Source organism: Sphingobium xenophagum NBRC 107872 (assembly GCF_000367345.1).
Taxonomy (GTDB): Bacteria; Pseudomonadota; Alphaproteobacteria; order Sphingomonadales; family Sphingomonadaceae; genus Sphingobium; species Sphingobium xenophagum.
This window is the reverse complement of record NZ_BARE01000006.1, coordinates 57,672-115,342: the sequence shown is the minus strand read 5'-3', so window position 1 is coordinate 115,342 and position 57,671 is coordinate 57,672. Positions and strand designations below refer to the sequence as shown.

At 61.0% G+C, this 57,671-nt stretch carries 52 protein-coding genes; 30 read left to right on the top strand and 22 right to left on the bottom strand.

From position 1 onward, the window contains the following. Positions 1-128: 128 nt before the first annotated feature. The 7 genes from SX1_RS03175 to SX1_RS03145 all read left to right on the top strand — a co-directional run bounded on the left by SX1_RS03175 (position 129) and on the right by SX1_RS03145 (position 5,581). Positions 129-401, top strand: a complete 273-nt coding sequence (locus SX1_RS03175; RefSeq protein WP_026149456.1) for a helix-turn-helix transcriptional regulator — start codon at positions 129-131, stop codon at positions 399-401. 104 nt (positions 402-505) lie between these two features. After that, positions 506-1,288 (top strand): replication initiator protein A, encoded by a 783-nt coding sequence (locus SX1_RS03170; protein WP_370670728.1) that lies wholly within the window; start codon positions 506-508, stop codon positions 1,286-1,288. A gap of 230 nt (positions 1,289-1,518) precedes the next feature. Next, positions 1,519-1,974: a DUF2840 domain-containing protein gene (locus SX1_RS03165; protein WP_043145205.1), complete on the top strand. Its 456-nt coding sequence runs from the start codon at positions 1,519-1,521 to the stop codon at positions 1,972-1,974. Then, positions 1,971-2,549, top strand: a complete 579-nt coding sequence (locus tag SX1_RS03160) for a S26 family signal peptidase (RefSeq protein WP_019051881.1) — start codon at positions 1,971-1,973, stop codon at positions 2,547-2,549. Before SX1_RS03165 ends, SX1_RS03160 begins: the two co-directional genes overlap by 4 nt. A 3-nt stretch (positions 2,550-2,552) precedes the next feature. After that, complete coding sequence (locus SX1_RS03155; protein ID WP_019051880.1) at positions 2,553-2,882, top strand: DUF736 domain-containing protein; 330 nt, start codon at positions 2,553-2,555, stop codon at positions 2,880-2,882. Between the two features lie 4 nt (positions 2,883-2,886). Continuing rightward, positions 2,887-3,588, top strand: a complete 702-nt coding sequence (locus SX1_RS03150; protein WP_019051879.1) for a lytic transglycosylase domain-containing protein — start codon at positions 2,887-2,889, stop codon at positions 3,586-3,588. A gap of 247 nt (positions 3,589-3,835) precedes the next feature. Then, on the top strand, positions 3,836-5,581 hold the full coding sequence (locus tag SX1_RS03145) for a relaxase/mobilization nuclease domain-containing protein (RefSeq protein ID WP_019051878.1): 1,746 nt from the start codon (positions 3,836-3,838) through the stop codon (positions 5,579-5,581). A 38-nt stretch (positions 5,582-5,619) separates the two neighbouring features. On the opposite strand, the gene SX1_RS23690 is transcribed toward SX1_RS03145, so the two are convergent. Beyond that, positions 5,620-6,024 (bottom strand): GFA family protein, encoded by a 405-nt coding sequence (locus SX1_RS23690; protein WP_157410091.1) that lies wholly within the window; start codon positions 6,022-6,024, stop codon positions 5,620-5,622. Between the two features lie 253 nt (positions 6,025-6,277). Between SX1_RS23690 and SX1_RS03135 the strand changes: the two genes are divergently transcribed. The 4 genes from SX1_RS03135 to SX1_RS03115 all read left to right on the top strand — a co-directional run bounded on the left by SX1_RS03135 (position 6,278) and on the right by SX1_RS03115 (position 10,783). Next, positions 6,278-8,266, top strand: a complete 1,989-nt coding sequence (locus SX1_RS03135; RefSeq protein ID WP_026149454.1) for a conjugal transfer protein TraG — start codon at positions 6,278-6,280, stop codon at positions 8,264-8,266. Continuing rightward, entirely contained in the window at positions 8,263-8,643 is a 381-nt protein-coding gene (locus tag SX1_RS03130; protein ID WP_019051875.1) for a hypothetical protein, read from the top strand. Before SX1_RS03135 ends, SX1_RS03130 begins: the two co-directional genes overlap by 4 nt. Before the next feature lie 263 nt (positions 8,644-8,906). Then, positions 8,907-10,085, top strand: a complete 1,179-nt coding sequence (locus tag SX1_RS03120; protein ID WP_019051873.1) for a nucleoside triphosphate pyrophosphohydrolase family protein — start codon at positions 8,907-8,909, stop codon at positions 10,083-10,085. Further along, on the top strand, positions 10,082-10,783 hold the full coding sequence (locus SX1_RS03115; protein ID WP_019051872.1) for a uracil-DNA glycosylase: 702 nt from the start codon (positions 10,082-10,084) through the stop codon (positions 10,781-10,783). The genes SX1_RS03120 and SX1_RS03115 overlap by 4 nt, the downstream gene beginning before the upstream one ends. Here the strand turns inward: SX1_RS03115 and SX1_RS03110 are convergent. The 5 genes from SX1_RS03110 to SX1_RS03090 are packed head-to-tail and all read right to left on the bottom strand — an operon-like array spanning position 10,753 to position 13,932. Continuing rightward, positions 10,753-11,541, bottom strand: coding sequence for a thymidylate synthase family protein (locus tag SX1_RS03110; RefSeq protein ID WP_026149453.1), 789 nt, complete (start codon positions 11,539-11,541; stop codon positions 10,753-10,755). The two genes, SX1_RS03115 and SX1_RS03110, sit on opposite strands and share 31 nt — an antisense overlap. Then, positions 11,513-12,193 carry a C1 family peptidase gene (locus SX1_RS03105; RefSeq protein ID WP_026149452.1) on the bottom strand — a complete coding sequence of 227 codons (681 nt, stop codon included), beginning with the start codon at positions 12,191-12,193 and terminating at the stop codon, positions 11,513-11,515. The genes SX1_RS03110 and SX1_RS03105 overlap by 29 nt, the downstream gene beginning before the upstream one ends. A gap of 6 nt (positions 12,194-12,199) precedes the next feature. After that, the gene (locus SX1_RS22355) at positions 12,200-13,210 is read right to left on the bottom strand and encodes an ImmA/IrrE family metallo-endopeptidase (RefSeq protein WP_026149451.1); all 1,011 of its coding nucleotides are present in this window, start codon (positions 13,208-13,210) and stop codon (positions 12,200-12,202) included. Positions 13,211-13,213: 3 nt separating this feature from the next. Beyond that, the gene (locus SX1_RS03095; RefSeq protein ID WP_019051868.1) at positions 13,214-13,591 is read right to left on the bottom strand and encodes a helix-turn-helix domain-containing protein; all 378 of its coding nucleotides are present in this window, start codon (positions 13,589-13,591) and stop codon (positions 13,214-13,216) included. Beyond that, complete coding sequence (locus SX1_RS03090; RefSeq protein ID WP_026149450.1) at positions 13,588-13,932, bottom strand: hypothetical protein; 345 nt, start codon at positions 13,930-13,932, stop codon at positions 13,588-13,590. Before SX1_RS03090 ends, SX1_RS03095 begins: the two co-directional genes overlap by 4 nt. Before the next feature lie 304 nt (positions 13,933-14,236). On the opposite strand from SX1_RS03090, the gene trbB reads away from it, so the two are divergent. From trbB to SX1_RS03030, 11 genes are read left to right on the top strand one after another with little or no spacing between them, the layout of a single operon-like run. Continuing rightward, positions 14,237-15,220, top strand: coding sequence for a P-type conjugative transfer ATPase TrbB (trbB, locus tag SX1_RS03080; protein WP_019051866.1), 984 nt, complete (start codon positions 14,237-14,239; stop codon positions 15,218-15,220). After that, positions 15,220-15,549 carry a TrbC/VirB2 family type IV secretion system protein gene (locus tag SX1_RS03075; protein WP_442196396.1) on the top strand — a complete coding sequence of 110 codons (330 nt, stop codon included), beginning with the start codon at positions 15,220-15,222 and terminating at the stop codon, positions 15,547-15,549. The genes trbB and SX1_RS03075 overlap by 1 nt, the downstream gene beginning before the upstream one ends. Continuing rightward, on the top strand, positions 15,549-15,824 hold the full coding sequence (locus SX1_RS03070) for a VirB3 family type IV secretion system protein (protein WP_019051864.1): 276 nt from the start codon (positions 15,549-15,551) through the stop codon (positions 15,822-15,824). The genes SX1_RS03075 and SX1_RS03070 overlap by 1 nt, the downstream gene beginning before the upstream one ends. Positions 15,825-15,828: 4 nt before the next feature. Then, positions 15,829-18,300 (top strand): conjugal transfer protein TrbE, encoded by a 2,472-nt coding sequence (gene trbE / locus SX1_RS03065; RefSeq protein WP_019051863.1) that lies wholly within the window; start codon positions 15,829-15,831, stop codon positions 18,298-18,300. Positions 18,301-18,304: 4 nt separating this feature from the next. Next, a complete protein-coding gene (gene trbJ / locus SX1_RS03060; RefSeq protein WP_019051862.1) occupies positions 18,305-19,078 on the top strand; it encodes a P-type conjugative transfer protein TrbJ in 774 nt (257 codons plus the stop codon). 4 nt (positions 19,079-19,082) lie between these two features. Next, the gene (gene trbK-alt, locus SX1_RS03055) at positions 19,083-19,424 is read left to right on the top strand and encodes a putative entry exclusion protein TrbK-alt (protein WP_019051861.1); all 342 of its coding nucleotides are present in this window, start codon (positions 19,083-19,085) and stop codon (positions 19,422-19,424) included. Position 19,425: 1 nt separating this feature from the next. Further along, entirely contained in the window at positions 19,426-20,742 is a 1,317-nt protein-coding gene (gene trbL, locus SX1_RS03050; protein WP_019051860.1) for a P-type conjugative transfer protein TrbL, read from the top strand. Positions 20,743-20,747: 5 nt separating this feature from the next. Continuing rightward, positions 20,748-21,431: a conjugal transfer protein TrbF gene (trbF, locus tag SX1_RS03045; protein WP_019051859.1), complete on the top strand. Its 684-nt coding sequence runs from the start codon at positions 20,748-20,750 to the stop codon at positions 21,429-21,431. After that, on the top strand, positions 21,428-22,450 hold the full coding sequence (trbG, locus tag SX1_RS03040) for a P-type conjugative transfer protein TrbG (protein ID WP_019051858.1): 1,023 nt from the start codon (positions 21,428-21,430) through the stop codon (positions 22,448-22,450). Before trbF ends, trbG begins: the two co-directional genes overlap by 4 nt. Next, positions 22,447-23,652: a TraB/TrbI/VirB10 family type IV secretion system protein gene (locus SX1_RS03035; RefSeq protein WP_019051857.1), complete on the top strand. Its 1,206-nt coding sequence runs from the start codon at positions 22,447-22,449 to the stop codon at positions 23,650-23,652. Before trbG ends, SX1_RS03035 begins: the two co-directional genes overlap by 4 nt. After that, positions 23,649-23,876 (top strand): DUF2274 domain-containing protein, encoded by a 228-nt coding sequence (locus SX1_RS03030; protein ID WP_019051856.1) that lies wholly within the window; start codon positions 23,649-23,651, stop codon positions 23,874-23,876. Before SX1_RS03035 ends, SX1_RS03030 begins: the two co-directional genes overlap by 4 nt. On the opposite strand, the gene SX1_RS03025 is transcribed toward SX1_RS03030, so the two are convergent. From SX1_RS03025 to SX1_RS23470, 3 genes are all read right to left on the bottom strand, one after another. Then, on the bottom strand, positions 23,864-24,760 hold the full coding sequence (locus tag SX1_RS03025) for a LysR family transcriptional regulator (RefSeq protein ID WP_026149447.1): 897 nt from the start codon (positions 24,758-24,760) through the stop codon (positions 23,864-23,866). The two genes, SX1_RS03030 and SX1_RS03025, sit on opposite strands and share 13 nt — an antisense overlap. Before the next feature lie 796 nt (positions 24,761-25,556). Continuing rightward, a complete protein-coding gene (locus SX1_RS24145) occupies positions 25,557-26,360 on the bottom strand; it encodes an SH3 domain-containing protein (RefSeq protein ID WP_255209693.1) in 804 nt (267 codons plus the stop codon). 164 nt (positions 26,361-26,524) lie between these two features. Continuing rightward, complete coding sequence (locus tag SX1_RS23470; RefSeq protein ID WP_019051854.1) at positions 26,525-27,235, bottom strand: GGDEF domain-containing protein; 711 nt, start codon at positions 27,233-27,235, stop codon at positions 26,525-26,527. A 362-nt stretch (positions 27,236-27,597) separates the two neighbouring features. On the opposite strand from SX1_RS23470, the gene SX1_RS24140 reads away from it, so the two are divergent. Then, positions 27,598-28,110 (top strand): hypothetical protein, encoded by a 513-nt coding sequence (locus SX1_RS24140; protein WP_167539630.1) that lies wholly within the window; start codon positions 27,598-27,600, stop codon positions 28,108-28,110. On the opposite strand, the gene SX1_RS03015 is transcribed toward SX1_RS24140, so the two are convergent. The 3 genes from SX1_RS03015 to SX1_RS03005 are packed head-to-tail and all read right to left on the bottom strand — an operon-like array spanning position 28,093 to position 32,310. After that, a complete protein-coding gene (locus SX1_RS03015; RefSeq protein ID WP_019051853.1) occupies positions 28,093-30,279 on the bottom strand; it encodes a CHASE2 domain-containing protein in 2,187 nt (728 codons plus the stop codon). The two genes, SX1_RS24140 and SX1_RS03015, sit on opposite strands and share 18 nt — an antisense overlap. 28 nt (positions 30,280-30,307) lie before the next feature. Next, positions 30,308-31,621, bottom strand: coding sequence for a FecR family protein (locus tag SX1_RS03010; RefSeq protein WP_019051852.1), 1,314 nt, complete (start codon positions 31,619-31,621; stop codon positions 30,308-30,310). Further along, entirely contained in the window at positions 31,618-32,310 is a 693-nt protein-coding gene (locus SX1_RS03005; protein ID WP_019051851.1) for a response regulator transcription factor, read from the bottom strand. The genes SX1_RS03010 and SX1_RS03005 overlap by 4 nt, the downstream gene beginning before the upstream one ends. Before the next feature lie 572 nt (positions 32,311-32,882). Between SX1_RS03005 and SX1_RS25005 the strand changes: the two genes are divergently transcribed. The 6 genes from SX1_RS25005 (at position 32,883) to SX1_RS23675 (ending at position 46,102) form a co-directional block, all read left to right on the top strand. Next, positions 32,883-35,102: a DUF11 domain-containing protein gene (locus tag SX1_RS25005; RefSeq protein WP_157410085.1), complete on the top strand. Its 2,220-nt coding sequence runs from the start codon at positions 32,883-32,885 to the stop codon at positions 35,100-35,102. Between the two features lies 1 nt (position 35,103). Beyond that, on the top strand, positions 35,104-35,559 hold the full coding sequence (locus SX1_RS02995; RefSeq protein ID WP_026149445.1) for a DUF11 domain-containing protein: 456 nt from the start codon (positions 35,104-35,106) through the stop codon (positions 35,557-35,559). A gap of 2 nt (positions 35,560-35,561) precedes the next feature. Next, entirely contained in the window at positions 35,562-36,686 is a 1,125-nt protein-coding gene (locus SX1_RS02990) for a DUF11 domain-containing protein (RefSeq protein WP_026149444.1), read from the top strand. A gap of 2 nt (positions 36,687-36,688) precedes the next feature. Then, a complete protein-coding gene (locus tag SX1_RS02985) occupies positions 36,689-40,138 on the top strand; it encodes a DUF11 domain-containing protein (RefSeq protein WP_081609916.1) in 3,450 nt (1,149 codons plus the stop codon). Between the two features lie 5 nt (positions 40,139-40,143). Further along, positions 40,144-44,436 carry a TonB-dependent receptor gene (locus SX1_RS02980; RefSeq protein WP_157410083.1) on the top strand — a complete coding sequence of 1,431 codons (4,293 nt, stop codon included), beginning with the start codon at positions 40,144-40,146 and terminating at the stop codon, positions 44,434-44,436. A 1,387-nt stretch (positions 44,437-45,823) separates the two neighbouring features. Further along, positions 45,824-46,102 carry a helix-turn-helix transcriptional regulator gene (locus SX1_RS23675; protein ID WP_081609915.1) on the top strand — a complete coding sequence of 93 codons (279 nt, stop codon included), beginning with the start codon at positions 45,824-45,826 and terminating at the stop codon, positions 46,100-46,102. On the opposite strand, the gene SX1_RS02970 is transcribed toward SX1_RS23675, so the two are convergent. From SX1_RS02970 to rpsM, 10 genes are all read right to left on the bottom strand, one after another. Then, positions 46,074-47,330, bottom strand: coding sequence for a tyrosine-type recombinase/integrase (locus SX1_RS02970; protein ID WP_019051847.1), 1,257 nt, complete (start codon positions 47,328-47,330; stop codon positions 46,074-46,076). The genes SX1_RS23675 and SX1_RS02970 overlap by 29 nt on opposite strands. Positions 47,331-47,623: 293 nt before the next feature. Next, positions 47,624-49,183 carry a glutamine-hydrolyzing GMP synthase gene (gene guaA, locus SX1_RS02965; protein ID WP_017181724.1) on the bottom strand — a complete coding sequence of 520 codons (1,560 nt, stop codon included), beginning with the start codon at positions 49,181-49,183 and terminating at the stop codon, positions 47,624-47,626. 80 nt (positions 49,184-49,263) lie between these two features. Beyond that, a complete protein-coding gene (locus tag SX1_RS02960; RefSeq protein WP_019051846.1) occupies positions 49,264-50,496 on the bottom strand; it encodes a TCR/Tet family MFS transporter in 1,233 nt (410 codons plus the stop codon). Positions 50,497-50,522: 26 nt separating this feature from the next. Beyond that, a complete protein-coding gene (locus tag SX1_RS02955) occupies positions 50,523-51,176 on the bottom strand; it encodes a YoaK family protein (protein ID WP_026149442.1) in 654 nt (217 codons plus the stop codon). A gap of 9 nt (positions 51,177-51,185) precedes the next feature. Further along, positions 51,186-51,764 carry a hypothetical protein gene (locus SX1_RS02950; protein WP_019051844.1) on the bottom strand — a complete coding sequence of 193 codons (579 nt, stop codon included), beginning with the start codon at positions 51,762-51,764 and terminating at the stop codon, positions 51,186-51,188. A 61-nt stretch (positions 51,765-51,825) separates the two neighbouring features. Next, positions 51,826-53,997: a prolyl oligopeptidase family serine peptidase gene (locus tag SX1_RS02945; RefSeq protein WP_019051843.1), complete on the bottom strand. Its 2,172-nt coding sequence runs from the start codon at positions 53,995-53,997 to the stop codon at positions 51,826-51,828. Positions 53,998-54,097: 100 nt separating this feature from the next. After that, positions 54,098-54,523, bottom strand: coding sequence for a 50S ribosomal protein L17 (gene rplQ / locus SX1_RS02940; protein ID WP_026002152.1), 426 nt, complete (start codon positions 54,521-54,523; stop codon positions 54,098-54,100). A 169-nt stretch (positions 54,524-54,692) separates the two neighbouring features. Continuing rightward, positions 54,693-55,757, bottom strand: a complete 1,065-nt coding sequence (locus tag SX1_RS02935; protein WP_019051842.1) for a DNA-directed RNA polymerase subunit alpha — start codon at positions 55,755-55,757, stop codon at positions 54,693-54,695. Between the two features lie 119 nt (positions 55,758-55,876). Then, positions 55,877-56,266 (bottom strand): 30S ribosomal protein S11, encoded by a 390-nt coding sequence (gene rpsK / locus SX1_RS02930; RefSeq protein ID WP_004208752.1) that lies wholly within the window; start codon positions 56,264-56,266, stop codon positions 55,877-55,879. 73 nt (positions 56,267-56,339) lie between these two features. Further along, a complete protein-coding gene (gene rpsM / locus SX1_RS02925) occupies positions 56,340-56,708 on the bottom strand; it encodes a 30S ribosomal protein S13 (protein ID WP_019051841.1) in 369 nt (122 codons plus the stop codon). A 297-nt stretch (positions 56,709-57,005) separates the two neighbouring features. Between rpsM and SX1_RS02920 the strand changes: the two genes are divergently transcribed. Beyond that, complete coding sequence (locus tag SX1_RS02920) at positions 57,006-57,554, top strand: hypothetical protein (protein ID WP_019051840.1); 549 nt, start codon at positions 57,006-57,008, stop codon at positions 57,552-57,554. Positions 57,555-57,671: the final 117 nt, after the last annotated feature.

Sequence of the window (57,671 nt, the reverse complement as noted above, 5' to 3'; positions counted from 1 at the left end):
CCGCACCAAGGGGTGACAATTTCAGCACCCCCAAATCTGTCACTCCCTCCCAGCGTTCAAGCTTCGCCATTGATCTCCGCAACCAGCGGCAGCCCGCCGCTGTGCTCGAACCTCAGCGGAGCAAGCCGATGGATGCCAGACCCACTCCCGTTATAGCCCGCTTCTTGCGGACGCCCGATGCTGCTGTGCATCTGGGCTTGTCCGCGCGCACGCTCGAAAAGCACCGCTGTTTCGGGACCGGGCCTGTTTACCGCAAGCTTGGCGGGCGCATCGTCTACTCGCTCACCGACCTCGACGCCTGGGCCGAACAGGGCCTGCGCCGTTCGACCAGTGACCCCGGCAAAGGCGTGGTCCACCCTGCCAAACGGCTCGACGGCTATACGCCCCCGGTTCGGCGCTGAGCGATCTCGTGCGCCGAACCTCCCCCTTTCCGGTTTCTGCCCAGCAGCTTGAATTGTTCGTCGGCGCTGGTGGCGATATCGCTACGCGCGACGCGCAGGATCTGATGGCCTGGCCATTCTTCAGCCTCGCCAAGTCGAAGCGCGTGCGCCCGATCGACTTCCGGATGGGCGAGGTCTCGATCTTGGTCGAGGCGACGGCAGAGCATGGCATGGCGACCATCTGGGACGCTGACGTTCTCATCTGGGTCGCGAGCCAGATCGTCGAGGCGCGCGATATGGGCCGCCCGACATCGCGGTTGATCGCTGCCACACCGCATGAGATCCTGGCCTTCACACGCCGCGGCACTGGCAAGGCGAGCTATGAGCGGCTGAAGGCCGGGCTTGACCGGCTGCAATCGACCACGATCGCGACCTCGATCCGCCAGCGCGACGCGCGGCGGCGGCACCGCTTCAGCTGGATCAATGAATGGAAAGAACGCCTCGACGGCTCGGGCCGCGCGCTCGGGATCGAGATGATCGTCCCCGACTGGTTCTACGAGGGCGTGATCGACCAAGCACTCGTGTTGACCATCGATCCTGCCTATTTCGCACTGACTGGCGGGCTGGAGCGCTGGCTTTACCGTCTGGTGCGCAAGCACGGCGGCAAGCAGAAGGGTGGCTGGAGTTTCGACTTCCAGCACCTTCACATGAAGTCCGGCGCACTCTCGCCGCCCAAACGCTTCGCGTTCGAGCTGCGCGATATCGTGCGGCGCCAGGCGCTGCCCGGATACCAGCTCGCCATCGAACATGCGCTGGGCCGTGAACGGCTGAACTTTGTTTCGATCCCTGCCGATCCGTTCGACGCGGCCATACGGCGCGTCGGACTTCAGCCTGTGGATATGTTGTGATGCAACACGGACTATCAGGAACCGCCAAACTCGGACGATCAGGAACCGAAAGTTCGGACTATCGAGAACCGAAATGGCCTTCAAATCCGCAGAAAACTGCGCCGAATTTTGCCCTTAACTTAGCTAACAAAGAATCCTTCGGATTCTTGCTAACGGACTCGGCGCTGTGGACGGATGGCGAAGCACCGCCGCACAGGCCTGCCGAAACGAGGGTAAGCGATGGACCGCAGGTGACTCATGTCACGTTGTTCTGGCGCAAGGGTGAACGCGAGGACTGGCTCAAGTTCGGCAAGCCAGTAACGGGCCGGGTTGTCAGCCGCAGTGAGCGCATCGAAAGCTATGCGGCGGGCCAGGTGTTCGGCTTGGTGCGCTGGGCTTCCAATGATTATGGCACCGTCCGTTCAGCGCTCGACATCGTTCGTGCCGTCGATGGACACGAACCTTGCACACCCGTGCCGCAGGTCGATCCGGGCGGTGAACTGCTGCTCAGCGTTCATGGCTGGCCGAAAGTCGCGCAGGTCTTCCGCTTGATCGATGCGATCGAGGCGGTGGGCATCGACCCGTGCGATGTCGCGCCCGATCATTGGCGGCACATCCACAATCGAATGGCGGGTCGCCAAGTGCCCCGCGACTACAGCCCCGCTCGCCATCGCGCCTGGCTCCAGCGCAAGGCGCTGTTGCCATGACCCGGCGCAACCTCTTCCTTGCTGGCGTCGTTGTCGCCGCTACACTCGCGACGTTGACCGTTCCGGTCTCGCGTTATGCGGTGTGGAACGCGACGGCTTCGTTGCCGACCGGGCTTTACGCCGTCCGAGGCAGGGCAAGCCTGCAAGTCGGCGAACGCGTCGCCATCGAACCGCCGCCCGAACTGCGCCGCTTGCTCGCTGAACGGCATTATCTCCCAACGGGTGTGCCGCTGATAAAGCGCATCGCTGCTGTGCGCGGCCAGCGCATCTGCCGCTTCGCGCATGGCATCACCATTGACGGCCAATATGTCGGCGCGGCGCGCGCGCGCGACCGTCTCGGTCGCCCGCTGCCCGTCTGGGCAGGCTGCCATGTGCTGCGCAATGGCGAGCTGTTCGTGATGAACCCAGCTGCACCCGACAGCTTCGACGGGCGCTATTTCGGCGTGCTGCGCATCACGCAAGTCATCGGCCGCGCGACACCGATTTGGACCGATGAAGCAGGCAATGGCGACCATGTCTGGTTCGCCGATCCCCATTCGAACCAACCCACCAGTTCAACAACCGAAGGAGACTGAACGATGAAGATTGGATATTTTGTGACCGCCGAAGGCGGCCTGGCCGGACACATCACGACGCTGACGCTCGACATCGGCGTGGTGCTGCTCCCCACCGAACCCTCCAACAACGAGAACGCGCCCGATTACCGGGTGGTTGCTGGCGACGGCGACGAGGCGCGTGAGATCGGTGCAGGTTGGAAGCGCACCGGCGAGAAGGCTGGCGACTATGTCGCGCTCCAAATCGACGACCCTGCATTCGTCCAGCCTCTGCGGGCCAATTTGTTCCACGACGACGGCACCGGTCACGTCCTGGTCTGGTCGCGCCCGTCCCGGCACGACAAGGCGGATTGAGTCGATGCGCTTGATTCGCTTGAGCTTAGCAGCGTTCCTCGCAGCGGCCCTGTTCGGTACCGCGCCCGCCTTCGGGCAGGCCGCTGCCGAACAGGCGCAGCCGCACGCCATCGACATTGCTCCGCACGTCGCCGAGGCGTCGCAGCGCTTCGGCATCCCTGAGGACTGGATCTATGCCGTAATGCGTACCGAAAGTGCAGGCCGGGTCGGTGCGGTCTCGTCAGCAGGAGCGATCGGACTAATGCAACTTATGCCCGGAACCTGGGCGCGCCAGCGCACCCGGTTCGCCCTGGGAGCTGACCCGTTCGATCCGCGCGACAACATCATCGCGGGCACAAGCTACCTTCGCGAAATGTATGACAGCTATGGTGCCTCCGGCTTCCTCGCTGCCTACAACGCGGGGCCGGGCCGCTACCAGGACTGGCGGGATCGTGGTCGCCCACTCCCTGCCGAAACCCGCGCCTATGTCGCCAAGATTGCACCGATGCTGCAAACAGGCAGCGCGGCAACAGTCGTTGCCAGCACATCGCCTGTGCAACCGGCTCGCCCATCCTGGACACAGGGCCAGCTTTTCGCAGTGCGCGGAGGTGCAGCGGCGGACGCAACCGGCAGCTTCGCCGCCGCCGTGCCGCCGACATCCATTCGCGCTTCGTCTGCGCCCCAGAACGGCCTCTTCGCACCCGTTTCGGGGAGCCGTCCGCAGTGATTGACCGTTTGTCCTTCTGGCGTGTCACGGCGTGGTTTGGCGCAGGATTGTGCGGAAGGTCGGCTGCAGGAGAGGAAGGTTCAGGAGGATGGCAAGATAAAAGCGGAGCCAGCCGCTGGGGTGTGGGGCCGCAGAATTGCTCAGGTTACAGAGCCAGCCGCCTTACCCCCCGGCTGGCTCCCTTTCGGGAAATCGGCGCATTTCCGCCACGCAATGAGCCAGCCGCCAATCATTTGCCCTCGCAGCCATGAACGACGATGATTTCGAGATCAGGCCGGGGCGCATCCGTGATCGCAGCGCTGGACAGAGCAAGGAGCGCACGCTCAAAGCCCAGCTTCGCGCTCTCGCCAACCGGTCAGGCCATGGTGGCTGGGCAAGTGATTCCGGATCCCGGCGCGGGACTGGTCGCCATGCGAGAGGACGTATCGCCAGTCTGCGCGCAAGCTCGCGCGCCAGCCAGCGGCGGGTCGCCGTCAAAGCGCGGATCGTGCGACATAGCGGATCGCGCTTCACCGCCGCGCCGATCGCGCAGCACCTGACCTATCTCAAGCGCGATGGCGTCACTCGAGACGGGAAGGACGCCGAACTGTTCGGTACTGGCGACGGTCACATCGGCGGTGGTGCTTTTGCCGAGCGCTGTGCCGATGATCGGCATCACTTCCGGTTCATCGTCTCTCCAGAAGACGCAGCCGAACTTGCCGATGTCCGGACCTTCACCCGCGAACTGATGGCCGATATGGAAAAGGACCTCGGCACCGATCTCGACTGGGTCGCGGTCGATCACTGGAACACCGACAATCCGCACATTCATATTCTGGTGCGTGGGCGCGCCGATGATGGCCGCGATCTCGTGATCGACCGCAGCTACATCAGCGAGGGGATGCGCGCCCGTGCCGAGCAGCGGGTGACACTGGAGTTGGGCGTCCGCACCGAACGGGACATCGACCGGACCTTGAGCCTGGAAGTCCAGGCTGACCGCTGGACCAGCCTCGACCGCCGCCTACGCGCGATCGGCGACGAGCTTGGCGGCGTAATCGACCTGCGGCCCGACCCGCACCGCATTGCCAACCGGGCGAACCAGCATCTCATAGGGCGGGCCACCAAGCTCGAACGCATGGGGCTGGCAGACAAAATTTCCCCTGGATGCTGGCGGTTGAAGCCGGGGCTTGAACAGTCACTGCGCGATCTTGGCACCCGGGGTGACATCATCAAGACGATGCATCGGGCCATGGCCGAGCACGGTCTCGCCGCCGAACCCGGTCGCTTCGCAATGTATGACGAAACTGATCCCGAACCCGTCATCGGGCGACTGGTCGAGCGCGGCCTGTACAATGAGCTTACCGGTCAGGCCTATGCCGTGGTTGATGGCGCCGATGGCCGCGTCCATCATCTCAAATTCTCCGATATCGACATGACGGGCGATGCCGCGTCCGGCAGTATCGTCGAGCTTCGCATCTGGACCGACCGACGCGGCAGTGAACAATCCTCGCTCTGGACCCATTCCGATCTCGACCTTGCAGGTCAGGAGCGCAGCCGTGGATCGACCTGGCTGGACAAGCAGTTGATCGCCTCTGAACCGCTGACGCTTGGCGCAGGCTTTGGCAGCGAAATCGAAGCGGCCAAGGCACGCCGCCTCGAGTATCTGGAAAGCGAAGGGCTAGCCCATCGGCACGGCGACCGCTTCGTACTGTCGCGGGGTCTGCTCGGCACACTGCGCGAGCGCGACCTTGCCGAAGCAGGCGCTTCCCTCGCGCGCAAACATAATCTGCCCTATTGTCAGGGACGCCCGAACAGTGATGTGTCAGGCGTCTATCGCCAACGCATCCAACTCGCCTCGGGCCGTTTTGCGATGATCGACGATGGTCTTGGCTTCGCGCTCGTTCCTTGGTCGAAGCAGCTGGACCGGCATCTGGGGCAATATGTGAGCGGGAACGCACGATCGGGCGGTGGGATCGAGTGGACCCTTGGCCGCTCGCGCGGGATTGAAATCTAGATTGTCCGCTCCCGACGACATTGCGGTCAATCCTACAGTCAGCAATCGCTGGGAATGTTGCCTTTGAATTGCGCCGCGCCTTCATGAGCGGCATGCCAAGGCGGAGCAGCTGACATCCACATATCAGCTTGAACCTTGAAGCCAACTGCATCGTCGAAAGCACCGACTTTGATAGCGACCATCGTCGTATTGCTGTCAGGCCTAGAGAACACCTGAACGCCGCACTGGCTGCAAAAATAAGTTCCCCCACTGGTTGGCTTCGCCAAGTATACTGATGGTTCACCATCTGTCAGTTTGAAGCCAGCATCGTTGAAAATCCACGTCAAGTTCGCCGATCCCCCTGCCATATACTGGCAATCACGGCAGTGGCATGCCACGCCGCCGAGTGGTTCACCCTCAACAAGAAATTTGATTTTGCCGCAACGGCAGCCGCCAGTCCTCATGATCATCTCCGCGCGCAGAACTACCTGATCTTCGCTAGAAAAGATTCCGAGTGGACTCAACCTCGCTTAGTCGCAGACCGCCATTTTGCAGCCGACTAAACCTGCAGAACGGTTCACTACTTAAATCTACCTTTGAAAAGCCATCATTCGCCTATCCACCCAAAATCCGCCACTGCAAGTTAGAGTTCGCCAGAATGCGACGATGAAAGTCAAGTCCTTGCGCAACCGGCGGCTTGCATCTGATGGGATCACAATGTCCGCAGCAAAGATCCTCTGGGGCCAGGTCCTGGCCATCTTCGTCATCATCCTGGCAAGCGTCTGGGCGGCTACCCAGTGGACTGCATCAGCGCTCGGCTTCCAGCCTGAACTCGGCGCACCCTGGTTCTCACTCTTCGGCTACCCGGTCTACCGGCCCTATGACCTGTTCTGGTGGTGGTTCTCCTTTGATGCCTATGCACCGCAGATCTTCGACAAGGGTGGGGTGATTGCAACCTCAGGCGGGTTCGTCGCTATCGTGGTCGCCATCGCCATGTCGGTCTGGCGCGGCCGCGAGAACCGCAATGCCAATACCTACGGCACGGCGCGCTGGGCGACACGCGACGATATCCGCAAGGCTGGACTTCTGGCTGACACCGGCGTGGTGCTTGGCCAGTTCCAGAACAATTATCTGCGCCACGACGGCGCTGAACATGTGCTCTGCTTCGCCCCGACCCGTTCGGGCAAAGGCGTTGGCCTCGTCATTCCCAGTCTACTCACTTGGCCGGGCACGGCAATCGTCCACGATATCAAGGGCGAGAACTGGGATATCACCGCCGGGTTCCGCAGCACTTTCAGCCGGACGCTACGCTTCGATCCGACCAGCCTCGAATCCGCTGCTTACAATCCGCTGCTCGAGGTGCGCCGCGGCATCAATGAAGTGCGCGATGTTCAGAACATCGCTGATATCCTGGTCGATCCCGAGGGTAGCCTCGAAAAGCGCAATCACTGGGAGAAGACCAGTCATGCGCTGTTGGTCGGCGCGATCCTTCATGTTCTCTATGCCGGATGCGATAAATCGCTCGCTGGCGTTGCGGCCTTTCTCTCCAATCCCGACGAGACCATTGAGAACACGCTCTATGCGATGATGGACACGCCGCATCTGGGCGATGCCGGTCCGCATCCTGTCGTCGCCAGCGCGGCGCGTGAATTGCTCAACAAGTCCGACAATGAAAGGTCGGGTGTGCTGTCGACCGCCATGTCGTTCCTTGGCCTCTATCGCGACCCGGTGATCGCCAAGGTTACCAGCCATTCCGATTGGCGGATTGCCGATCTCGTCTGTGGCCGTCCCGCCTCGCTCTACCTGGTCGTGCCGCCATCCGACATCAGCCGGACCAAGCCGCTGATCCGGCTGATCCTCAACCAGATCGGACGCCGACTGACCGAGGAATTTGACCCAGCCACCAAACGTCAGCGCGTGCTGTTGATGCTCGACGAGTTTCCAGCTTTGGGGCGTCTCGACTTCTTCGAGAGCGCGCTGGCGTTCATGGCTGGCTACGGCCTCAAGGCCTTCCTGATTGCCCAGTCACTCAATCAGATCGAGCGCGCCTATGGACAGAACAACGCCATTCTCGACAATTGCCATGTCCGCGTGGCCTTCGCGACCAACGACGAGCGCACCGCGAAGCGCGTCTCGGAATCCTTGGGTACGACCACCGAGCAACGCTCGATGAAGAACTATGCCGGGCATCGGCTGTCACCTTGGCTTGGCCATCTTATGATCTCGCGCTCCGAAACGGCGCGCGCGCTTTTAACCCCCGGCGAGATCCTGCAGCTGCCCAAGACCGACGAGGTTGTACTCATGTCTGGCGCGCCGCCAATCAAGGCGAAGAAGGCAAGATACTATGCCGACCGGCGATTGCAGGCTCGCGTTATCAAAGCACCGGCCAACTGTGGTCAAAGGCATTGCACCGCGCCAACAGATGACTGGGGCACTCTGCCACCAGTCGAGCCCGACCCTGACTTGGCAGAACAGCATCGGCGCAAGCTCGATTCGGCGAATGGCGGATTGCGGCGCGAACCGGAATTACCCGAGCATGTTGAGGTCATCGCTAGGCCAAAAGCGCCATCGTCCGAGTTCGAATTTCCTGACGCTGACAGCGCCGATGTTGACCAGGCTGCTGCCGCCAGCGAGCGCATCCGCCGCACGATGGAACGCAGTGCCCGGCAGGCTTCGCTCGACTTGGGTGACGGGATCGACATGTGAAAATCAAACGAACCTTTCGGCTGCCGCCTGACGTGATCGACCAACTCGCCGAGTTTGCACTGCGAAAGCGGGTTGGACAGCCCGACATTGTTGAGGCCGCATTGCGGTCATTCATGTCTCCGGACAATTCCGAACAGTTAGAAGCCGCACTCAGCCGCCGTCTCGATCGCATCGACCGGCACCTTGGCCGGCTTGATGAGCAGACCGAGATCACAACCGAAGCCCTGGCCCTGTTCGTCCGGTTCTGGTTGACCGCCAATCCTCCCCTTCCTGACAGCGGGCATGCCGCTGTTCAGGCGCAGGGGAAGGAACGGTACGAGGGCTTTGTTCAAGCTCTGGCCCGAAGGCTAGAAGGTTCCGAGCGACTAGGCGGCTGACTCTCTAAACCGCAACCGCATATCAAAAGACTTCCAATTTTCATGAAACTATGTTTTCATGATTTAATGAGATTAACTCCGGACCAATCCGAAAACGGCGATGACCATCTTCAGGTTCAGGTGCCGCTCGCCACAAAGCGAGACCTCGGCCAGCGCGCCCTCGATACCCGCGAGCCAATCCGCATGGTCGTTTTGCGCGCGCTCGCCGCCTACGGCGTGGTCGTCCCGGAGGGCGCAATCACAGATCGGCGAAAGCGAAGCTCATGATCGACGATTTCGCCAGCCTCACTGTCGACCGATATGCGCAGGAAGCTGCACGCACCGACCAGCGCAAAGGTCCCGGCACGGTTGGGTTCACGATGCTTGGCCTGTTTGGTGAAACGGGCAGCCTTCTTGCCGAAGCCAAGAAAAAGCAGCGCGATGCCGCATCTTATCTTGGTTACGCGCCGGCAGTCACCGAAGAAATTGGTGACGTTCTCTGGTATCTGGCAGCCATCGCGCGCCGCCATCAACTGGCACTCAGCGACATCGCCGCAGCCGCTCAAACGGCAGGCGCAACATTTTCCGTCGGCGGCAACACAGCGCTAACGCTACACGCCTTGCAGCCAGAGCACATGCCGCAGTCTCGAGAGCCAACGCCGGCCTTCGAACACAGCCTGCTCGCGCTTGCCGGCGAAGTCGGACTACTTGCTCGTCAGGTCGAGGGAGGCACTTCGAACCGCCACAAGGCGGAAATAGCTGCCCGTCTAGTCACGATCATGCGCTGCCTCATTCGAGCTGCGAATGATTCAGGTGTGACGCTTGAGATCGCAGCATTCAAGAACCTACAGAAGATCTTCGACCGCTGGCCGCGCGAACGCGTCTATCCAGCCCCAAGCGATGACGACAAGGACGCTGAAGAGCAGCTTCCGCGTAAAATGGTGATCGATGTTTACGAGAGGACAGTCCGGGGTCAGGTCTATGTGTTCCAGCGTTCGCAAGGAGTGTATGTCGGTGACCGACTGACCGACAATGCGCTCGAGCCCGATGACTATCGTTTTCACGATGTCTTTCATTACGCCTATGTCGCTGTCCTGGGCTGGTCACCGGTTATCCGGGCCCTGCTTCGCCGCAAGCGCAAGAGCGATCCCAAGCTCGATGACGCCGAAGATGGTGCGCGGGCGATTCTCATCGAGGAAGGCGTAACCTCCTGGCTATTCGGGCAAGCGCAGCAGCTCAATTTCTTTGAAGGGGTTAAACGAGGCGGACTTCCGCTGGACATGCTGAAGCATGTCCGCCAATTTGTCGCCGGATACGAGGCTGACCGCTGTCCGCTTTGGCTCTGGGAAGAGGCAATTCTCCAGGGTTATGCTGCCTTTCGTTTCCTCCAGAAAAACCGGCGCGGGCGAATCGGGATCGATTTCGCGCACCGCCGCCTGCGCATCAAGGAGTTGCCGCAATGACCCCAAAGAATTTCGTTTCGGCATTGGCGGCCGCCGATCTCCCGTCGGTTTTCAACCCCTGGCGGGATCGCTGTCTGCTTCATGATCGTCGGGACGCCGCCGCACGCCGCCGCGCCAATCTCGAAAGCGTCCTGACCGCTGCGCTCGATGTCCGGGTCGAAACAATCTGGATCGCTCGTGATCTCGGCTACCGCGGGGGTCGCCGGACAGGGGTGCCGATGACAGACGAAATCCATCTCACCCAAGCCTCAGCATTGATGGGTGGAATCGCGCTCGAACGGGCCACCGACGGCCCGGCCGTTGCCGAACGGACTGCCGCCATTGTCTGGCAGGTTCTCAATCGGATCGGCAAGCCTGTGATGCTTTGGAACGTCTTCCCCTTTCACCCGCACGAATGTGGTGACCCGATGTCCAATCGTTGTCACACCCGCGCCGAACGTGAAGCGACCTGGCCGCTGTTGCAGTCTCTCTTGTCGATGATCCAGCCCAAGCGCATTGTCGCTATCGGCCGTGACGCGCATATGGCACTTGAAGGCCTCAACATTCCAATCACAGCGATCCGTCATCCCAGCTATGGCGGGCAACGCGAATTCATCGATGGAATGTATCACCTGTATGGGATCAATAACGAACCTACTTCGTCGCCAGAACTTCCGCTCGGTTCACGTTATGCGGCAACCGCCAAGGTATTCGCCTGATCACAGCTCGCCAGAAGCGCGTCGATGTCACGGCGGTTCCATTTGCCATTCTTCACATCAACTGTTGCGTGCGTCGACAGAATCGTGAGCGACCCCACTGCAATCCCTGATTCTTGGGCCACAAACTGCAGCAGGCGACCAAGGCCGATCAGATTGCCGAGCAGTTTCTCGATATAGTAATGGTTGCGGTACATTGCGGTTAGGGTCAGCCTCCGCTCGTCACCATCGCCGATAAGCTTGAAGCTCGCAAAGCTTAGACACTGGCCGCCATAGGGTGATCCATCAACATCGCGGGCCGGATCAAACACGCTGAGCTCAAACTTGTTAAGCGCGCGCACGCTCGGATCCTTCAACCGCCCGATGATCTCCATCAACTGGTTGATCGGTTCACCATCGGGCTGCGGAAGCTGCATCATCCGCTCGAAGTAGTAGCCTGACCAGCTTTTCTTTCCAGGCGACCGAACCTTCGGCAGAACCTTATCCCGAAATCGTTCAAAAAGAGCAGGTGAACCGTATCGACGATAAAGGGCCGCCGGGAATATGGTGTTAGCGACCGTCTCGACTCGTTTTGTGTCATGATTGCCGAAAAAGGTGTCGACCAGCGCGACAACCGGATCGGAAAGATCAGCTCGTGCCAGCGGGTTTGCGACATCTATCACGACGTTGTGATCGTGATGGCCCGGCCTCGCATTAACAAGGCGCACAGCCTCTCGCCAGGCCGAGACACAATCAGGCTGCGGCGGCACGGGAAGATACATCGATGTCCTCCGTCAGAATGGCCGTCCCAAACAGGCGCGGCGTCAAGAATTTCTCGGTGAGCCACGCATGGCCATACGCCCCCCAGCTGGCGCCCCAGCTGTTGCGAACTAGGATAGCAGTCTGCCCGCCAACGGTCCCATGACCGACTGCTACGATGGCGTGCCTTAACGCGGGATCGGGTTTCTCATCATTGGCGGGATCAATGACTCCCTCGATCCCGGGGGTATAGAATGAGTGTGATAACATCGTCAGGAGCAGTACTGGCTTGCCGCTGTCCAATGTCGCCTGGATTGGCGGAATGAGATTGGAGCCATTAGTCCCGTGACGCCCAAAACACTGACCAACGTCGATTGGCGGCACCCACTGCGACAAATCGAATGGTACAGCATCGAGATAAGGCCAGTCACTTTCGGCAGGCTGGCCGTCGAGGCGCAGGGTATCTAGCATTGCCGCAAGGCTCGCACCTCGATTAGGCGGTGTGCCTGTTCGTTTATGTGCATGAAAGAATATGTACTCGCAGGACAGCGGACACCAGCCGTCCCTGAGCGCTGCATGGGCATCACTTGCCGCGAACGCTAAACAGGTTGGCCGTGCTCCCTGATCGCGCGCTGTGCCGAGCAGCGGCCGAAGATCGGTCACGATATCAATCATGTTGCGTCAAGCGGCCTCAAGCAGATGGCGCCGTTCGGCGCGAGAGAGGCCTTCTTGTTCCGGGCCCGTTAGGTCATAATCGATGGTCAAGCTCGAATTTGCACTTGTCGATTGCCAAGGGCGGCGTTCGTTGAGCGACATCCGCCCGCGCTGTGCGGCTTCCGGTGCTGCCGTGACCCGGCGCACCACGGGACCGCCGATCGCCTCCGCATCGAGCGCCTCGCGCTCATCCCTCACCACCGCGAACCCGCTGGCAATCAACTTTTCGAGATCCCACAGATAGCCGCCTCCGCTATGCTCAGTCAGCTTGAGCACGAACAGGTCGTTCCGGCTCCCGTCGAGCCGCACTCCTTCATCCTTCTCGGTCAGCAGCCAAACGTCGCCCCGATAGTCGGCCGGCTTATAATCATACAGTAAATCAACTTTCAGGCTGCGCGGCTTTGTTTGGAGCAGGTCGCGCATAATCGTTGTCGAGATAAGATTGTAACGCACCAGCGTCCGACAAGTCGCCTCGTAGCTGGCGCCGATGCGCAAAGAGAGCTGATATACGATATTTGGACGGCACAAATCGGCTGTGGTCCAACTCTGACGAGCACAGTGCTGTGCAATCAACCATTTTGGCATCATGAAGGCGATCGCGAACGCGTCGGCCTCGGTTTCCTCAAATTTGCTGCCGGGTTCCGGACTCATCGGCATCCGCCGCAGAATGCTCTCATCATCAAGACTTGGTTCGTGCTCCATTGCGAAATGCCCCAACTCATGGGCGGCGGTGAATCGTTGGATACTCATTGGCCGTTCAGTCGTCACCAGAACGCCGGGTGCGGGGGAACTCAAATAGGCACCGAGCAGGCCCTTGAGCGGACGCAGAAGAAGCGGCAGGCCAAGCGAATGGATCGTGCCGAATACATCGACACTGCCGCCATGTCGTTCGATGATGGCCTGCGTCCCCAACCTGCGATGAAGACGTCCAGCAGTCATAGCGCCTGTCCGTACAGCACTCTCATAGTCCAGCGCCATGATTCAGACCTGTCCGCCTGTGGAGCGCGATCGCAGATACTCCGCAAACCGGCCCAACTCCGCGCGATCATCGGCCGAGAGGTCAGCAACGCGCCGCGCGAGGTGTGCGACATCCGCCGGCAGGCTGGCCGACGCTTCGTCCTCGCCCGTGAAATACGCCGCCGATTGACGATAGAGTTTTGCAAGGCGCGTCAACTCGATCGCTTCTACCTTGCGTTGTCCATTCTCTATATCCGTAAGCGCAGTGCGCGGGATCTTGAGATAGCTTGCTACTTCATCCTGCTTGAGTCCAAGATACTTGCGCGCGTCACGCAGCCGGTCGCCCAACCGCCGTCGGGCGGTTTCGTCATCGACGCCTTGATCGATCGCCGCGTGGTTCATGGTTTGGCTCCCTTCAGCTTCTTCTTCACCCAGGCCCTCTCGATACGAGGCATAAGATGTCCAAGGGCCTCGTTGATGGAATTGTAGCCCCCTGTGCAGACCAAACTTTCGCGCAATTCGAAGCCAACGAACGGCTCAACGACGCAGAGCGTGTCCACCACCGATAAGGAATCCAGTGGAACCGACATCGTTAGCGCACCGCCTTGATCCTGCGGGAACGGGATTCCGCGCAGCTGCGCTTCAGTTCGAGCCACTTCGAGAAGTTCATCGATCAAAGCCTTCATCACATCATTTTTCGGAAATGCTGTGGTTGCTGGTGCCGGAGGGGCAATCGTCGCCATCTCTGCCTCACGTATTTTCCTACATGAGGACCACATAATGTCTGATATTCAGACATTCAAGAGGAATCTGCAAAAAATGGAGCTCGATCGTCAGGAGTGGCGGCGGCACTTCGTCAATCTTTGTGAAATCGCCACGGTACGACTCGGCAGACAGCTGTCGTTCATTCGCAGGACGCCGTGACTTTCTTGCTTTTCGCCAGGCTACGCAGACCGCAACAAGCTGTTGCTTTCAGCTAAATTGATGCCTCTTTGCTCTGCCTCGTAAGCGCAACCAATAATCGGTGCGCCCCTAGCGAGGCAATTCATGAGCGTCATCCCGATCAAATCGCAAGCATCGTCGCGCGGCGCGCGCATGTTGCGCACAGCCCTCGGGCCCGAGATCGCTGCATGGCTTGAAGACGCTTCGGTCATCGAGGTCATGCTCAATCCTGATGGTCGGCTGTGGATCGATCGGCTGGGAGCCGGCATTGCCGATACGGGGAGCGGAATGTCCGCTGCCGATGGCGAGCGGATCATCCGGTTAGTTGCGCACCATGTCGGGGCGGAGGTTCATGCCAAGGCACCGCGGGTATCGGCGGAGCTTCCCGATACGGGAGAGCGGTTCGAGGGGCTTCTGCCTCCGGTCGTAGCCGCGCCGAGCTTTGCGATCCGCAAGCCTGCCGTCGCGGTGTTCACGCTCGCGGATTATGTCGCAGCGGAGATCATGACTGGGTGGCAGGCCGAGGCGCTGATTGACGCCGTTGCTGCCCGCAAGAACATCCTGGTCGCTGGCGGCACATCGACCGGCAAAACGACGCTCACCAACGCGCTGCTTGCTGAGGTCGCCAAGACCGACGACCGGGTGGTTTTGATCGAGGACACGCGCGAGCTGCAATGCGCCGCGCCCAACCTCGTTTCGCTGCGCACCAAGGACGGCGTTGCGACCTTATCCGACCTGGTTCGCTCCGCACTGCGGCTGCGGCCTGATCGCATTCCCATCGGCGAGGTGCGCGGCGCTGAAGCGCTCGACCTCTTGAAGGCCTGGGGTACCGGCCATCCGGGTGGTGTCGGGACGATCCATGCCGGTTCCGCGCTCGGCACGCTGCGGCGCATGGAACAGCTGATCCAGGAGAGCGTGGTCACGGTACCGCGCGCGCTCATCGCCGAGACCATCAATGTCATCGCCGTGCTGGTCCGCGACGGCACCGGCAGGCGGCTGGCCGAACTCGCTCAAGTCACCGGGCTCGATGATCGAGGCGACTACCGCATCCTTCCCATCACCCCCCAAACCAAAGGAGTTATCTCGTGATCCAGACACTTACTCGCGCCCGTGCACGCCTGTCCGCCGCCATGCTCGGCGGCTTCGTTGCCCTTTCCGTCGCCACGCCTGCCCATGCGGCGGGCTCGTCGATGCCGTGGGAAGCGCCGCTTCAGTCGATCCTTGAATCGATCCAGGGGCCGGTCGCCAAGATCGTCGCGGTCATGATCATCATCGCCACCGGCCTTGCGCTCGCCTTCGGCGACACGTCAGGCGGCGCGCGGCGGATGATCCAGATCGTGTTCGGCCTGTCGATCGCCTTTGCTGCCTCGTCCTTCTTCCTGTCGTTCTTCTCGTTCGGCGGCGGGGCGCTGGTCTGATGGACGGAACACCACCCGAGGCCGTGCCGGGCTTTGTCGTCCCCGTCCACCGCGCGCTGACCGAGCATATCTTGCTCGGCGGCGCACCGCGCGGGCTCGCGATCGCCAATGCGACGCTGGCCGCCGCGATCGGGCTGGGGCTGCGCCTATGGATCGCCGGCGTGGTGATCTTCGCTCTCGGCCACTTGGTGTCGGTCTGGGCGGCACGGCGCGATCCCCAGTTCGTCGATGTCGCACGGCGGCATCTGCGCTTTCCTTGCCTTTTGAGGGTCTGAGGCCATGCTTTCGCTTCGCGAATACCGAAACAAGGCCGACCGGCTTGCAGACTTCCTACCCTGGGCGGCGCTGGTCGCACCCGGCGTCGTGCTCAACAAGGACGGCAGCTTCCAGCGCTCGGCCCGCTTTCGCGGTCCCGATCTCGACAGCGCAACGCCCGCCGAACTGATCGCCACCACCGCGCGGCTCAACAGCGCGCTGCGGCGGCTCGGTTCGGGCTGGGCCATCTTCGTCGAAGCGGTGCGCCGGCCGGCGCAGGACTATCCCGCTAGCGATTTTCCCGATCCGGCATCTGCGCTGGTCGAGCGTGAGCGCGCGGCGCAGTTCGCCGAAGAAGGAGCGCATTTTGAGAGTGGCTATTTCCTGACGCTGCTGTGGATGCCCCCTGCCGAGGACGCCGCGCGCGCTGAAAGCTGGCTCTACGAAGGCAAGGCCGAAAAGGGCATCAACCCGAAGGAACTGCTCGACCTCTTCATTGATCGCACAGACCGGCTGTTGCGGCTGGTCGAAGGCTTCGTGCCCGAAGTTTCCTGGCTCGATGACAGCGAGACGCTGACCTACCTGCACAGCTGCATCTCAACGCGCAGCCACCGCGTTCGCGTTCCCGAAACCCCGATGCACCTCGACGCGCTGCTGGCCGACGAACCGCTCACGGGTGGGCTCGAGCCGCGCCTCGGTCGCGCCCATCTGCGGACGCTCACGGTGGTGGGATTCCCCAGTTCGACCTTCCCGGGGCTGCTCGACGAACTTAACCGGCTCGCTTTCGCCTATCGCTGGTCAACCCGCGCGGTGATGCTCGACAAGACCGATGCGACCAAGCTGACGGCCAAGATCCGGCGGCAATGGTTCGCCAAGAGGAAGTCGGTCGCCGCTATCCTCAAGGAAGTGATGACCAATGAGGCATCGACGCTGCTCGACAGCGATGCCTCGAACAAGGCCGCCGATGCCGATGCCGCGCTTCAGGAACTTGGCGCCGACCATGTCGGCCAGGCCTATGTCACCGCCACAGTCACCGTGTGGGACGAGGATCCCGCGCTCGCGGCGGAAAAGCTGCGTCTGGTCGAGAAGGTCATCCAGGGCCGCGATTTCACGTGTGTAGTCGAGGGCATGAACGCGGTCGAAGCCTGGCTCGGTTCGCTTCCCGGCCATGTCTACGCCAATGTCCGCACCCCGCCCATCTCCACGCTCAACTTGGCCCACATGATTCCCCTCTCAGCCGTGTGGGCGGGGCCGGAACGGGACGAACACTTTGCCGCACCCCCGCTCTTCTATGCGCGGACCGAAGGCTCGACCCCGTTCCGGTTTTCGCTTCATGTCGGTGACGTCGGCCATACGCTGATCGTCGGACCGACCGGAGCGGGCAAGTCGGTGCTGCTGGCGCTGATGGCCCTGCAGTTCCGCCGCTACAATCGCGCTCAAGTCTTCGCCTTCGATTTCGGTGGCTCGATCCGTGCCGCTGCGCTCGCTTGCGGCGGCGACTGGCAGGATCTCGGCAATTCTCTGACCGGTTCTGGCCTTTCCGAAGACAGCGCTGGCGCGGTGCTGTTGCAACCGCTGGCGCGGATCAATGAACCTGCCGAACGCAATTGGGCCGCCGAATGGCTGCAGGCGATCCTGACCTCTGAGGGCGTGACCGTCGATCCCGCCTCCAAGGAACACCTGTGGTCGGCGCTGTCTTCGCTTTCAACCGCGCCGGTGGGTGAGCGAACGCTGACGGGACTTGCCGTGTTGCTCCAGTCGCAGGCATTGAAGCAGGCGCTGGCGCCCTACTGCATCGGCGGACCGTTCGGGCGGTTGCTCGATGCCGAGATTGAACATCTAGGCGTAGCCAGCTTCCAGGCGTTCGAGACCGAGGGGCTGACTGGCTCCGCAGCAGCGCCTGCCGTGCTCTCCTACCTGTTCCACCGCATCGAGGGACGGCTCGACGGCTCGCCGACGATGTTCATCATCGACGAAGGCTGGCTGGTGCTCGACAGTCCGGCCTTCGCCGCTCAGCTGCGCGAGTGGCTGAAGACCCTGCGCAAGAAGAACGCGAGCGTGGTGTTTGCGACCCAGAGCCTTGCCGACATCGAGACCAGTGCGATCGCGCCCGCCATCATCGAAAGCTGCCCGACCCGCATCTTCCTGCCCAATGAGCGCGCGGTCGAGCCGCAAATCTTGAGCATCTATCGCCGCTTCGGTCTCAACGACCGGCAGATCGAGATCGTCGCCCGGGCCACTCCCAAGCGCGACTATTACTGCCAGTCGGCGCGCGGCAACCGGTTGTTCGAGCTCGGACTGGGCGAAGTCGCGCTCGCCTACACCGCCACCTCATCGAAGACAGACCAGCTGGCGATTGCCGAACTGACTGAAGCGCATGGGACAGCAGGCTTTGCGGCCGCCTGGCTGCGCCATCGCGGCCTCGCCTGGGCCGCTGACATGCTCCCGGCCGCCAACCCCGTTCCCCCCGCCCAATTGGGCCAAACCAAGGAGTAATGCCATGAAGTCGAGTCTCAAGAAGTCTCTGGGGTTCCGCCAGATGCTCGCAGCCGGTGCTGCCGTGCTGTCGATCACTGTCACCGCGCTGGTTCCTGCGCCCGCTTATGCGCAGTTCGGCGGGATCGTTTACGATCCCTCGAACTACTCTCAGAACATCCTGACGGCGGCGCGCACGCTGGAGCAGATCAACAATCAGATCCGCCAGCTGCAGAACCAGGCGACCTCGCTAATCAACGAGGCGCGCAATCTGCAAAGCCTGCCGCTGACCATGCTTGCACCGCTGCAGCAGCAAATCCAGCAAACCCAGCAATTGCTCGCCCGTGCTCAGGGCATTGCTTATGATGTCCAGCAAGTCGAACGCGAGTTCGGCCGCCAGTACAAGGACATCGATCTCACCGGCAGCCAGCGCGCGATGGTCCAGGGTGCTGAAGAACGTTGGCGCGGAAGCGTCGCAGCGTTCGAGGATGCGCTCAAGGTTCAGGCCGGTGCAGTCAGCAACATCGAAGGTGCACGCACTGCAGTGCAAAGCCTGGTCACCGCGAGCCAGTCCGCAACCGGCGCATTGCAAGCGGCACAAGCCGGAAACCAGCTGCTGGCGCTTCAATCCCAGCAGCTCGCCGACCTGACCGCGACCGTTGCCAGCCTCGGCCGCGCGCAGTCGCTCGACGCCGCCAATGCGGCGGCGGCGAAGGCGCAGGCCCGCGAGCAACTGCGGCGCTTTCTCGCGCCGGGTCGCGGTTACGTTCCCACCACCGCCCAGATGTTCCGGAACTGAGGCGGTGGACACCAAGCTCTTCGCGCGGATCGGAGCCGGGGCGTTCGTCGCCATCGCGCTGACCATGTCCGTGCTCCAGCTGCGCGAAGAGCGCCCGGAACCGCTGCCGGAAGTGATCACGGTGTTCGAACCCGACGGCGATCGACTGCCCGCACAGCTTCGTGCTTGTGCGGCTATGGGCGAACTCGCGCTGTCCTCGCCCGACTGCCGCGCGGCCTGGGCCGAGAAGCGGCGGCGGTTCCTTGGGGTCGAGAGTGACGCCAGCGAACCTGCCGGCGATGCCGCCGTCGACAAGAGCGAAGCTCCGGCTCCGTTATCCGAACCCCAACCAGCAAAGGGCCTCTGACATGGGTGGCACCGGCGTCGTCGACCGCTTCCTCGACATCTTCTCGCGTTACATCGACAGTGGGTTCGGCCTCCTGTCGGGCGAGGTCGCGTTCATCGCAACCACCCTGATCGTGATCGACGTAACGCTGGCCGCACTGTTCTGGTCATGGGGCGAGAACGAAGACATCATCGCTCGCCTCGTCAAAAAGACCCTGTTCGTCGGCGTGTTCGCCTACATCATCGGCAACTGGAACAACCTCGCGCGGATCGTGTTCGAGAGCTTCGCCGGACTTGGCCTCAAGGCCAGCGGCACCGGCTTCACTGCTGCCGAACTGCTGCAACCGGGCCGGGTCGCGCAGGTCGGCATGGATGCGGCGCAGCCGCTGATTACGGCGATCTCCGACTTGATGGGGTTCGTCAGCTTCTTCGAAAATTTCCTGCAGATCATCATTCTGCTGCTGGCCTGGGCGATCGTCATCATCGCCTTCTTCATCCTGTCGATCCAGCTGTTCATCACGCTGATCGAATTCAAGCTGACCACGCTCTGCGGCTTCGTGCTGATCCCGTTCGGCCTGTTCGGCAAGACCGCGTTCATGGCCGAGCGCGTGCTGGGCAACGTCGTGTCGAGCGGCATCAAAGTGCTGGTCCTCGCGGTAATCGTCGGCATCGGCTCGACTATCTTCACCGAGTTCACCAGTGCGATCGGCGCAGAGCCGACGATCGAGGACGCGCTTTCGATCATGCTCGCCAGCCTGTCGCTGCTCGGCCTCGGTATCTTCGGCCCCGGCATCGCCAATGGGATCGTCTCGGGCGGTCCGCAGCTAGGCGCAGGCGCGGCCGCCGGGACCGCGCTGCTTGCCGGCGGCGCTGCTGCTGGCGCACTTGCCGGTGCGCGGATGGCAGGCGGCGCGGTCGCCAGTGCTGCATCCAACGTCGCGCACGGCACCTCGCGCGCCGCAGGCGGTGCGACCATGACCTATGCGCTGGGTTCGGCGGGCAAGTCGGGCGCAGCTGCAGTCGGCTCCGGCATGGCTGCGGTCGGCGAATCCGCAGTCGGTGCAGCAACCTCGCCGCTGCGTAAGGCCGGCGACGGAATGAAGCAGTCGTTCCGTGAGGGCAGCCGCGCCGCGATCACCAACACCGGCGGCACGATTACCCCCGGACCAAACACACCGCCCCCACCGCCACCCACAGCCGACGCAGGCCAACCCGCCTGGGCAAAGGCGATGAAGGACCGGCAGACCATCGCGCACGGCGCGACCATCGCCGCCCACACGCTGAAGTCTGGCGACAGCCACGGCGGTGGGGCTTCCATCGACACTTCCGAAAAGGACTGATCGCCATGTTCCGACGCCCCTCGATCCGCTACGGCAAAACCCCTGAGCCCGAAACGCCCTACCAGCGCGCCGCACAGGTCTGGGATGACCGGATCGGCTCGGCCCGCGTCCAGGCGCGCGGCTGGCGGCTTGCCTTCTTCGGTGCCCTTGGCCTCTCCACCTGCCTCACTGCCGGGATCATCTGGCAGGGCGCGCGCGGATCGATCATCCCTTGGGTGGTGCAGGTCGACAAGCTTGGTGAGGCGCTAGCGGTCGCACCCGCCGATGTCGGTTACATGCCCTCGGACCCGCAGGTCGCGTTCCATCTCGCCCGGTTCATCGAGCAGGTCCGCGCCGTCCCCGACGATCCGATCATCGTGCGACAGAACTGGCTGCGCGCCTATGACTTCGCGACCGACCAGGGCGCGCTAGCGCTCAACGACTATGCCCGGACCAACGATCCGTTTGCCCTGATCGGCAGGGAGCAAGTTGGTGTGGACGTAACCAGCGTCATCCGCGCCTCGCCGACGAGCTTCCGCGTCGCCTGGGTCGAACGCCGCTACCGCGACGGCAGCCTTGCCGAAACGAGCCGCTGGACCGCGATCCTGACCATCGTCGTCCAGACCCCACGCACTCCCGATGCCCTGCGCAAGAACCCGCTCGGCATCTTCGTCAACGCCATCAACTGGTCGAAGGAACTCGGATCATGATCAGCACTCTTGCAGCGGCCAATAGCCGCATCGCCATTGCCTTGCTCGCAGCGAGCACCGCACTTGCCTCCCCCACGCAGGCCAAGGACCAGCCTGCTGCGCCTGCGGTCCCCAACGAGGTATCGCAGGCGCTCAATACCGAACCGATAGTCGTGGCGATTCCCGTACCGCTGCCTCTTCCCGGCCAACTCAAACAGTTTCCGCAGCGCACCCCTCCCCACGCTGCGGGCCGCTCCCGCCCGTCCCAGAGTCGCCCCACTCTCCAGGACAGGCTGGGAGCGGCAATGGAGGCGGCGCGGGTGCAGCCCGAGCGCACCGGGTTTATCAACGCGATCCAGGTCTTCCCTTACACCGAAGGCGCGCTTTATCAGGTCTATGCCAAGCCCGGCCAGGTGACCGACATCGCGCTGCAGGAAGGCGAGCAGTTGGTTGGCTCGGGACCGGTCGCATCCGGTGACACAGTGCGCTGGATGATCGGTGATACGGTCAGCGGCAGCGGGCCTGCGTCGCGGGTCCACATTCTGGTGAAGCCCGTCCGTCCCGACATCGCGACTAATCTGGTGATCAACACCGACCGGCGCACCTATCATCTGGAGCTGCGCGCCAATCCGTCGGTCTACATGGCGTCGGTTTCCTGGACCTATCCGCAGGACGAGCTGATCGCGCTGCGCCAGGCCCGGATCGAAGCGATCGGAGCTGCACCCGTTGCAGCGGGCATCGACCTCTCGACGCTCAACTTCCGTTACGCGATCGACGGTGATCGCCCCGACTGGCGGCCGCTGCGGGCGTTCGATGACGGGGTCCGCGTGTTCATCGAGTTCCCCGAGAGCATCGCGCAGGGCGAACTGCCGCCGCTGTTCGTGATTGGTGCCAAGGGCGAGGCTGAACTGGTCAACTACCGCGTCGCTGGCCGCTACATGATCGTCGACCGGCTGTTCGCCCGCGCCGAGCTGCGGCTTGGCGGACGCAAGGGCCAGCAGACGGTGCGGATTGTCTCTAACCGGCGGGGGCGGGCATGACCGGCGAGGATGAGGACGATCGCACGAAAACGCCGCCCGTTGATCCCGACAGCGCGGTCAAGCTGCGCGGCGATCCGCCGCGCGTGATGCGTCTGTCGCGGAAAGCCATCGGGATCGCCTCGGCCTGCGGATTTGCGCTGGTCGGCGGCGCGCTGATCTACGCGCTTCAGCCTGCTGGCAGGAAAGGTGCTGATGAACTCTACAACACCGATGGCGTGGCTGTGGCCGACAATCTTGCGGGCGCGCCCAAGGATTACGGCCAGATGCCCAAGCTCGGGCCGCCGCTTCCCGGCGACCTTGGCAAGCCGATCCTCGATGCCCAGCGTCGCGGGGACGTGGCTGCCCTACCGCCAATTGGAGCTCGGCCGTCTGCGGCTCCGATCGATCCCGCAGTCGCTGCCGCTGATGCCACCCGACAGCGCGCCGAACAGGAACGTGAAGCCGCGCGCGGTAGCCGCCTGTTCTTCTCCGGCGGATCGCCGGGAAGTGGCAGTGCTGGCCTTGTCGGCCTGCCGCCACCAGCCGAAGCTCCGGCTGCAACGCCTGCGGCAGGGCCGCAGTCCGATGCTGCCCGCAAGCAAGCCTTCCTTGAACGCGCCAGCGACCGGCGCACAGTGTCGGGCGAGCGACTGACCGGACTGGCCTCTCCTTCAATCCTGCAAGCGGGATCGGTCATACCGGCGGCACTCATAACCGGCATCCGCTCTGATCTGCCGGGGCTGGTAACCGCGCAGGTCACCCAAAACGTCTATGACAGCCCGACCGGGCGCATCCTGCTCATCCCGCAAGGCTCACGGCTGATCGGCGACTATGACGCCGATGTCGCGTTCGGGCAGAGCCGGATCCTGCTCGCCTGGAACCGGCTGATCCTCCCCGATGGCCGCTCAATCGTGCTCGAACGTCAGCCCGCGTCCGACCCGCGCGGGTTTGCTGGGTTGCAAGATGGCACCAATTACCATTGGGGCGGCGTTTTGAAGGCCGCACTTGTCTCGACGCTTTTGGGTGTTGGGTCGGAACTGGGGTCTGGCAATGATAGCGATCTGGCCCTTGCTGTCCGGCGCGGGACGCAGGACAGTATCAATCGCGCAGGCGAGCAGATCGTCAGCCGGGAATTGAATGTCCGCCCGACGCTGACGATCCGCCCTGGATTTCCGGTGCGGGTGTTGGTTACCCGTGACCTGATTTTGGGAGGTGGGCAATGACACGGCTGAAGTTGGCCGATCTCGCCGACGAGAAGCCGGTGCGGCTGACGGTCGAGGTGTCGGCACGGTTGCACCGCGAACTGCTGGCATATGCCACTGTATTGAACGGCGGCGATACCAAGGGTGCGCCGACGCCGGAGCGGCTAATTCCGGCGATGATCGAGCGGTTTATCGCGACGGACCGAAGCTACGCGAAAACGCGTCGCGTGGTTCAGCCTGGGTAACGCTCTTCGATCAACTTGAAGAAGCGTTGGAGCGCGGGGTTACCGTTGTCCTCGCGCCAGTAGAGCGCATATTCTAGGCGGGCCGGACCTGTCGGATCGTGGATTTCAATGAAACGCAGATCGGTCCAGGTGATGCCTTGAGACGCTTCGGTGGCGATCGAGATGTAACGCTTCGCCGCGACCATACTCAAAACACTCTCGAGACTGGTGTCCTGGAGGATGACGCTGGGTAGTTTTCCTTGCTCGGTCAGTCGGGCGGCGATGACGTTGCCAAAGATCGGACCTAGTCCTCCCGCAGGGACAACGAAGACCTCACGGCGCAGATCCTGCCAGTAGATCTGGTCCTTCTGTGCCAAAGCATGATCTTCGGGCACAGCGGCGAAGAGGCGCTCGGACCATATTCGGCGCGAGGAAATACCAGCCTCGCGATGCCCGATCGGCGCAACCGCGACATCGATAGTGTGTGAATGGAGGCCGTGAAAAAGCTTTTCCAGACCCGCTTCGATTCCATCAAACTGGACGTCCTCGAATTTCGTCAAATAGTCAGAAATCGCTAGTCTGAGTTTTCCGGCCATCAGGGGTGAGCAATAACCGACCGCGATCCGACCTTGCAGGCCGTAGCTGACATTGCGGGCAGTCGTTCGCAAATTGTCGACATCGGTGATGATGCGACGGGCCTGCTCAATGAAAGGGCGACCGTTCTCGGTAATCTCTGCGCCGCGCGTTGAGCGTTCGAACAGCTTGACGCCCAGACGATCCTCAAGCTGTTGCACTTTCCGGCTCAAGGTTATCTGTTTCACGTTGAGCGCCGCGGCAGCTCGCGAGAAGCTCTTTGCATCCGCAGTAGCGACAGCAAACCGAAGTTGGTGGATCTCGATCGCCATCAAGGTTTCTAACCCTCTGCACTTGCGCCTTGTCCGACTGAAAACAGCAAAACTGCTAAAATGTGAACGACCGATCAGGTGATTTTACGCAATTTTACGATTGACAAATCGAACCGTCACCAACTGCCCGAAGCGAATTCAGTATTGAAATGCTTGCGTAATTACAAAGACTTTGACTTTCCGGTCCGCTTGGGGCGCACCCGGGGTTGAAGGCGGCCGTGGCATTGAAACTCATCGCTGATAGCGGTCCGATTCACCGAGAAATTGCGGGCATCCGCCCGGAGCAGCACTCCCATCGGATCTTGGTGGTTACGCACGGCAGTGCAGCAACACGCAGGATCGAGGGTGATTCCCCGGTTCTGATCCTGACGGACGTGATGCTGGCCTTGTCTTCGGCAACACGATCAGTGCGGGCTGCGGTGCCACGTGTCTGCCTATCAGGCGCGGCCTCAATGAACTCGGCTCCCGCAGAGCGGAGGGAAGCACCTGGCACTATCGATCAACGACATTACGATGCGAACTGACCATCGAGGTCGCTAACCAGTTTCTCGATTGACAGGCATGGGTCGGAATTTTGGCCGCAATGCGACAGTGTCCGCTGTTGGCGTGTTGCATTTGCCCGAATGCCATCGGGAAAAGAAGTGTTGAGGGCCGCGCTCCGGGGATTTTAAGCACGGCCCTCAAGGGACTTTCGCGAGGAAGGGAGATTGCTCGCATGGCTTGGATAGGCGACTCAGCCTAGCAAACCTTTTATAATCAGTAATTTGTTGTAAAATGACTAGTTCACTCCGATGCCTCAGCCAGTGACGGGATTGAATGTCCAGCCTCCCGATGGGTTGCGACAGGCACGTAAATCCTGTGTCTCGCTTTGCCCACCGACTGTGATTGTTTGCCGGACTATCTTGCAGTCCGTAGTCGTCGATATCTCAGGCGTAAGGAAGGCTGATGAGACGTAACCTTGGCCCACACCGTTTTTTGTGACGAGAAGCCAATCACCGGATCCAGTAGCTGCGGGGACCCACAATCGCTCGTTTGGGGTCAACTGGCCTAGGATTGCTCCCGCGAGTCCTGGCGAACTGCGCACGTTCACTCGGCTTGCAGCAGTATAATACCCGTCAATGCGTTGGTAGTCGGCGATCGGTTCAACGCCCGGTGCCAAGGATAGTCCAGTCACTCCTTTGGACTGATCTGTCAACACGCGCGTCGATCCCGATGAACCGGTTGACTGATTGGACCAACTTTGCGCCTGGCCAGTTTCGGCCGATCGCGCCAAGGCAGCTTCAGCCTTGGCCTGATCATTGCGCTGTAACTTGCAGCCCAATGCCGATCCTGCCGCCGCTCCAACGGCAGCGCCAACGACCGTGCCAATTTTGCGATTGCCGCCACCAGCTACACGATTGCCTAGTAACCCACCGGTTACGCCACCAACAGCAGCACCAATCTCTTGCTTGGATCCTGACGCGGAGCATCCAAAGATTGAACTGAATAGGCCGGTGCTAGGCGGCTTTGGAGCGACAACGCCGCGCGCACTGCTCAAAACACCGTCGATCGCGCCAGATCCGCCACTTTGGGCCAGAGCTGGTGAAATGACAGCGCACATCGAGGTGCCGATCATAAAAAATTTCAGAAGCAGTCGACTTGCCATCACGGATCTCCCAATCTCGAATTCACGGTTTTGGGAGAGTCTACATGAACCAATGATTCACAAAGCAAGGTTTTGCAATAATTTACAAATAGATACGATTGTTTACAGAAACGGCGCCATCAAACTGCGATGCCGATCTGCCTTTGCAAATCGTGTACTGGGCTAGGCGCAGTCGCCACACGGTTTCGCCCGCCGCGCTTAGCTGCATAAAGGTTCTCATCCGCATGAGTAAATGCTACGCGAACAGGGTTGGTTGCACTGTGTAGGCTCACACCGATGCTTACGCTGAGCGGGACTGACGTGTCGGCAACGGAGAAGTCGAGAGCCTCGACCGCCTTGCGGACATCCTCGGCGATATGACGGGCCTGGCGTAAATCGGCTCCGGGGATGAAAACGCCGAACTCTTCGCCGCCCAGGCGACCAACAAACCCCGGTTGTGGGGTAGAGACATCAATTGCATTGGCGATTTGGACCAGAGCAATGTCGCCGGAATAATGTCCGAAGCTGTCATTGATGGATTTGAAGCGATCCGCGTCGACGATCAATAGTGCACCATCTTTATCCTCAGCTCGAATTCGATCTACGAAGAACGAACGATTGAGAATTCCGGTCAAGGCATCAAAGCTGATGAATGCGAGAAGGCGCGAAGCACGATCACCGTTTTGCTCGTCTTCGCGTCGCGCAAGCCAGACAGAAACCGTGAGGAGCATGACAACAGCTAACGACTGCCGGACCATTACGTTGACATCGAGTTCGCCATTTGCAACCGCCGAAAAGATGCTCGAACCCACGATTCCTGCGACGACACAGGTCGCGGTCCGCACCAGCATTAGGTGCGTTCCGGTGCGCCACCGGGTAGGATCAGGAGGGGTCGTTACGTGCATGACGGCTTTCACCTTTCAGCGTCGTTTTTCGCACGAGGCCATGGTGAATTGCGCTAATGTTCGTAGTTAATCGCTTGGAACACTTGTCAAATTCGGGTTCTTATAACGAACAAGTCGTAAAAAATTGTATTCCTCCGGATCCAGATCACAAAGCAGTCGGAGCCTCGAGACGACAGTCACCTGAGATCATCGGTCCGAGCCTTGAGCTTAATTGACGCAATTGGGCGGCGCTGGCTCGCCGGCCGTACCGATTGCGAGAATCTAGGATTTCCGCTAACCTTAGGAAGCCACAAAAAAGACGATAAATTATGGGCCTCGCTACCGCCTCCAGATTTGCAATCCTTGCAGCTTTCGCTTGCTGCGTCGCGGGCTGTGCAATCATTCCTGCGCCTGTCACTTCATCGACTGGTAATGTGTCACCGCAGCGACCGTTCCGACTGATTTACGACGGCGTGACGACACCCTTGTCGCGCGGTGCAACCGATGCAGTTCGCCAGCTATTGACGGTTCAGGGTTACCGTATCGATTCAAGCGCGAATCTTGCCCTTGAAGTAAGCATCGCGCGTCGTGGTACCGATGTCGCATTCAGTGCCGGACAAGGTCCTGCTGGTTCGGGAACCGCGGAAGGACGAGGCAGATCCCGGCCGCTAGCACTGTGTGTCAATCGCATCACCCGGCTGACAATTTCCATCGTCGAACTCGAACAAGCCAAGCTTATTTATCGCGGAGTTGCCGAAGTTGTAGGATGTAGCGAGCCTAGCTCAAACGATCTGCATATCCTTGCAGCCGCAGCGATGAAGTCGTTACGCCGGGTCGATTGATTCAGGACCGACCACCACAGGAAATGCGATCACAAAAGTCGTCCCGCCGGTTGCCGATTCTAAGGTGATCGCCCCCCCCATCAGATCGACCGCTCGCTTGACGAAGGCCAAGCCAAGTCCGGCACTCAACTCTTTGGATGGATCGTTCGGTCCGAACCGCTGGAAGAGCGCCGCCAACCGCTCGGGCGGGATGCCTGGACCATGATCGGCTACCGTGCATTCTAGATAGTCGCAGGTGGCGGCTTCCGACCGCTCTTTCAGCCGGATCGAACAACGGACCACTCCAGACTTCGGGCTGTACCTGATCGCGTTGTCCAGCAGATTGGCGATCGCCCGCATCAGCAGGGACGAGTCCCCCGCAATTAGCGGAGGCTCATCCAGACCTTCGACCGAAACGCGGACCTGTTTGCTTTTCGAGACATCATAGACCCGATCGACAGCTTCATCGGTGATGGCACGAAGGTCGATCAATGACTGCTCCGGCGTAAGCGCCGAAAGTCTGGCAAGCTGCACGAAATCGTCTGCGAGCTTGAGTGATGTCTTGGCGTGATCGGCAATCCGATCGAACGGCATGTCTTTCGCCGGATTCTTGCGCGCAATTTCGAGAACGCCCAGGATGCGCGCAAGCGGCGCGCGCATGTCGTGCGAAAGAAACTCAAGAAACTCGTTGCGCTCGCGTTCGTTTGCGCGGCGCTCGCTTATATCGGCCATTCTCAAGACCGTGCTTTGACCAGCAGCAGATGAACCCAGGCTAACTTCGCGAACAAGCATCGTCCGGCCATCGGTCAGTTCGATCTCGTCTGCCTCTACGTGCCTACCTTTCGCGACCTCAACCATGCAACCTTCGACACTTCGGCCCTCGACTTCCGGCCCGAAGATACCTTTTGCACGACTGTTCGCCAGAACCACTCTGCCTTCGCTGTCCACGACGCACATTGCATCGGGGGCGCTCTCGATCACATCCTGAACGAAGCGCCGCCGCTCGCCGAGTTCTCCGATGAGGTCACGAAGTCTCGCGCTGGCAGTCGCAATCGTATCGAGTCCAAATCGGCCACGGCTATCCGACCTTGCCGCATCGAGATCATCGCCTAGCGTCACCACTTGCTTTTGAACGAACCGGTCAAGCGCGCTCAGTCTGCGCCAACTCCACATAGGATAGGCGAGCATCAACCCGGCGAGCAGCGGGGCCGGCGTTAGCCAGATTTTCAGCCAAGCCAGCGCGCCAACGGATACCGCTGACCCAAGCAGCGCCGCAAGCGCCGAGAGCAGCAATGCCCGATCTGGCGGAAGCCACCAATAGGCTGCCATCAGCAGCAACAGTGTGAATGACGCGAACAAAATGGCGGTCATTGGCGCGGCGTCGCGCAGCCACACGCCTTGTAGCATCGCGCTCAGCATGTTTGCCTGCACTTCAACGCCTGACATCACACTTCCCGCGGGGCCAGGAACTGACAGAATGTCGCCATTGCCTTGGGCGGTTGCACCAACCAGCACAATTCGGCCTTTGAGCAGGCCTTGTGGCACTTCACCTCGAACGATGCTCACAGCGGACACAGCCGAGAACGAGCCGGCCGGATTGAACGGGATAATCATCTTTTGCCCAAAGTCGGGCACAGCGACGCCGGCATTCTCGGCGACCACTTTCATCATGTGCGGATGGGCTTGTGCGCCGTCCTCGATGCTGAGATCGGCGTGCCGGACCTGACCATCCGCATCGAACACGACGTTGACATGCCCTGCCTTTTGCGCGGCATTTCGCAAATTTGGGAGTGGCAGCTGGACGTCAAGAGGGCCGCCATTCATCTCGGAAGTCGTTATATATGTCGGCAGGACGACTTTTTTTGAGCGGCCCAGCGCATCTGCTAACTCAGCATCGTCTTCTGGCGTAGACGGTTCGACGAACAGCACGTCGTAACCAATCTGGGCGACGTTGCCTTCGGTCAGTCGATCGATCAAGCGTGCATGCACCGATCGCGGCCACGGCCAGCGGCCGAATTCCGCCAGACTGGCCTCATCGATCTGAACAATGAGAATTCGAGCATCGGGCTCTGGCGCAAACAAAATCGCCGCGCGGTCGAACAGCCAAGCACTTACTTCTTGGCCTGCACGTGACTGAGCTGCGAAGACGGTGACTGCCAAGCCCAGCAGTAAAACGGTGATCCATTCCAAAACCAGCCGATTCCGCCATGGTGCCTTCTCACTTGTCAACGACGAGTGGCTCAAGCGGAGTCCAGACCTCAATGTAACGCCCTTGTTCGTCGCGCACCTGGCCGATGCGCCACGTATAAATCCCGCGTGCAAGTCCGCTCACCGAAAGCTCATTCACCGATAGGCTCGGCTCGTCAATCAATGGAACTTGAGACCCGCTGCCATCGAACAATTGAAAACGAACGAGTGCGCCGTCGCCAAAGTCCCACTGGAACCGGACCGATCCGTCGACCCCATTAGAGGGACTTGAGCGCAAGGCCTGAAGTTTTCGCGTAAATTGCTGCTTCTGAGGCAACCCTTCGAGCCCGCTCGGCGCGATTGCCATGGCCCGGACCCAGTACGCGCCGTCGGGCAGGGAGCCCAGGTCTACTGTTGGTGTAGGCGAGCGTGCTCCTTTCACGATTTCAACGAAAGCTGAATCCTTGGCAATTTCGATATGGTATCCAACCGCGCCTTGAGACGGAATCAGAGCAAACCCGACCGTGCTGCGCGACTGAACTTCCCCAGGTCGGGCAAAGGCAGGCGGCGGCAAAAGTTCTTCCTTGTTGACCCGTCCGCTGGAACTTGCGGCTGCACCGAACCCGCCGGGCAGCGCAGTGCTAGCTGTTCGGCCATCGACGTTGACCACCACATTGCCTTCGACGACTTCGGTCAGCGATGCATCGGGGCCGTCATAGCCGATCCTGAAAACCGTGCCGCGGACGGCCGAGATGGCAACCGGTGTTCGCATTCTGAACCGACTGCGATTGTCGCGCAGCGGTACAACCGTAGTTTCGGTCCGCCCTCGCTCGATCGCGAAATCGGTATCGGTGCCTCGTGTCAGAAGATAAGTGCGCAACCTGATCACTCGAACCCGCGCGTTCGAGGGCAAGGCAATTCGCGAACCCCCGTCCAGCTGCAGTGTCAGATAGCCGTCAACTCCGGTTTCGACGACATCGCCCTCGGTAACCCGCCCGCCCAGTTCCAATGGCATTGAACGCCCAGCTCGCGTCACATGGGCGGACCCACGCAACGATATGACCGTAGCTGACAATCGCGAAAATTTGAGCACGCTTGTCGGGATGACGATCTTCGCGCCGACCCTCAGACGATTGGAATCTGTCAGTCCGTTGGCCCGCTCGACCTGCAGATAGGCGGTAGGAGAGACAAAATACCGTTGGCCAAGACCGATCAAGGTATCGCCTTCGCGGATTGTGTAGATGATTTCGTCTTTGTCGCGAGACAGTTCCTGCGCCCACAGTGGAGTAACCGACACCAAAGGTACGGCCAACAGCAGGAGTGCGAGGCTAAGTCGCTTGGTCATTCGTTCGCGTAGGTATCCAACCTATAACCGTATCCAAAGATCGTTTGGAGACGATGGCCGTTTTCCGGCCGCAAGTCGAGCTTGGTGCGTACCTTGGAAACATGCATGTCGAGCGTTCGCGTCGAGAGATCGACCGCATTGTTCCAGATTTTTTCAAGGATGTATCCGCGCGACAAGGGGCGCTGCAAGTTCTCGAAGAACAGCAGCGCAAGTTCAAACTCCTTTGCCGTCAAGCGCACTACCTTGTCATCAAAGCCCACGGTCTGATCCAGCCGGTCAAACGAGTAGCGGCTATGTTGTTCCAGCCTTGATCCGCGCTGATCGTCCTGGCCCCTTCGCAGGGCTGCGGCGACCCGGGCACGGATCACTTCCTCACTCCCTGGTTTTGAGATAAAATCGTCGGCACCCGCATCGAGCGCGTGAACTATGTCCTGCTCGTCATTTCGAGAGGTGAGCACAATGATCCGCGGGACTTGGCGGAGGTTTTGTCTGGCCCAGGCGATTACGTCGAGTGCTGAAAACCCCGGCATATTCCAATCGAGCAGCAGCAGATCGAAGGTTTCGTTCTTCAACGCAGCGACAACCCCGTGACCTCTGGCGAAGCACATGCAGGTGTGCCCGGCTCGCTCAAGCACGCCCATCGCGTAGTCCAGCGCCTCCTTGTCATCGTCTGCAATCGCGATCCGCATTCAAGTTTCCACATTCAAATCCAAGCTTCATTTTGGTCTCTTACGCAAGAATGTTGACTTGGGCCTCATTCCAAAGGAAAATTTACAACAATTTACAGGACTTTTGGGAAAGGGCTTGTAATTCCACGCACTTTCACCGTCGCTTGGAAAGCTGCAGATCGGTCTTAGTGCCGGAGAGTGATATGGCGGGCAAGGTGAAGGGCCAATGTCGGCTTGTTGGCGGGACATGAAAACTGTCCATTCGTCGTTGAAGCTCAATTTGCCCTCCGCCACGCGGTAAGTTTGCGAACAACTAGCCTTCCATGGTTTCCTCGTGACAGCAGGGAGCAGGATTTCAGCACAAATTACTGAATTTTACATAGCTGCCACTTTATCGGAGCCAAAGCTCTCCGAGCTAGTTCCGAGTCGGAAATCCGTGGCTTTCGGATTCAGGCGAGTCGCTGGTGGCGCGTTGCACGACCGCAAATGTCGAAATTCCTTACAACGTTTTACGTTTGCAAAAGTGTTTGTTTACCATCTTGCTGGCATGTGGACCTCGTTGAAAACAGCAACGGGTCCATCAAATGCCTTCCATGCAATCCACTGAACGCAATAACGCCTGGCGTGCTTCGCCACTGAAGCGCAGTGGTGTTGCCGTGCTCGCTTTGGCGACCGCGCTGGCCAGTACGCCGGCCTTTGCCAATCCGGCGGCTAACGCAGCGAGTTTTTCGCAAACGACAGCTGGAGCGGTTTCAACGACCGTTCCAGACGGAACCTGCTCTGCAATAACCAGCACGCGTGGCGGCGCGGGAGCATCTTCGGGTGTTGCAGCGACCAACGGAGGCCTGGGCGGCGCAGGTGCAGTAATTAATGCCCGCTTTGCGGTATTGCCTGGCCAAGCCGTCACGGGAACGGTGGCAAGCGGCGGTCGGGTTGGCAACGTCTCTTTGACCGCGCCGAACAACGGGACCGGCACGGCGAACGGCGGCAGCGGAGGCACTGCGACGGGTACTCTTCACCGTGGCGGCGGCGGTGGCGGCAGCTCTTCAATTTCAGTTGCAGGATTGAAACTGGTTGAAGCTGGCGGTGGCGGCGGTGGCGGTGCCTCGCATGGTGCGACCACCTTGGCCAATGGCGGCGGCGGCGGTTTTACCGGCATTGCACCTGGCGCGGTGGCTTCCGGCACGACCGGGACCGTCGGCTTTGACAGTACCACACCCACTCCCACTGTTGGCGGCGGCGGCGGTGGTCAGCCCGCTGTTGGTGGCTCTGGGGGCGTGCATTCAGGAAACGCGGCTCGCAACGGCTTCATTGGTGGCGGAATCGGTACCGGCACGGGCGGAAATGGCGGTGTTGATGCAACGACCGATACCGGCGGTGGCGGCGGCGGTGGGTACACCGGCGGCGGCGGCGGTGCATCGACCGTCAATTCAACCGTAACCGGTGCAGGTGGCGGCGGCGGCTCTAGCTTTGTTCGTGGCACCTCACCAACAGTTACTGCTCCTGCGCCAACGACTGTAAGCGGGGCTGCGGGTCCATCACCAGCGGGCGGTGCCGTCGTTGGGCCCACGGGCTTTATCACGATCGATTGGGTTCCCTGCGTTTACACGCTGGCGGTCACCAAAGCGGCTTCCGCACCATCGGTAAACGCCGGCCAATCAGTTCGCTGGACGATCACCGTTCGAAATGAGGGTCCCGACCCCATGACCAAAGGCGACCTGGTGACGCTCACCGACACGCTTCCCAGTGGCGGTGGCTCAGTTTTCCAAGTTGTCTCGGTTTCGACAACAGCGGGGTCTACAGATCCCAATCTGGCAAGCGGCGCGGTCACTTGCACCGGCGTAGCTGTTGGCGGCACGATGCCTTCCAGCACCGTCTGCTCGCGCGCCTATAGCGCGCCCTCTGCGCCAGGTGCTCCGTCAGGGAGTACGCGGGGACTGAATTCAGGTGAAACCCTGACAATCACCTACGATCAAGTGTTCGACAATGCGATCCCGGCCGCGAGCATCACCAACCAGGCGTCAGTCGTGGATCGCTCTTCCACGAGCGGCACGGGCGATATCATCGGCGTTACGGCCAATCGTTCTGCTTCGGCAGGCACAAGCGTCGTACCGTATGATCTGCGTGTAACCAAAACCAGCTCCTCGACATTCATGCCTGCTGGATCGGTGATTACTTGGAATGTCGCTGTAACCAACATCGGCCCAGGCGACATGTTTGGTCCAGACGCGACCGTTGCCAATCCGCTGATCGTGACCGATGCGGCACCGACAACGAACGTTTCTGCACCGACCAGCTTCACGTCGTCGGGTCCAGCCGGGGCCTGCACCTATAGCTCGGGTACAATCACCTGCCCAGCGGCGCTACCGTTCAACGGCACGCAGACGTTCACATTCCAGCAGACGATTAACGCTGGAACCGCTGGCGGAACTTCGATCCCGAACTCGGCCAGCGCGATCGATTATTTCACTGGCGACAGCAATGATAGCGCCACAGCCACGGTCACGGTTCAGGGAACCGCGGATTTGCAGGTGACCAAGTCGAATGGCGTGAACATTGTCACCTCAGGCAACACGGTGACTTACTCTGTCGTCGTGACCAACACAGGGCCCGATCCGGTTACTGGTGCCATGGTCACCGACGTGGTCGGGGCCGGCTTGACCTGCCCCGCCTCAAACCCGGTGACGATTACCGGGAGTGGTGTGCCGGGTGGCAGCTTCACGATCACCGATCTGACCGGCGCCGGGATTGCCCTCGGAACCCTCAACACCGGCCAATCGGCCACCCTCACATATTCTTGCCAGGTGAACTGACATGACCACCGCCAAACGTCCGCGCAACACGGCTCGCGCAATCGATTTAATCCTTCGGATTAGCTGTTCAGCTTGCGTGGCGCTTGCTGCCACAACGCCCAGCATTTCGGTCGCACAAACAGCGCTCGACACTGTGACCGTGACGATCCCTGAAGAAAGCCACAAGCCGTCAACTGACATTACGGTGGTCAAGGAACAGACCGCCAGTGGTTTCATCATTTCGGTCACGAATACCGGACCTGAGGCTGTGAGCGGCGTCATCGTCTCTGACTCAGTGGGCCGCGGGCCATCCTGTCGTCCGACCAATCCGGTTGCGATTGCCGCAAGCGGCTCGCCGGCTGGAGCTTCGTCAACAGGCGGCAAAACCATCGCCAATCTTACCGGCCAAGGCATCGCGCTTGGCACACTCAACAGCGGCCAGACGGCCACGCTTACCTTTACTTGTCAGGGGAATTAATCATGAACAGCAACATCGTCACGCTTCGCCCCGGCAAGTTCCGGAAATCTCTAGTCCAGCTGCTTTCGACGGCAGGAACGATCATCGCGATTTCGGTTCCCGGTGCGGCCTTTGCTCAGACAGCCGTTAACACCGCGCGAGTCGCTGCTCCGACCAATACCTTTGAAAGCAATACTGCAAACAACGAAGCGGTCGACACTGACACCGTTCTCGCAGTAGTCGTCGCCACCAACGACAGCGCTTCGGGCATCAACGGCCTGGCTGGCGGGACCGGTGTGGTCAACGCGTTTGCCTCTGACACGATCAACGGGGTTGCGGCTTCGCCGTCGAACGCGGTGCTCTCGGTCGCTGCGGGCTCTTCGGTCCCGGCCGGCCTGACCTTCAACACCTCGACCGGTAACGTCGATGTGGCACCGGGCACGCCTGCTGGCACCTACAGCTTCGACTACACCATCTGCGAGGCGCTCAACCCGACCAACTGCCAGACCGCGACCATCACGGTCACCGTCGTCGCCGCCGCCATCGCCGCCGATCCGGACACGGTCGCTGGCGTCAACGGTGCCACCGGTTCGCCCAACGTCCTCGATGTGCTCGATGGCGATACCCTCAACGGCAGCCCGGTCACGCTGGCCCAGGTCAACCTCACGGTGACCACGCCCGCCACCCCGGCAAGCCCAGGTGCTCCGGTGCCGACCCTCAACCCGGCCACCGGCCAGGTCTCGGTCCCGGCCGGAACGCCAGCTGGCACCTACACGATCACCTACCAGATCTGCGAACAGCTCAACCCGACCAACTGTGCAACCAACACCGCTACGGTCACGGTGAACCCTTCGGTCGATCTGGTGATGACCAAGAGCAACGGGACATCAAGCGTCTTCTCGGGAAGCACGACGACCTACACGCTTACTGTCACAAACAACGGTCCGGATTCTGCGACCGGAGCTGTCGTGACCGACACGCCGGGGGCTGGTCTGACCTGCCCCGCCGGTAACGCGGTTACGATCTCCGGTCCGGGTGCGCCGGTTGGTAGCTACACGATTGCCAACCTCACCGGTGCCGGGATCACGCTCGGAACCCTGGGTAATGGTCAGTCTGTCACGATCACCTACTCCTGCCAGGTCAACTAATCATGCGTAAGCTGACTCCCAAAAGTGGCTCTGAACGGGTGCGCAGGCGACTAGGTCGCCTGCTCTCCACGGCCGGCCCGATCCTTGTCGTTGCCTGTCCAGCTGCAGTGCTGGCTCAGGTAGCGGTGAACACCGCGCGGGTGACGGTCAGCTCAGGCACGTTCGAGACCGTCAAGACCAACAATGAAGCGGTCGATAATGACGCGCTCTTGGCAGTGCTGGCGGCCAATGCCGACAATGCCGGACCGATCAATGGTGCAAACGGGGCAGTCAATGTCCTCAACGTTCTGAACAATGACAGCGCCAACGGAACGGCTCCGACGCCCGCGAACGTGACGATATCGGTGGTCACTCCCGCCAGCAACCCTGGCGTTTCGCTCGATATCGCCACCGGCGCGATCAACGTAGCTGCGGGAGTCCCGGCGGGCACCTATACGATCACTTATCAGATTTGCGAAACTGCAAATCCAGCCAATTGCGCCACCGCGACCGCGACAATCGTCGTCGCCGCACCCGCTATCGTCGCCGCAAACGACGCGCCGCCAGCGGTCAACGGCACCAATGGTGGAAACGACGTCGTCAACGCTTTTGCCAACGATACTCTCAACGGCGCACCGGTTGTCGCCACCGCGATCACAGCGTCAGTCACCAGTGCCGCCTCTTCGATTAATGGCGGTCCGGTACCTGTACTTGATCCCGTCACCGGCCTCGTCGATGTCCCTGCTGGTACGCCAGCTGGCACCTATTCGATCGGCTATCGGATCTGTGAAAACAACAATCCGAGCAATTGCGCCGATGCCGTCGTGACGATCATCGTATCCGCCGCGCCAATCGCCGCGACCGACGACAACGCTGGACCCGTTAACGGTGCGAACGGCGCGCCTGGCATCGCCAACATCCTCACCAACGATGCCCTCAACGGCGTTGCGCCCACCCCGGGCAACGTGACGATCAGTGTGACTGCACCCGCAAGCAATCCGGGCGTTACGCTCGATGTCGCTACCGGCAATGTCAGTGTTGCGCCGGGCGTGCCCGCCGGAACCTACAGCATCGCCTACCAGATCTGCGAAACGCTGAACCCGGCCAATTGCGCCAGCGCAATTGTCAACGTCGTTGTCACGGCCCCAGCGATCACAGCGAGCAACGATGCGCCGCCAGCAATCAACGGCGCCAACGGTGCGAACGATATCGTCAATGCCTTCGCCAACGACACGCTGAACGGCGCACCGGTTGTCGTGTCCTCGATCACCACAACGATCACCGCAGGCGCCACCTCGGTCAACGGTGCACCTGTCCCAGTGCTCGACCCGGCGACCGGCTTGGTCGATGTCCCCGCTGGCACACCTGCTGGCACTTACACCATCAACTACCGCATTTGCGAAAACAACAATCCGGCGAATTGCGCCGATGCAATCGTGACGGTGGTGGTGACTGCACCCGCTATCACCGCGAGCGACGACAATTACGGCAACCTGCGCAGCGGCATTGGCAACGCCAACGCAGGCAACATCCTCGACAACGATGCCTTGAACGGGGTCGCTCCGACTCCGGGCAACGTCACTATCACTGTCACTGCGCCCGCCAGCAATCCGGGCGTGGCGCTCGATCCTGCCACCGGGATCGTCAGCGTCTCTCCATCGGTGCCAGCCGGCACCTATACGATCAGCTACCAGATCTGCGAGAAGCTCAACCCGACCAACTGCGCCCAGTCGACAGTCAGCGTAGTGGTCGAGCCGGCGCTTAGCTCGGTAACCGGCACTGTCTACGACGACCGCAACGGCAACCAGCAGCTCGATTCCGGCGAAACCCGGAGGGTTGGCTGGATCATCGAGGTCATCCGCGATGGTGTGGTGGTCGCGACTGCCCGGTCAGATGCCCAAGGCAATTATCGGATCGATGGTTTACTCAGCGGACCTGGGTATTCGATCCGCTTTACCAATCCCGACAACAATGTGGTCTACCGGGTTATCTCGAGCGTTACGCTTGCCGATAATACCGTAGTCATCGATCAGAATTTGCCGCTCGACCCTTCGGGCGTGGTCTACGACTCTATCTCTCGCGCTCCGGTCCGCAATGTGGTGGTCACGCTGCTTGGCGCGAATGGCTCGGCTCTGCCGGCTGCCTGTTTCCTGTCTCCAAGCCAGCAGAACCAGGCAACTGACACCCAGGGCAATTACCGGTTCGACATCATCCCCGGTGCTTCATCGCTGTGTCCAACGGGCGAGACCGTATACACGATCTCGATCGCCGCGCCGACCGGTTATTCTGCTCCGTCCACAGTCCTTCCGGCAGAAATCGGTGCGTTCGATCCCACCGGGCTTTCGGCCCCGGTAATGATTGGCAGCGGCTCCGCTGCGCCTGCGAACGGTGAGACCGTACGCTGGTATCAGTCATTCCGGCTCGCACAGGGCGATCCGGATGTTATCTTCAACCATATCCCGATCGATCCATTCACCTCGCGCAGTCCGCTGGTAATTTCCAAGTCCAGTATCAAGCGCACGGCGAGCGTCGGCGATCTGGTTCCCTACACGATCACCGTGCGCAACGCCGAAGCCGCGCAGCGCGCAGGTGTTGACGTGATCGATCTTCTCCCGCCTGGTTTCAAATACGTCACCGGTACCGCCTCGATTAATGGCGCGGCGGCCGAACCACAGGTCAACGACCGCGAACTGCGCTGGACCCGCCAGATTATTCCGGCCAATGGCACGGTGACTTACAAGCTGACTGTTGTAGTCGGTGCGGGCGTCACCATTGGCGACCGAGTCAACAATGGCTTGGCCCGAAACGGCAACGACGGTTCGGAAATCTCGAACCGCGGCCAGGCTGTGGTTTCGATCGTGCCAAGCGCAGTGTTCGATTGCTCGGAAATCATTGGCAAGGTCTTCGAGGACCGTGACGGCGACGGTTACCAAGACGAAGGCGAACCTGGCATTCCGGGCGCGCGTCTGGCGACTGTCAATGGCGAGCTCATCACCACAGATGAATTCGGTCGCTACCATATCGCTTGCGCGGCGGTGCCCAACGCGCAGATCGGTTCAAACTTCGTGCTCAAGCTCGACGTGCGGACGGTCGCGCAAGGCTACTGGCCGACTTCTGACAACCCTCAGTCGATCCGCCTCACCCGAGGCAAGATCAGCGAGCTCAACTTCGGGGTACAGCGTGCTGCCACCCTCGGACTTGACCTTGATACTCGGGCCTTCCTCCCGGGTTCAACGACCCTGCGTCCCGAATTTGCCCAGCGCCTTGCTTCGCTGCGGCCCGAGGAAGCCAAGCGGTTGATCATTCAGATCAACTACCACGTCGGTAGCGGCGAGGATTGGTCGCTCGCCGAGCGTCGCGCGGCAGAAACCAAAGCCGCCGTCGAAGTGCTGTTTGGCTCCGATTGGAAGGAAGCCAAGCCCATCATTGAGGCCAATGTAAGTCGTGCCACCGGCGCGCCGGGCCGGGAGTAACCAAAATGAAAAAGCCAACCAACCAGCGGAACGTGACGCCCATGTCGCATCGTCCTCGCCGCGCACGGCTGCTTGCCGGCATTTCGGTCATTGCCGCTGCCGGGTTCATTCCTGGTACGGCGCAAGCGGCCGATCTGAACTTCGCTGACTATGCCAAGGCCGTCCAGAATGCACAAGTCTTCGGGATCGAACCCGCCGCCACCGAGAGCAATCGGACCATTTTTTCCCCAGCAAAAATGGCCTTGCCAGCCGGCCTCGATGAAATAACGGTCGAACTACTTGAAGTTGGTCACAGCCCAATCCTTTCTGTCGGACTGGTCGGACATGAAACGGCTGCGGTGCGAGGTGCAGAAGCCACTTTCATCGGGTATTCGAATTATCCGGCAGCGCTCGACCGCGGTGAAATCCGCATCTTCGACGCAGCGGTTTCGCCCGATCAAACGCCACACGCAGTGGTGCCGATGGCCACGAATGGTGCCGCGAACTGGACTCCGACAACCTACGCCAGCCCGGATATGCACTACGTTTACCGTGTTTACGATGCCGAGGGCAATTTCGACGAGACCGGACCGCAGGCCCTGAAGGTCGTTGAACCGGGTGCGCTAATTGCTGCGACGAACGCAAGTCGGCCGGCGTTCGGCGTGACTGACTCCGCTAGCCACCGCAGCATCGACCTGGTGCAATCGCAGCCAATCATTGCCTATGGCAAGGTTGCCGATGCCTCTGCGATCTTGACGATCGAGGGTCAAATCGTCCCGCTCGATGCGGACGGACGCTTCACGGCTGGCTTGCTACAGCTAGAGACGTGCGACGGGCTCAAGCTGACCGTGACATCGTCTTGCGGTGCGCGCAGCACCGGAATAGCGGCGCGCGACACTTGGAATGCGGCTGCACCGCCACCACGGACCGTTACTACGGGCGTTGCGCCAACATCGGGTTTCGAAATCCGCACTGCGCCCGAAGGGCAGCCCGTAGCTCCCGACCATGCGCTGGAAGTGCGTGCCGATGGTCATGCCGCCGAGCCCGTCATGTCGATCGGACTGATCGGCAGCGAGCGCACTGTGGTGGCGGGCAGTCCGGCCCAGTTTCAGACTTACACAAATTATCCATCCTATGTCGCCAAGGGCGAAGTCCGGATCTTTGTCGGCGGTGCGGTCACCGATTCGCCGCCACTCGCAGTCGTCGCAATCGATGCAAACGGCTTTGCGCAGTGGCAACCCGGCGCGGATGCACCGCGTGATTTGTTCTACACCTTCCGGGTTTATGATGATCGTGGCCGTTTCGACGAATCGCAGGCGCAAGAACTGACGCTGGTCCCCGAACCGGTCAACATTGACAGTGCACCCGTCGTGCGACCGACCTTTGGTGTGGTCGACGAGGCCCAGGTCCGCAATATCCCGATGAAACGGACCGCGACGATCACCGTGAGCGGGCTCGCCGATCCTTCAAAGGACATGATCCGGGTCAGCGGCCAGCTTGTCCCGGTCAATCCCGACGGCAAGTTCATCACCCAGCAGCTGGTCGATCGGGACAGCAAGGATGTCCGAGTCAGCATCGAACGCGATGGGCAGACCACCTTTGCCACCTCGCGCGATGTCGCAGTGCCGAAAAGCGACTGGTTCTTCGTCGGGCAAGGCGATCTTACCTTCCGTTCGATGGATGGGAGCGGTCCGGCAGTCGAAGTCTCGGGCGATCCGCTCGCTGACGGCAATTCACTCACCTCGCGCGCGGCCTTTTACACCAAGGGGAGCTTTGGCGATGGCTGGCGGCTGACCGCCTCGCTCGACACCGGCGAGTCGCTGCTCAAAGACATGTTCAGCAATCTCGACCGCAAGGATCCGCGCCAGCTTTTGCGCCGGATGGGGTCGAACGAGTATTACACCACCTACGGCGACGACAGCACGCTGGTCGAGGACGCGCCGACGCAGGGGCAGTTTTACCTTCGCCTGCAGCACGCTGACACCAGCCTGATGGTCGGCAATTATGTGGTCGATCTAAACCAAGCTGAACTCGCGCCACTCGATCGCGGGCTGTTCGGGGTCGCATTCGATCACAAGAGCGAATCCACGACCAGCTTCGGTGAACGCCAGATACAGTTCACCGCATTTGCGTCGGATCCAGGCACTGTGCCGGGCCGTGACGAGTTTCGCGGGACCGGTGGTTCGCTCTACTTCCTCAAGCGTCAGGATTTGACCGTAGGGTCGGAGCGCTTGCGCGTCGAAGTCCGCGACCGCGACACCGGGCTGGTGATTGAGACGCGCGAGTTGCGGCCCCAGGAAGACTACGACATCGACTACTTCCAGGGTCGTGTGACCTTGTTACGCCCACTCGCTTCGACTGTTGCCACCAGCGGTACGGTTCGCGAATCCAGTTCGACCGGCAACGTGCCGGTGCTGGTGGTCCGCTACGAATATACTCCCCCAGTCGGCAGCCTCGATGGCTACACCCTCGGTGGGCGCGGTTCGGCTTGGATCGGCGACAAGTTTCGGGTCGGTGTCTCGGCTCAGCGCGAGACCACCGACACTGCCGACCAGACCTTGCTCGGTGCCGACGCCATGCTGCGGCTGACGGCCGGGACTTATGTCAAGGGCGAGATCGCGCAAACCGACGGCCCTGCCTTCGGCCAGGCCAACTCCGTCGACGGCGGCTTGTCGTTCACCGACATTGCCTCACCCGGGGTTGCCGGCCGCACGGCGCGCGCCTGGAAACTCGAAGGCGCAGTTAACTTTGCGGAACTGCAGGGGCAGACTGGCGATCACGGTACGCTGTCGGCATTCTACGAAAGCCGAGACGCCGGATTTGCAGCCAGCTCGCAGCTCACGCCGAGCGACACGGTGCGTTGGGGCGCGTCCCTCTCGCTGCCGATCGGCGACAGCACCCGCGTCTCCGCGAAATACGAAACGCTCGACTCCGCCGCGGCAGGTGCCCGTCGCACGGCCAGCTTCGATCTTGAGCAGGACCTCGGTGGCGACATCGACCTCAAGCTCGGACTCCGCCGCGACCAGCAGGTTCCGGGGCTGCTCTATAACAGCACCGAGACCGGCACCCGGACCGATGCCGCGGTCCAGCTCGGCTACAGCCCAGAGGGCCGCAACTGGTCGGTCTACGGGTTCGGGCAGGCCACGCTCGAAAGCGACGCGGGTCGCAACCGCAACAACCGTGTCGGTATCGGCGGCAAGGCCGAAATCACCGACCGCATGTCGCTCACAGCCGAGGTATCCGAAGGCGACGGCGGGCTTGGTGCCGACATCCAGCTTAATCGCCGCTATGGCCAGGGTTCTGAAGCTTATATCGGCTATTCGCTGCTCGCCGACCGGTCCGCCGCCGGGCTGGAACCGGTGAATATCTTCACCCGGTCGAATTCCGGCACATTGACCGTTGGAGCACGTCACCGTTTCAATTCGTCGCTCAGCGTTTTTGGCGAAAACCGCATCGGTTATGGCGGTTCCGCGCCCAGCACGATGCGCAGTCTGGGCATGAAGTTCGATCCCAACGAAAAACTGTCGTTCAGCGCGTCGTTCGAGAACGGGCAGATCGACGATGCCACCACCGGCGTGTTCCGCAGGACCGCAGGCACGTTTGGCTTCGGCTATACCACGAAGGATGTTCAGTTCGGGTCGAACGTCGAAGCCCGTTTTGAGCGTGGCGGTGGCCGTGACCAAACCGTCTGGCTGTTCCGTAACACCGCTTCGATCCAGATCAACCCGGATTGGCGCGCGCTCGGCCGGCTCAACTTCGCGATTGCAGACAGCGACGGACCAAGCGTTCGCGCTGCCGATTATGTCGAAGGGACGATCGGGTTTGCTTATCGGCCTGTCGCTAATGACCGGCTCAATGTTCTGGCGCGTTACAGCTATTTCCAAGACATGGGTCCTGTCGGGCAGATTACTGGGGGTGGGGAAACGGGCAGTCCCAAGCAGCGCAGCCAGATCGGGATGATCGATGTCAACTACGATCTCAGCGATAGCCTGACCATCGGTGCCAAATATGGCTATCGGCAGGGTCAGGTTTCGCTTGATCGGACTTCAGACACGTTCGTCACTAGCAATACCCACCTCGGCGTTGTGCGACTCGATTGGCGACCGATAAAGCAGTGGGATCTGGTAGTGGAAGGGCATTATTTGAGCAACGATCTTGCCGGCGATGCGCGTTGGGGCGGTCTTGCTGCGGTTTATCGCCACGTGGGTAATAACGTGAAGGTTGGGGTCGGATACAGCGTCTCTGACTTCTCCGACGATCTGACCGACCAGAGCTATACCAGCAGAGGTGTTTTCATCAACCTGTTGGGTAAGTTCTAAGTTGCAATTGTCGAACTCAACAACGGTGCAGCTTGGCCGCTGAGCGTTGCCAGCTGCCAAGAAGAATGGTGAATTTTCCCCTCATCTGACTCAGAATTTGATTACAACAATTTACGACGAGACTCTTCTAGCCGTGATAGTCTCAACACTCGGAGGTCATCGATTGCAGTGCCCTATTGCAACGTCCTTCGGGTCGCAGGGCCGTCAGCTTAATCGCTGGCGGCCCACTCGCTGGGAAGCTAAGTATGCCCGATGCGAGAGCTAATGACATTTGCAGCGGTTTCGATTGCGTGCTTGTGAGCTGCGAGTGCGCCCGAGCCCCAGCAAAAGTTGCTACTACCGATGAAATTTTTGAAATCGGACCTGTTATGATCCCGGTCTCGCGACCTGTGGCATCGTTTCTCTATCTTGAAGACTATTTGATCGCTTTTTTCTTCACGGTCGCTTGGGCCAGCGCCATATACATTGCTTACGCATCCTGACGAACCGGCTAAATTCATTGTCGCCGATGCGGGCGCCGAATTAGTGCAAGCGACTTAAAGCGTTACAAAATTTTGCACGAGTCCGATTGCAGGCCATGCAAATCTGTCGCAGGGCTTCTGACTGGCGGCCATTTTCACTCGACCCGGAAATGGTCGTCAACCTGTTGTGCGCACGAGTTGGCAATAGTCCCTCATTGCGCTTGCAGTTCTTGTCGGCAGAGCCAAACTCAGCCTTCCCCAGCTTTGCCTCGCTCGATCGAAATCTGCTACTTCGCCCGACCAGACGCAACAAAGGCAACCAATCGAATGTTGAAAGATCTCTGGGCACTATAGCCTGCCGTCCCATGAGGTTATCTTGCTGTCACTTGTGCATTTCGAAAAATCGGCCGACTTCCTTTATGATCCGCGCGACCAGCATGACTTCAGAGCAAGTCGTGTATCTGGCATCCAGCACTCAAATCACTTCGAGCCTGTCCCACGATAGGCTGCAGGATATGATCCAAGCGAATGCTTGGGAAAGCTGGAATTACAATCGTCCAAAACCAGCCAGTCTATCGACAGGCTTCTCACATCTTATCGAATCTGATGCACAGACCGTCGTGCTTACAGAGTGCTTACGGGGGAAGCGTGCTGACCCATTGTAAGCGTAAGTCTCCGCCCACTTGGGGGGATTACTAACTAAATTTATTGGGAAAAACTGGAGCGGGCGAAGGGATTCGAACCCTCGACCCCAACCTTGGCAAGGCTATCGGATTTCTGAAAAGTCTCCGTGAACACGGAAAGGACTGAAATTCGCCTATTCTATCCGATTCTGCGCCTTCGATCTCACTTCAGGAAAAGTCCTTCCATCCTTTCGTCACATTCGCTTTCAATCGAAAACGCTTAAGGAAGGAGCGATACTTGATATGGACAAGCAAGAGAGGCGGGAATTTACCCGCACCATCCGCAGACAGCAGCTGAAGGAAATCGTGCCGCTCGCTGACAGTACGATCTTCGGCATGGAGCAGCGTGGAGAGTTCCCGCGCCGCTTTGCACTCTCGCCGCGCTGTGTGGTCTGGGACTTGTCCGAAGTCGAAGAATGGCTGGCTTCCCGGCGGACGCGCCCGATCGAGCGCGGCCAGCAAGTCGATGTACGACATCGCCGCATCCGCCCGGTTAAAGACTCGGATCAAGTTCCATCATAGGCGCGGAAGGCGGAAGCACCGCTGGCGCATACTTCTGCCCCGCGATCCAAGCCTCTACCGTGTTGGACCATTCCTGCATCATGTGGCGGCGCTGTATCTCATACTCCGCCTTGTTATAGACGCCGCGCGACGACCGGCCATCTTCATGTGCCAAACATTTCTCAATCCAGTCACTGTTGAAGCCGAGCTCGTTGAGCAGCGTCGAGCCGGTGCGGCGCAGATCGTGAACAGTAAAAGGGTCAAGTGGCAGCCCGTCCTTCCGCGCTTGATCGACAACCGAGTACGTCACCCGGTTAAATGTAGCGCGCGACATAGGTGCGTCGGCGTCATAGCGCGATGGCAGGAGGTATCGCGAATTTCCGGCGCATGTCTTGAGCGCGATCAGGATGTCGAGCATCTGTTGCGACAGATAGACGTTGTGCGGCTTGGATCGTTTCATGCGTTCCTTGGGAATCGACCAGACGGCATTCTCAAAATCCACTTCATCCCATATTGCGTCCTGCAACTCGCTCTTTCGAACCATCGACAGCAAATAGAACTTCATGCCGAGCCTGATGGTGGGCAGCGTTGCTACCTTCTCGATACACCGAAACAGCACCCGAATTTCAGACGGCGACAACGAGCGGTCCTTGGGGACGAAGGTTGCGATCGACGATGGGCCAACCTCATCAGCCGGGTTGGCGATCTTTTCTCCGTGCAGGATCGCAAAGCCGTAGATCTGTTTCACGATGTCGCGAACATGGATCGCGGTCGCTGGTGCGCCTCGATCAACGATCGCAAGACAGTGCGCACGCAGGTCGCCAGGCGTTATCTCTGTCAGCAGCCGGTTGCGCCAGTGCGGCACCAATTCGCGCTGGAAGATCGAGCGGCGCATGGCGCGCGTACTGTCAGCCATCGGTCCAGCGGTCAGCCATTTCTCGCCGAACTCGCCGAAGCTCTTTGCTTCTTTGATTCTGCGCTTGTCCCGCTGCTTCTCGATGGCGGGGGACAGTCCTTCTTGGACCATCCGCTTGGCATCGATGCACTTCTCCCTGGCGCGAGCCAGAGAGAGGCCGGAAGCGCAATATTTCCCAAAAGTCACGGTTTCGCGCCGTCCATGCATCCGATAGTCGTAACGGAATGAAATCGTGCCGTTTGTCCCGACCCGAACATACATGCCGTCACGATCGGTAACCTTGTAGGGTTTGTCCTTAGGTTTCAAGCTTTTAAGGGCTGCATCAGTCAGCATGGCCACATACTCCTTTCATTTTGACCGTCAGCCCGAAACGCACCTCTCCAACTCGGAAAAGCACAGGCTTTTCCGATTGTTAGTAAGAAAAATTGACCGTCAGGGGCTGTTGTGACCCTGACGGTAACGAGCGATTTTGAGGGTGGCAAGAGCAGGCGATACCGTCAGAGCGACCGCGAATTTTAAACGCTGCCCACCGATTGTAGCTGAATGTCATTGAATGAAAGTTGTTTTAGTTCAGTGCTTTACGTCGTAGCATTTCGCACTTTTGGACCCCTCTGGAGGGGTGAAAATCATTCCCACTCGATCGTGCCCGGCGGCTTCGACGTATAGTCATAGACCACGCGGTTGATGCCCTTGACCTCATTGATGATCCGCGTCGCCACGCGGCTGAGGAAAGCTGCATCGAACGGATAGATATCCGCCGTCATGCCATCGGTCGAGGTGACGGCGCGCAGAGCGCAGACGCTGTCATAGGTGCGCAGGTCGCCCATCACGCCAACGGTGCGGACGGGCAGCAGCACGGCGAAGGCCTGCCAGATCGCGTCATAGAGCCCCGCGTTGCGGATCTCCTCCAGATAGACCGCGTCCGCCTTGCGCAATATGTCGCAGCGTTCCTTGGTCACTTCGCCGGGGATGCGGATGGCGAGGCCAGGGCCGGGGAACGGATGGCGACCCACGAAAATTTCGGGCAGGCCCAATTCCCGGCCCAGCACGCGCACTTCATCCTTGAACAGTTCGCGCAACGGCTCGACCAGCTTCATGTTCATGCGTTCGGGCAGGCCGCCGACATTATGGTGCGACTTGATCGTTACGCTGGGGCCGCCGGTGAAGCTGACGCTTTCGATTACGTCGGGATAGAGCGTGCCCTGCGCCAGGAAATCGGCCCCGCCGATCTTTGCGGCCTCTTCCTCGAACACGGCGATGAATTCGCCGCCGATGAACTTGCGCTTCTTTTCAGGGTCGGTGAGGCCAGCCAGGCCGCCCAGAAAGCGATCCTCCGCATTCACATGGACCAGTTTGATGCCATAATGTTCGCGGAACAGGGTAACGACCTGCTCGGCCTCGCCCAGCCGCATCAGGCCATGGTCGACGAACACGCATGTCAGCTGGTCGCCGATCGCTTCGTGGATCAACACCGCCGCGACGGCGCTGTCGACACCGCCGGACAGGCCGCAAATCACCCGGCCAGAGCCAACCTGCGCGCGAATATCGGCGATCTTGGTCGCGCGAAACTCCGCCATGGTCCAGTCGCCCGCCAAGCCGCAGACATGACGGACGAAATTGGCGAGCAGCTTGCCGCCATCGGGGGTATGGACGACTTCGGGATGGAATTGGGTCGCATAAAAGCGCCGGGCTTCGTTGGCGGTGACGGCGAAGGGCGCACCCTCGCTGGTGGCGACGACCTCAAAGCCGTCGGCCAATTGCGTCACCTTGTCGCCATGGCTCATCCACACCTGATGCTTTTCGCCCGGCGCCCAAAGACCGTCGAACAAAGCGCAGGGCTTCTTCACCTCGATGAAGGCGCGGCCAAACTCGCCGCTCTCCCCGCCTTCGACATTGCCGCCCAGCTGCTGCATCATCGTCTGCTGACCATAGCAGATGCCCAGCACCGGAACGCCCGCGTCGAATATCGCCTGCGGTGCGCGGGGACTGTCATCCCACATGACCGAAGAAGGGCCGCCCGACAGGATGACGCCCTTGGGCTGCATCCGCGCGAAGGCTTGTTCGGCGCTGTTGAAGGGGGCGATTTCGGAATAGACCCCGGCTTCGCGCACGCGCCGGGCGATGAGCTGGGTCACCTGGCTGCCGAAGTCCACGATAAGGATGGAATCCTGAAGGGGCAGCGTCATCGAATCGCCTTTATATCGAGCGGTGGAAGGGATTCGCGCCCGGTTAGTCGCCCCGCCCCGATATGTCCAGTTTTCGCGACCTATACGGCATCGGCATCCAGCCCACGGCCCGCCGCCCAGCCCAGCAATGCCGCGCTGCCCAGCACCGCCGCCGCGATCAGGAAGGCGCTGCCGATGAAGGGCAGGGTCGGATTGCCGCCAACCGACAACGCATAAATGCCGCCGAAGAAGAGGGGCGATACGATACCTGCAATACTGCCCACACTGTTGTTCGCGCCCTGCAACTGGCCCTGTTCGGATTCGGACACGCGCTGCGTCATCAGTGACTGGATCGTCGGCATTGCCAGCCCCCACAGCGCATTGGGCAGCATCGCGGCGACAAACAGCCAGCCGGTCGGCGCGAGTCCCATGCAGGCGATGCCGACCGCACCGAAGGCCAGGCCCGTCACCATCGTCGCCCGGTCGCCCAGCCGCTTGACCACGGGACCGACCAGCAAGCCCTGCACGCCCATGTCGAGCAAGCCGACCAAGGCGAGCAGGCTGCCGACCTGCCACGCCCCCCAGCCATAACGATCCCCGGCATAAAGGACGAACACGGCGGAGAAGAGATGGTGGGCGAAATAGAGCAGGAAATTGACGATCGCCAGGCTCGACAGTTCCGGGTGAGACCGCAAAAGGGTGAGCGCGCCGAATGGGTTGGCGCGGGCCCATGAAAAGGCCATCCGCTTTTCCTGCGGGAGCGATTCGGGCAGGACGACCAGACCATAAAGGAATGCCAGTCCCGACAGGCCAGCCGCCGCCCAAAAGGGCGCGCGCAGCGAAATCTCGCCCAATATGCCGCCCAGCAGTGGCCCGGCAACAAAGCCGCCGCTGAATGCCGCCCCGATCAGCCCATAGCCGCGCGCGCGATCTTCAGGTCGGGTGATGTCGGCCATATAGGCAAACACGGAGGTGAAACTGGACGAGGTGACCCCCGCTAATATCCGCCCCAGAGCCAGCCACCATAGATTGGGCGCGACGGCCATCAGCACATAATCGAGCGCCAGACCGCACACTGATAGCAGAATGACGGGCCGCCGCCCGAAACGGTCGGACAAGGACCCGATAATCGGCGAGCAGATGAACTGCATCCCCGCCCATAGCGCTACAAACAGGCCATTCCACAGGCCAGCCGCGCTGCTGGAGCCGGACAGGGATTCGATCAGTTGCGGCAGGACCGGGATGACGATTCCCATCGACATGACGTCGAGCAGCGCCGTCACCAGGATGAAGGCGATGGCCGCATTGCGGCGGGGAAGGAAAGGAGCGGGCATGGGCACCGCCTAGAGCGGATGGACAGTCATGCCAAGCGGTCGGTGCGCGGCAACGGCCCCAGCCAGAGGCTCCATGCGAGCAACAGCAGACACCAGCCGCAAGCCACCCACAAAGCGCCAAGGTCCATCCGCCCAAACAGCACAGCCCCGGCCACTGCGCCTGCGACAAGACCCAGCCAGAGCAACAGATGCGGCAGCCAGCCAAACGCCGGGCCACCGGTCACGGCGCTGGCCAGCGCCTGTCCGAGCTTCACCAGTGCCCCGGTCATATAAGTGACGCCAATGCTCACCTCGCCATCGCGCTGGAACATATTGTTCACAGCGCCCATAGCCGCCGCCATCAGCAAAGTCAGACCATCCCCGACCGATCCGGCCAGGGATGCCGCGATGGTCAACAACGCCAGCACCAGTGCCAGTACGGCTTGCTTGCGCCACCGTCCGGCCATCCGCGCCAGAAGCGCGCCGACAAATACCCCACCGACAAAAGCGCCGATCAGCCCGGCGGCCGCCCGTGCCAGCGTCGGCTCTGTCGCGATGCCGACTGCCATTCGGGTCGAATTGCCGCTCATGAACGACACGAAGAGCCCGCCCAGTTTGAGCAGACCCAACGCATCGACCATCCCCGCAAGCGCCGCCAGGCCAAAAGCCAGGACATGGCGCGACGGAGGGTGACGACGCACGGCGGCGCCTTATCGCATCACGACATCGCGGCTCAGATAGACCTCCGCGACGCGGCCATCCTTGATCGTGCAGGTGAAGCGGCGGGTCGTGCCCGTCGGGGCGCGATAATTGGCGCGCGATTCGACCTCTCCGTCGATATTATAACCGCCCTGCGCGGCGCGCGGCTCGTCGATGCGCCGCACCTCGGCATAGCCGCCATTCTGGTCCTGCGCTTCATCGCGCGCGGCGACGGCGCAGGCGTCCGTCATCTGATCCTGATCGCCATAGGCGGCGGCGACATCGGAGAAATCATCGTCGCGCCGGACATCCGCGCCATAATCCGTACCATCGACCGGCGGGGGAGCCGCGGCGTCACTATTGCGCGCTGCCTTCTTGTCTTTCGACATGGAAGAGGCAACGATCGCCACCGCACCGATCAGCGCTGCAACCCCGACGGCATCGCCAAAGCCGAAGCCATTGCCGCGATCGCGATGGTGATGATGGCCCCAATTGCGGTCATAGCGCGGACGCGCCTGCGCCGGACCTAGGCTGCCAACCAGCAGCGCCAGTCCAACCAGCGATCCTGTCATCCAGCGCGTCTTGCCCATGCCTGTGTCTCCTGCGGTCAAACGGTATCTATCCGCGTCCGGCTGTCGCGCGGCTGAACGATTATTGCGGATCATCCTTGATCTGCAAACCCGTGAATGAGGCCAGAAAGGCATAGCTGTCGGCATATTCGTCGATCAGCTTGTCGATCGGCTTGCCAGCGCCATGGCCGGCGCGGCTTTCTACCCGTAGCAGGTGGGGCTTGCTGCCCACATCGGCAGCCTGCAAGGCGGCGGCATATTTGAAACTGTGGGCGGGCACGACCCGGTCGTCAGTATCGGCCGTGGTGACGAGGATCGCGGGATAATCCTTACCCGACAGGATGTTATGATAGGGCGAATAGCCGTAGAGCAGCGGAAAATCCTCCGCCCGTGCCGGCGATCCATAATCGTCCACCCAGTAACGCCCGGCGGTGAAGCGGTCAAAGCGCAGCATGTCCATCACGCCCACAGCTGGCAGGGCGGCAGCGAACAGGTCGGGGCGCTGGTTGACTACCGCGCCAACCAGCAGGCCGCCATTGGATCGCCCCTCGATCGCCAGTCCATCCGGCGTGGTATAGCCATTGGCCTTCAGATACTCGGCCGCGGCGATGAAATCGTCGAACACATTCTGCTTGTTGGGGCCACGGCCAGCCTCATGCCATGCCTTGCCGAATTCACCACCGCCGCGCAGATTGGCGATGGCATAAACCCCGCCCTGTTCCAGCCAGGCCAGCCGCGTCGCCGAATAGCCCGGCGTCAGGCTGATGTTGAAGCCGCCATAGCCATAAAGGATCGTCGGTGCCGCGATCGCCCGGTCCGCCAGCACCTTTTTGCGGATCACGGTCATGGGCACGCGGGTGCCGTCCTTTGACAGATAGCTGATCTGTTCCACCCCGAATTCATCCGGATTGAAGGGCAGGTCGGGCTGGGCGAACAACTGGCTTTGCAGGGTGGATGTGTCGAAGCGATAGATGCTGGACGGGGTGGTGAAGCCCGAAAAGCTGAAAAACGTCTCCGGGTCGCCATCGCGCCCGCCAAAACCCGCCGCAGTCCCCATGCCGGGCAAGGGCACGTCGCCCACCTTGCGCCCATCCAGTTCGACCAGTTCCGCAATCGTTTCGGCCTGCGTCATATAGGCCAGGATCAGTCGGTTGCCGACCAGCGAGCCGCCCGCCAGCGTATCGGCGCGTTCGGCCACGACCTGTTGTGGCTTGCGTCGGGGCTGCGCCGCATCGAGCGTCACAACTCTCAGATGGGGCGCATGATCATCGGTGATGAAATAAAGGGTCGACCCCCGACTCCCAATCAGCCGCCAATCCTGTACCGGCCCCTTCACCAGACGCCGAGGCTTAACCGGCCCGCCGTCCAGCGCCGCGACATGGATTTCACGGCGCGGGTCGATCCCCTGAAACGAACTGATCACCAGCCAGCGCCCGTCATTGGTGACCTGCGCGGTATGGCTAAGTTTCGGCCGGTCTGGCGTGGCGTAGATCAGTTGATCCTGCGCCTGCGCGGTGCCGACGCGATGATAGAAAAGCTGCTGATCTTCATTGGCGGCCCTGAAAGCCGTATCTCCCTGCGGCGCAGGGTAGCGGGAATAGAAGAAGCCCTCGCCACGTCCGTCCCAGGCCAGGGTCGAAAATTTGACCCAGTCGATCCGGTCGTCGAGCACTTTCCCCGTATCGACATCCAGCAAACGCAGGGTCCGCCAATCGCTGCCCGCTTCCTGCACGGCAAAGGCCAGGGTCCGGCCGTCCGGCGAGGGAGCCCATTCGGCCAATGCGCTCGCACCATCCTTGGCCCAATCATTGGGATCGATCAGCAACCGCTGCGGGCCGTCCAGCCCTTCACGCACGTAGAGCGGAGTCTGGTTTTGCAGCCCCTTGTTATAACCGTAGAAATAGCGCCCGCCGGCCTTGCGCGGGACGGTGTAGCGGCCATGCGACAGCAACGCCTGCATCCGCGCCTTCAGCGCCGCCCGGCCCGGCAGGCCGTCGATATAGCGGCGGGTCAGCGCATTTTCCTGCGCCACCCAGTCGCGTACGGCCGGGTCCGCACGCAGATCATTTTCCAGCCAGCGATAGGGATCGGCGACCTTAACCCCGAAATGATCCTCGACCAGATCAAGACGCCTGGCGATGGGGTAGCGCAAGCCCTGCCCGGCCGCGTCGATGGCGACCGTCTCCGGCCCCGCAACGACCGGGCTGGCCGCCAGCAGCAGCGGCAGCAGGAACAGGCGGGCCGTTGCGCGCATCCTCTTTTTCGTCTCTTTTTAACCAGAACAGGCCGTGGCTCCTAAAGAGCCACGGCCTGTCGGTAAAGCATCCAGCCCTCCCTAGGAGGACCGCACTCAATCAGGCAGCTTCATATTCATCTTCGTCGGCGGTCTGCACCGGGCCGCTATCCTGCCCCTTGGCGCTGACGTCGCGGTCGACCAGTTCGATGATCGCGATCGGCGCGGCGTCCGATGCGCGGATGCCAGCCTTGATTACGCGGGTGTAACCGCCATTACGATCCTTGTAGCGTTCGGCCAGAACCTCGAACAGCTTGGCCAGCTGCGCATCGTCCTTCAGGCGAGCATCGGCCAGGCGACGGTTGGACAGGCCACCCTTTTTCGCCAGCGTGATCAGCTTTTCCACATAGGGGCGCAGTTCCTTCGCCTTGGGCGTGGTGGTCAGAATCTGCTCATGCTTGATCAGCGAAGCGGCAAGGTTGCGGAGCAGCGCGACGCGGTGACCGGTGGCGCGCTGAAGACGACGTTGACCCATTCTGTGACGCATAGTTCATTCCTTCGTTCGTTAAGGGCCCGTTTCAGGTAGCCCAGACCAGGCGGTGACGTGGCCGCCACTTGTTCGTCATTCCCGCGAAGGCGGGAACCCATCTCCGACCCCATCCCCAGGCACAAGACCGGGAGATGGGTACCCGCCTTCGCGGGGATGACGGAGCTTTTTAGCCCAGCAGCTCTTGTTCGAGCTTCTTGGCCATTTCCTCGATATTTTCAGGCGGCCATCCGGGGATGTCCATGCCGAGGCGCAGACCCATGGACGACAGCACTTCCTTGATTTCGTTCAGCGACTTGCGACCGAAATTGGGCGTACGCAGCATCTCGGCTTCGGTCTTCTGGACCAGATCGCCGATATAGATGATGTTGTCGTTCTTGAGGCAGTTGGCGCTGCGGACCGACAGTTCCAGCTCGTCCACTTTCTTGAGGAGGTAGCGGTTGATCTGGTTGGTGTCGCTTTCGCCTTCCGACGCCGCTGCGACCGCATGGCCACCCTGCGAAGGCGCGGCGGTGGGCAGCGCGTCCTCGAAATGGACGAACAGCTGGAGCTGGTCCTGCAGGATGCGCGCGGCAAAGGCGACCGCATCCTCCGGCGTGACGGTGCCGTCGGTTTCGACGGTCAGCGACAGCTTGTCATAGTCCAGTTCCTGGCCGACACGGGTATTGTCCACCTTGTAGGCGACCTGACGGACCGGCGAGTAGAGCGCGTCGATCGGAATGAGGCCGATCGGAGCGTCTGCGGGACGGTTGGCGACGGCTGGGACATAGCCCTTGCCGACATCAGCGGTCAGTTCCATGTTCAGCGTCGCGCCCTGGTCGAGGTGACAGATCACCAGGTCCGGGTTCATCACTTCGATGTCGCCAACGACGCTGATGTCGCCAGCCTTGACCACGGCAGGACCGGTAGCCGACAGCTGAAGCCGCTTGGGACCATCGCCTTCCATCCGCAGGGCGACCTGCTTGATGTTAAGGACGATGTCGGTGACATCTTCACGCACGCCAGCGAGCGACGAGAATTCATGCAGGACGTTCTCGATCTTGATCGAGGTGACCGCCGCGCCCTGAAGCGAGGAAAGAAGAACCCGGCGTAGCGCGTTGCCAAGCGTCAAGCCGAAACCGCGCTCCAGCGGCTCGGCAACGAAGGTCGCCTTGCGCTTACCGTCGCTGGTTGGCTTGATTTCCAGCGCGTTGGGCTTCTTCAATTCCTGCCAGTTCTTCATGTTGACAGTCATGTACTTCCCCTGGGGATGTGGCCGAAACGCTTATGATCCTGGACCCGACAGGACGTTGCGGCCGATGCAGACGGGTAACGGGCGGCGCGTCCGCCGCCCGCCATATCGCTCAGCCGAATTTAGACGCGGCGGCGCTTGGACGGACGCACACCGTTGTGCGGGATCGGCGTTACGTCGCGGATCGAGGTGATGTGGAAACCGACGGCCTGAAGGGCGCGCAGGGCCGATTCACGACCTGAACCGGGACCCTTGACTTCGACTTCCAGCGTGCGGACGCCATGTTCGGCGGCCTTGCGACCGGCATCTTCCGCGCACACCTGAGCGGCGTAGGGGGTCGATTTGCGGCTGCCCTTGAAGCCCATCATGCCAGCCGAGGACCACGAAATCGCGTTGCCCTGGGCATCGGTGATGGTCACCATGGTGTTGTTGAAGCTGGCGTTGACATGTGCCACGCCGGCCGAGATGTTCTTGCGCTCACGGCGCTTAATGCGCTGGGGTTCGCGTGCCATTTTGCTCTATCCTACTCGAAATACTGACAAAAGAAGTCGGGAGGGCAAGGCCGCAAGGCCCGCCCTCTGGCGCTTACTTCTTCTTACCGGCGATCGCCTTGGCCTTGCCCTTGCGGGTGCGGGCGTTGGTGTGCGTGCGCTGGCCGCGAACCGGCAGCCCCTTACGATGACGCAGGCCGCGATAGCAGGCCAGGTCCATCAGGCGCTTGATGTTCATCGCGGTGTTGCGGCGAAGATCGCCCTCGACGGTCAGGTCAGCGTCGATCGTTTCACGGATCTGGAGCACTTCGGCGTCCGACAGGTCCTGCACGCGACGGCTGTGGTCGATGCCCAGCTTGTCGGCGATGTCTACGGCGGTCTTACGGCCGATGCCGTGAATGTAGGTGAGCGCGATGATTACGCGCTTGTTGGTCGGGATGTTAACACCCGCAATACGTGCCATGGTCAATTAATCTCCTGCTCCACGGGGCGATTGGCGTCACCCCATCTCAAAGCGTCAGGGCCGCGACCCCATGGCGTGGGACCGCAACCAATGTATAGCCCCGGACGCAAAAAAGACGGCCAGTGCGCGAAGCACTGCCGCTCACCAGCGTGTCGGGATGTGCGCGCCCTAGCGATTCGGCCGGACGGTGTCAATATCGGCGCGGCAAGCAAACGCGTCGGCCCGGCCTGCCCCCGCGGCTCTTCCGCTCATCCTTTTCCAGTTGAGCCGCCTGCGCCGGGCGGGCATGGGTGGGCAATGCGCTTTACCACCAACCTTGCCCTCGCCGCACCCTTCCTCATCCTCCTCGGCTCCTGCGTCGGCCCTGCCACGCGCCAGGCCAGTCCTGCCCCCGCGCCTGCCCCGCGACCGGCACAGGCGCCGGTCCGGCCTTCCGCCCCCGCCGCGCCATTGGCCAGCGACTGGCAATATCGCCCCACCGCGCCGGGGGATTGGCGCTGGCAATCCGACGCAGCCATGTCGATCGCCCATTTCGGTCCGACCGCGGCCGCCCCCCGCCTTACTATCCGCTGCGATCGGGCGGCGCGCCGAATCAGCATTATTCGCGCAGGCGCGGGACAAGGGACGATGACGCTGCGAACCAGCTATGGTGCGACCAGCTGGCCCGCGACAGCCACCACAACCCCCGTGCCGCAGACGATAGCGGTGCGGGCCGCTGCCGATACCGCGCTGGATCAGATGGCCTACAGCCGGGGCAAATTCGCGATCGAGGTGATGGGACTGGAACCGCTTATCGTACCGGCATGGCCGGAAGTGTCGCGTGTGATCGAGGATTGCAGGGGATAGCGACGCGACGCCGGGATTGCGGACGCGAAAGTATGATTCGAAAAAAGAATAATACAAGTCTTGATCATGCCTTCCGTCTGATTCACATTCCATCCCGTGGCCGCACGAAGCGCAGTC

What these genes read in the sequence shown, in the direction of transcription:
- SX1_RS24145 (WP_255209693.1), bottom strand. Translation starts at nt 26,360, where the DNA reads ATGTGCGCTGTCATTTCACCAGCTCTGGCCCAAAGTGGCGGATCTGGC.
- SX1_RS02980 (WP_157410083.1), top strand. Translation starts at nt 40,144, where the DNA reads ATGAAAAAGCCAACCAACCAGCGGAACGTGACGCCCATGTCGCATCGT.
- SX1_RS03090 (WP_026149450.1), bottom strand. Translation starts at nt 13,932, where the DNA reads ATGGCGACGATTGCCCCTCCGGCACCAGCAACCACAGCATTTCCGAAA.
- SX1_RS23675 (WP_081609915.1), top strand. Translation starts at nt 45,824, where the DNA reads ATGGACAAGCAAGAGAGGCGGGAATTTACCCGCACCATCCGCAGACAG.
- SX1_RS03010 (WP_019051852.1), bottom strand. Translation starts at nt 31,621, where the DNA reads ATGACCAAGCGACTTAGCCTCGCACTCCTGCTGTTGGCCGTACCTTTG.
- SX1_RS03160 (WP_019051881.1), top strand. Translation starts at nt 1,971, where the DNA reads ATGACCCGGCGCAACCTCTTCCTTGCTGGCGTCGTTGTCGCCGCTACA.
- SX1_RS22355 (WP_026149451.1), bottom strand. Translation starts at nt 13,210, where the DNA reads ATGGCGCTGGACTATGAGAGTGCTGTACGGACAGGCGCTATGACTGCT.
- rplQ (WP_026002152.1), bottom strand. Translation starts at nt 54,523, where the DNA reads ATGCGTCACAGAATGGGTCAACGTCGTCTTCAGCGCGCCACCGGTCAC.
- SX1_RS02945 (WP_019051843.1), bottom strand. Translation starts at nt 53,997, where the DNA reads ATGCGCGCAACGGCCCGCCTGTTCCTGCTGCCGCTGCTGCTGGCGGCC.
- SX1_RS02950 (WP_019051844.1), bottom strand. Translation starts at nt 51,764, where the DNA reads ATGGGCAAGACGCGCTGGATGACAGGATCGCTGGTTGGACTGGCGCTG.
- SX1_RS02920 (WP_019051840.1), top strand. Translation starts at nt 57,006, where the DNA reads ATGCGCTTTACCACCAACCTTGCCCTCGCCGCACCCTTCCTCATCCTC.
- SX1_RS03005 (WP_019051851.1), bottom strand. Translation starts at nt 32,310, where the DNA reads ATGCGGATCGCGATTGCAGACGATGACAAGGAGGCGCTGGACTACGCG.
- SX1_RS23690 (WP_157410091.1), bottom strand. Translation starts at nt 6,024, where the DNA reads ATGAGGACTGGCGGCTGCCGTTGCGGCAAAATCAAATTTCTTGTTGAG.
- rpsM (WP_019051841.1), bottom strand. Translation starts at nt 56,708, where the DNA reads ATGGCACGTATTGCGGGTGTTAACATCCCGACCAACAAGCGCGTAATC.
- SX1_RS02935 (WP_019051842.1), bottom strand. Translation starts at nt 55,757, where the DNA reads ATGACTGTCAACATGAAGAACTGGCAGGAATTGAAGAAGCCCAACGCG.
- SX1_RS03105 (WP_026149452.1), bottom strand. Translation starts at nt 12,193, where the DNA reads ATGATTGATATCGTGACCGATCTTCGGCCGCTGCTCGGCACAGCGCGC.
- trbE (WP_019051863.1), top strand. Translation starts at nt 15,829, where the DNA reads ATGCTTTCGCTTCGCGAATACCGAAACAAGGCCGACCGGCTTGCAGAC.
- SX1_RS03170 (WP_370670728.1), top strand. Translation starts at nt 506, where the DNA reads ATGGCCTGGCCATTCTTCAGCCTCGCCAAGTCGAAGCGCGTGCGCCCG.
- SX1_RS03035 (WP_019051857.1), top strand. Translation starts at nt 22,447, where the DNA reads ATGACCGGCGAGGATGAGGACGATCGCACGAAAACGCCGCCCGTTGAT.
- SX1_RS03120 (WP_019051873.1), top strand. Translation starts at nt 8,907, where the DNA reads ATGATCGACGATTTCGCCAGCCTCACTGTCGACCGATATGCGCAGGAA.
- rpsK (WP_004208752.1), bottom strand. Translation starts at nt 56,266, where the DNA reads ATGGCACGCGAACCCCAGCGCATTAAGCGCCGTGAGCGCAAGAACATC.
- trbB (WP_019051866.1), top strand. Translation starts at nt 14,237, where the DNA reads ATGAGCGTCATCCCGATCAAATCGCAAGCATCGTCGCGCGGCGCGCGC.
- SX1_RS03115 (WP_019051872.1), top strand. Translation starts at nt 10,082, where the DNA reads ATGACCCCAAAGAATTTCGTTTCGGCATTGGCGGCCGCCGATCTCCCG.
- SX1_RS03145 (WP_019051878.1), top strand. Translation starts at nt 3,836, where the DNA reads ATGAACGACGATGATTTCGAGATCAGGCCGGGGCGCATCCGTGATCGC.
- SX1_RS03070 (WP_019051864.1), top strand. Translation starts at nt 15,549, where the DNA reads ATGGACGGAACACCACCCGAGGCCGTGCCGGGCTTTGTCGTCCCCGTC.
- SX1_RS03135 (WP_026149454.1), top strand. Translation starts at nt 6,278, where the DNA reads ATGTCCGCAGCAAAGATCCTCTGGGGCCAGGTCCTGGCCATCTTCGTC.
- SX1_RS02985 (WP_081609916.1), top strand. Translation starts at nt 36,689, where the DNA reads ATGCGTAAGCTGACTCCCAAAAGTGGCTCTGAACGGGTGCGCAGGCGA.
- trbJ (WP_019051862.1), top strand. Translation starts at nt 18,305, where the DNA reads ATGAAGTCGAGTCTCAAGAAGTCTCTGGGGTTCCGCCAGATGCTCGCA.
- SX1_RS03025 (WP_026149447.1), bottom strand. Translation starts at nt 24,760, where the DNA reads ATGGCGATCGAGATCCACCAACTTCGGTTTGCTGTCGCTACTGCGGAT.
- SX1_RS03175 (WP_026149456.1), top strand. Translation starts at nt 129, where the DNA reads ATGGATGCCAGACCCACTCCCGTTATAGCCCGCTTCTTGCGGACGCCC.
- SX1_RS03150 (WP_019051879.1), top strand. Translation starts at nt 2,887, where the DNA reads ATGCGCTTGATTCGCTTGAGCTTAGCAGCGTTCCTCGCAGCGGCCCTG.
- SX1_RS23470 (WP_019051854.1), bottom strand. Translation starts at nt 27,235, where the DNA reads ATGCTGGTGCGGACCGCGACCTGTGTCGTCGCAGGAATCGTGGGTTCG.
- SX1_RS02990 (WP_026149444.1), top strand. Translation starts at nt 35,562, where the DNA reads ATGAACAGCAACATCGTCACGCTTCGCCCCGGCAAGTTCCGGAAATCT.
- guaA (WP_017181724.1), bottom strand. Translation starts at nt 49,183, where the DNA reads ATGACGCTGCCCCTTCAGGATTCCATCCTTATCGTGGACTTCGGCAGC.
- trbG (WP_019051858.1), top strand. Translation starts at nt 21,428, where the DNA reads ATGATCAGCACTCTTGCAGCGGCCAATAGCCGCATCGCCATTGCCTTG.
- trbL (WP_019051860.1), top strand. Translation starts at nt 19,426, where the DNA reads ATGGGTGGCACCGGCGTCGTCGACCGCTTCCTCGACATCTTCTCGCGT.
- SX1_RS03110 (WP_026149453.1), bottom strand. Translation starts at nt 11,541, where the DNA reads ATGTATCTTCCCGTGCCGCCGCAGCCTGATTGTGTCTCGGCCTGGCGA.
- SX1_RS02960 (WP_019051846.1), bottom strand. Translation starts at nt 50,496, where the DNA reads ATGCCCGCTCCTTTCCTTCCCCGCCGCAATGCGGCCATCGCCTTCATC.
- SX1_RS03030 (WP_019051856.1), top strand. Translation starts at nt 23,649, where the DNA reads ATGACACGGCTGAAGTTGGCCGATCTCGCCGACGAGAAGCCGGTGCGG.
- SX1_RS02995 (WP_026149445.1), top strand. Translation starts at nt 35,104, where the DNA reads ATGACCACCGCCAAACGTCCGCGCAACACGGCTCGCGCAATCGATTTA.
- SX1_RS02970 (WP_019051847.1), bottom strand. Translation starts at nt 47,330, where the DNA reads ATGCTGACTGATGCAGCCCTTAAAAGCTTGAAACCTAAGGACAAACCC.
- SX1_RS24140 (WP_167539630.1), top strand. Translation starts at nt 27,598, where the DNA reads ATGGGCCTCGCTACCGCCTCCAGATTTGCAATCCTTGCAGCTTTCGCT.
- SX1_RS03095 (WP_019051868.1), bottom strand. Translation starts at nt 13,591, where the DNA reads ATGAACCACGCGGCGATCGATCAAGGCGTCGATGACGAAACCGCCCGA.
- SX1_RS03155 (WP_019051880.1), top strand. Translation starts at nt 2,553, where the DNA reads ATGAAGATTGGATATTTTGTGACCGCCGAAGGCGGCCTGGCCGGACAC.
- SX1_RS25005 (WP_157410085.1), top strand. Translation starts at nt 32,883, where the DNA reads ATGCAATCCACTGAACGCAATAACGCCTGGCGTGCTTCGCCACTGAAG.
- trbF (WP_019051859.1), top strand. Translation starts at nt 20,748, where the DNA reads ATGTTCCGACGCCCCTCGATCCGCTACGGCAAAACCCCTGAGCCCGAA.